The 57671-nt window shown below is 43.9% G+C and carries 45 protein-coding genes; 18 read left to right on the top strand and 27 right to left on the bottom strand.

The window, feature by feature from the left end:
* Positions 1-114 precede the first annotated feature (114 nt).
* A complete protein-coding gene (locus F6K64_RS26890) occupies positions 115-408 on the bottom strand; it encodes a DUF8820 family protein (protein ID WP_071106738.1) in 294 nt (97 codons plus the stop codon).
* 628 nt (positions 409-1036) lie between these two features.
* Here F6K64_RS26890 and F6K64_RS26885 point away from each other — a divergent pair.
* A complete protein-coding gene (locus F6K64_RS26885) occupies positions 1037-1171 on the top strand; it encodes a hypothetical protein (RefSeq protein ID WP_271968796.1) in 135 nt (44 codons plus the stop codon).
* A 21-nt stretch (positions 1172-1192) separates the two neighbouring features.
* Here F6K64_RS26885 and F6K64_RS26880 read toward each other — a convergent pair whose 3' ends face one another.
* Positions 1193-1390 (bottom strand): hypothetical protein, encoded by a 198-nt coding sequence (locus F6K64_RS26880; RefSeq protein WP_287266850.1) that lies wholly within the window; start codon positions 1388-1390, stop codon positions 1193-1195.
* Positions 1391-1924: 534 nt separating this feature from the next.
* Here F6K64_RS26880 and F6K64_RS26875 point away from each other — a divergent pair.
* The 3 genes from F6K64_RS26875 to F6K64_RS26865 all read left to right on the top strand — a co-directional run bounded on the left by F6K64_RS26875 (position 1925) and on the right by F6K64_RS26865 (position 5178).
* Positions 1925-2083, top strand: coding sequence for a DUF2256 domain-containing protein (locus F6K64_RS26875; RefSeq protein ID WP_075904077.1), 159 nt, complete (start codon positions 1925-1927; stop codon positions 2081-2083).
* A gap of 141 nt (positions 2084-2224) precedes the next feature.
* The gene (locus F6K64_RS26870; protein WP_287263675.1) at positions 2225-3181 is read left to right on the top strand and encodes an isoaspartyl peptidase/L-asparaginase; all 957 of its coding nucleotides are present in this window, start codon (positions 2225-2227) and stop codon (positions 3179-3181) included.
* Positions 3182-3486: 305 nt separating this feature from the next.
* On the top strand, positions 3487-5178 hold the full coding sequence (locus F6K64_RS26865; protein WP_287266849.1) for an ArnT family glycosyltransferase: 1692 nt from the start codon (positions 3487-3489) through the stop codon (positions 5176-5178).
* A 4-nt stretch (positions 5179-5182) separates the two neighbouring features.
* On the opposite strand, the gene F6K64_RS26860 is transcribed toward F6K64_RS26865, so the two are convergent.
* The 5 genes from F6K64_RS26860 to F6K64_RS26840 all read right to left on the bottom strand — a co-directional run bounded on the left by F6K64_RS26860 (position 5183) and on the right by F6K64_RS26840 (position 12829).
* Entirely contained in the window at positions 5183-8455 is a 3273-nt protein-coding gene (locus tag F6K64_RS26860; RefSeq protein WP_287266847.1) for a HEAT repeat domain-containing protein, read from the bottom strand.
* A gap of 286 nt (positions 8456-8741) precedes the next feature.
* Positions 8742-10112, bottom strand: a complete 1371-nt coding sequence (gene glmU, locus F6K64_RS26855; RefSeq protein WP_287266846.1) for a bifunctional UDP-N-acetylglucosamine diphosphorylase/glucosamine-1-phosphate N-acetyltransferase GlmU — start codon at positions 10110-10112, stop codon at positions 8742-8744.
* A 439-nt stretch (positions 10113-10551) separates the two neighbouring features.
* On the bottom strand, positions 10552-11523 hold the full coding sequence (locus F6K64_RS26850) for a tRNA (5-methylaminomethyl-2-thiouridine)(34)-methyltransferase MnmD (RefSeq protein ID WP_008181947.1): 972 nt from the start codon (positions 11521-11523) through the stop codon (positions 10552-10554).
* A gap of 197 nt (positions 11524-11720) precedes the next feature.
* A complete protein-coding gene (locus F6K64_RS26845) occupies positions 11721-11852 on the bottom strand; it encodes a hypothetical protein (RefSeq protein ID WP_267872008.1) in 132 nt (43 codons plus the stop codon).
* A gap of 791 nt (positions 11853-12643) precedes the next feature.
* Positions 12644-12829 (bottom strand): hypothetical protein, encoded by a 186-nt coding sequence (locus tag F6K64_RS26840; protein ID WP_287255992.1) that lies wholly within the window; start codon positions 12827-12829, stop codon positions 12644-12646.
* Between the two features lie 295 nt (positions 12830-13124).
* On the opposite strand from F6K64_RS26840, the gene F6K64_RS26835 reads away from it, so the two are divergent.
* Entirely contained in the window at positions 13125-14222 is a 1098-nt protein-coding gene (locus F6K64_RS26835; RefSeq protein ID WP_008181943.1) for a tocopherol cyclase family protein, read from the top strand.
* A gap of 1050 nt (positions 14223-15272) precedes the next feature.
* The gene (locus F6K64_RS26830) at positions 15273-17261 is read left to right on the top strand and encodes a CLIPPER-2 domain-containing protein (protein WP_287263677.1); all 1989 of its coding nucleotides are present in this window, start codon (positions 15273-15275) and stop codon (positions 17259-17261) included.
* A 509-nt stretch (positions 17262-17770) separates the two neighbouring features.
* Here F6K64_RS26830 and F6K64_RS26825 read toward each other — a convergent pair.
* From F6K64_RS26825 to F6K64_RS26810, 4 genes are all read right to left on the bottom strand, one after another.
* A complete protein-coding gene (locus F6K64_RS26825; RefSeq protein WP_071106746.1) occupies positions 17771-18925 on the bottom strand; it encodes a DUF819 family protein in 1155 nt (384 codons plus the stop codon).
* Positions 18926-18930: 5 nt separating this feature from the next.
* Positions 18931-19404, bottom strand: a complete 474-nt coding sequence (locus F6K64_RS26820; protein ID WP_071106747.1) for a PIN domain-containing protein — start codon at positions 19402-19404, stop codon at positions 18931-18933.
* Positions 19401-19667 (bottom strand): UPF0175 family protein, encoded by a 267-nt coding sequence (locus F6K64_RS26815; protein ID WP_009149390.1) that lies wholly within the window; start codon positions 19665-19667, stop codon positions 19401-19403. The genes F6K64_RS26820 and F6K64_RS26815 overlap by 4 nt, the downstream gene beginning before the upstream one ends.
* 272 nt (positions 19668-19939) lie before the next feature.
* On the bottom strand, positions 19940-21874 hold the full coding sequence (locus F6K64_RS26810; protein ID WP_287266844.1) for a WD40 repeat domain-containing serine/threonine-protein kinase: 1935 nt from the start codon (positions 21872-21874) through the stop codon (positions 19940-19942).
* 99 nt (positions 21875-21973) lie between these two features.
* Between F6K64_RS26810 and F6K64_RS26805 the strand changes: the two genes are divergently transcribed.
* Positions 21974-22132 carry a hypothetical protein gene (locus F6K64_RS26805; protein WP_154659887.1) on the top strand — a complete coding sequence of 53 codons (159 nt, stop codon included), beginning with the start codon at positions 21974-21976 and terminating at the stop codon, positions 22130-22132.
* A 22-nt stretch (positions 22133-22154) separates the two neighbouring features.
* Here F6K64_RS26805 and F6K64_RS26800 read toward each other — a convergent pair whose 3' ends face one another.
* The 5 genes from F6K64_RS26800 to F6K64_RS26780 all read right to left on the bottom strand — a co-directional run bounded on the left by F6K64_RS26800 (position 22155) and on the right by F6K64_RS26780 (position 29032).
* Positions 22155-22706: an Npun_F5560 family protein gene (locus F6K64_RS26800; RefSeq protein ID WP_009149385.1), complete on the bottom strand. Its 552-nt coding sequence runs from the start codon at positions 22704-22706 to the stop codon at positions 22155-22157.
* A 226-nt stretch (positions 22707-22932) separates the two neighbouring features.
* Positions 22933-23082 carry a hypothetical protein gene (locus F6K64_RS26795; protein ID WP_287266843.1) on the bottom strand — a complete coding sequence of 50 codons (150 nt, stop codon included), beginning with the start codon at positions 23080-23082 and terminating at the stop codon, positions 22933-22935.
* 289 nt (positions 23083-23371) lie between these two features.
* Positions 23372-24682, bottom strand: coding sequence for a cupin domain-containing protein (locus F6K64_RS26790; RefSeq protein ID WP_287266841.1), 1311 nt, complete (start codon positions 24680-24682; stop codon positions 23372-23374).
* Between the two features lie 2153 nt (positions 24683-26835).
* A complete protein-coding gene (locus F6K64_RS26785; RefSeq protein WP_287266839.1) occupies positions 26836-27039 on the bottom strand; it encodes a hypothetical protein in 204 nt (67 codons plus the stop codon).
* A gap of 646 nt (positions 27040-27685) precedes the next feature.
* A complete protein-coding gene (locus F6K64_RS26780; RefSeq protein ID WP_009149380.1) occupies positions 27686-29032 on the bottom strand; it encodes an RNA-guided endonuclease InsQ/TnpB family protein in 1347 nt (448 codons plus the stop codon).
* A 437-nt stretch (positions 29033-29469) separates the two neighbouring features.
* Here F6K64_RS26780 and F6K64_RS26775 point away from each other — a divergent pair, with 437 nt between their 5' ends.
* Positions 29470-29796 carry a VOC family protein gene (locus tag F6K64_RS26775; RefSeq protein ID WP_287266837.1) on the top strand — a complete coding sequence of 109 codons (327 nt, stop codon included), beginning with the start codon at positions 29470-29472 and terminating at the stop codon, positions 29794-29796.
* Positions 29797-30066: 270 nt separating this feature from the next.
* Here the strand turns inward: F6K64_RS26775 and F6K64_RS26770 are convergent, their stop codons facing one another.
* Complete coding sequence (locus F6K64_RS26770) at positions 30067-30645, bottom strand: Uma2 family endonuclease (protein ID WP_009149374.1); 579 nt, start codon at positions 30643-30645, stop codon at positions 30067-30069.
* A 209-nt stretch (positions 30646-30854) separates the two neighbouring features.
* Here F6K64_RS26770 and F6K64_RS26765 point away from each other — a divergent pair, with 209 nt between their 5' ends.
* Positions 30855-31133, top strand: a complete 279-nt coding sequence (locus F6K64_RS26765; RefSeq protein ID WP_009149372.1) for a lipopolysaccharide assembly protein LapA domain-containing protein — start codon at positions 30855-30857, stop codon at positions 31131-31133.
* An 11-nt stretch (positions 31134-31144) separates the two neighbouring features.
* Here the strand turns inward: F6K64_RS26765 and F6K64_RS26760 are convergent, their stop codons facing one another.
* Positions 31145-31810, bottom strand: a complete 666-nt coding sequence (locus F6K64_RS26760; RefSeq protein WP_009149370.1) for a hypothetical protein — start codon at positions 31808-31810, stop codon at positions 31145-31147.
* A gap of 428 nt (positions 31811-32238) precedes the next feature.
* Here F6K64_RS26760 and F6K64_RS26755 point away from each other — a divergent pair, with 428 nt between their 5' ends.
* Entirely contained in the window at positions 32239-32421 is a 183-nt protein-coding gene (locus F6K64_RS26755; RefSeq protein ID WP_081473263.1) for a hypothetical protein, read from the top strand.
* A gap of 209 nt (positions 32422-32630) precedes the next feature.
* Here the strand turns inward: F6K64_RS26755 and aroB are convergent, their stop codons facing one another.
* From aroB to F6K64_RS26720, 7 genes are all read right to left on the bottom strand, one after another.
* Positions 32631-33755, bottom strand: coding sequence for a 3-dehydroquinate synthase (gene aroB, locus F6K64_RS26750; RefSeq protein ID WP_287266836.1), 1125 nt, complete (start codon positions 33753-33755; stop codon positions 32631-32633).
* Positions 33756-33918: 163 nt separating this feature from the next.
* A complete protein-coding gene (locus F6K64_RS26745) occupies positions 33919-36306 on the bottom strand; it encodes an ATP-dependent Clp protease ATP-binding subunit (RefSeq protein ID WP_287266834.1) in 2388 nt (795 codons plus the stop codon).
* 557 nt (positions 36307-36863) lie between these two features.
* Complete coding sequence (locus F6K64_RS26740) at positions 36864-38486, bottom strand: beta-barrel domain-containing protein (protein ID WP_009149361.1); 1623 nt, start codon at positions 38484-38486, stop codon at positions 36864-36866.
* Between the two features lie 426 nt (positions 38487-38912).
* Positions 38913-41891 (bottom strand): peptidase domain-containing ABC transporter, encoded by a 2979-nt coding sequence (locus F6K64_RS26735; RefSeq protein ID WP_009149359.1) that lies wholly within the window; start codon positions 41889-41891, stop codon positions 38913-38915.
* Between the two features lie 451 nt (positions 41892-42342).
* Complete coding sequence (locus F6K64_RS26730) at positions 42343-43074, bottom strand: peptidylprolyl isomerase (protein WP_009149356.1); 732 nt, start codon at positions 43072-43074, stop codon at positions 42343-42345.
* A 1069-nt stretch (positions 43075-44143) separates the two neighbouring features.
* Entirely contained in the window at positions 44144-45019 is an 876-nt protein-coding gene (locus F6K64_RS26725) for a PEP-CTERM sorting domain-containing protein (protein ID WP_009149354.1), read from the bottom strand.
* 191 nt (positions 45020-45210) lie between these two features.
* On the bottom strand, positions 45211-45750 hold the full coding sequence (locus tag F6K64_RS26720; RefSeq protein WP_009149351.1) for a hypothetical protein: 540 nt from the start codon (positions 45748-45750) through the stop codon (positions 45211-45213).
* Positions 45751-46891: 1141 nt separating this feature from the next.
* On the opposite strand from F6K64_RS26720, the gene F6K64_RS26715 reads away from it, so the two are divergent.
* On the top strand, positions 46892-47026 hold the full coding sequence (locus tag F6K64_RS26715; RefSeq protein ID WP_267872080.1) for a hypothetical protein: 135 nt from the start codon (positions 46892-46894) through the stop codon (positions 47024-47026).
* Positions 47001-48458, top strand: a complete 1458-nt coding sequence (locus F6K64_RS26710; protein ID WP_287266833.1) for a dolichyl-phosphate-mannose--protein mannosyltransferase — start codon at positions 47001-47003, stop codon at positions 48456-48458. Before F6K64_RS26715 ends, F6K64_RS26710 begins: the two co-directional genes overlap by 26 nt.
* A gap of 608 nt (positions 48459-49066) precedes the next feature.
* Here the strand turns inward: F6K64_RS26710 and F6K64_RS26705 are convergent.
* Positions 49067-49771 (bottom strand): choice-of-anchor E domain-containing protein, encoded by a 705-nt coding sequence (locus F6K64_RS26705; protein WP_287266831.1) that lies wholly within the window; start codon positions 49769-49771, stop codon positions 49067-49069.
* Positions 49772-50145: 374 nt separating this feature from the next.
* Entirely contained in the window at positions 50146-52653 is a 2508-nt protein-coding gene (locus F6K64_RS26700) for a UvrD-helicase domain-containing protein (protein WP_009149336.1), read from the bottom strand.
* Between the two features lie 357 nt (positions 52654-53010).
* Here F6K64_RS26700 and F6K64_RS26695 point away from each other — a divergent pair, with 357 nt between their 5' ends.
* The 6 genes from F6K64_RS26695 to F6K64_RS26670 all read left to right on the top strand — a co-directional run bounded on the left by F6K64_RS26695 (position 53011) and on the right by F6K64_RS26670 (position 57492).
* Positions 53011-53385, top strand: a complete 375-nt coding sequence (locus F6K64_RS26695; protein ID WP_009149334.1) for a hypothetical protein — start codon at positions 53011-53013, stop codon at positions 53383-53385.
* A gap of 371 nt (positions 53386-53756) precedes the next feature.
* Positions 53757-54617 (top strand): RNA-guided endonuclease InsQ/TnpB family protein, encoded by an 861-nt coding sequence (locus tag F6K64_RS26690; RefSeq protein ID WP_009149329.1) that lies wholly within the window; start codon positions 53757-53759, stop codon positions 54615-54617.
* Entirely contained in the window at positions 54583-55074 is a 492-nt protein-coding gene (locus tag F6K64_RS26685; protein WP_009149327.1) for an RNA-guided endonuclease InsQ/TnpB family protein, read from the top strand. Before F6K64_RS26690 ends, F6K64_RS26685 begins: the two co-directional genes overlap by 35 nt.
* A gap of 152 nt (positions 55075-55226) precedes the next feature.
* The gene (locus tag F6K64_RS26680) at positions 55227-55472 is read left to right on the top strand and encodes an SDR family NAD(P)-dependent oxidoreductase (protein WP_009149325.1); all 246 of its coding nucleotides are present in this window, start codon (positions 55227-55229) and stop codon (positions 55470-55472) included.
* 162 nt (positions 55473-55634) lie between these two features.
* The gene (locus F6K64_RS26675; protein WP_009149323.1) at positions 55635-56378 is read left to right on the top strand and encodes a hypothetical protein; all 744 of its coding nucleotides are present in this window, start codon (positions 55635-55637) and stop codon (positions 56376-56378) included.
* Between the two features lies 1 nt (position 56379).
* The gene (locus F6K64_RS26670; RefSeq protein ID WP_009149321.1) at positions 56380-57492 is read left to right on the top strand and encodes a DNA cytosine methyltransferase; all 1113 of its coding nucleotides are present in this window, start codon (positions 56380-56382) and stop codon (positions 57490-57492) included.
* Positions 57493-57671: the final 179 nt, after the last annotated feature.

The following is a 57671-nucleotide window of genomic DNA, read 5'->3' as shown; positions in this document are numbered from 1 at the left end:
AAGTTTGAATAGGGATCCGTGTAGGAATTGTGATAATTGTTGTTCCCTACTCCCTACTCCCTACTCCCTACTCCCTACTCCCTGTGCTATATAAGTAGTCAACCGGACATGATATTAGTCAGCAACATATCGCCATCCTTGAGGTTCATATTCCCGTTGAATTCGCACCATCCAGCTACCATAGGGAAGCTCTATGGCCTTATGCTCTTCGTGAGTTAAGGTTGCTGTTTCTGAAACAACTTGTAGATAAAGGATGCCATTTTTTTCGTATAACTGAGCAACACCATCACTGATGCGATGAGAATGTCCAGTTACCTCCCCTTCTGCTAGGGTTAGGTGAGGTAACTGTTGTCCATTGATTTGCTCTACAGGAAGTAAAATAACGTCCCCTTGTCGAATAGGTTGCATAGCTTATTTGATTAGTTGTTAGCGTGATTAATTGTTAGTTTGATTAATTGTTATCTAGTTATCGATTTAGTTGGGAAAGGTCATAGATCATGTCGGGATAGTTACCCTTAATAAAAATCTCCCCCATCTCCCCATCTCCCCATCTCCCCATCTCCCCATCTCCCTATCTCACCAGACTTCCCACCCTCCCCACCCTCCCTCTAATTATGGGTATTCAACCTGACTTGATAATAGGGGTTCTTTTTCCCCTTACTATAGCATTTCTCCTAGTAATGATGTACAGTCAATTGGCTTATGCCTACTCCCTATTGCCTACTACCTATTGCCTAAAACCTAGGACAAAGTACTTGATAAGTATGAAAAATAGGTTTTATAAACGAGTTGTGAACATTCATAAACCCAAAATCCTTGTGAGTACGGGTATCCTGCCCCCGTGAAATTTCACAACCTATTTAGAATTGCTATAGACAATCAAAACTCAAAAGTGGTCAATTAACAATTAACAATTAACGTAAGCATTCAGCGGTCAGCGGTCAGCGGTCAGCCGTTGGCCGTTGGCCACGCTATGGGCATAAACTTTTCCCGTAGCGTGGCCACAAGCCTTTAGCTGATAGGTAAGCATTCAGCCGTGAGCCTAAGGCTCACGCTACTTGAGGTGCCGTCAGCGGTCAGCGGTCAGCGGTCAGCGGTCAGCGGTCAGCGGTCAGCGGTCAGCGGTCAGCCTTCAGCGGTCAGCGGTCAGGGGTCAGCTATCAGTTATTAGCCTTCAGCCGTCAGCTGTTGACTAGACCTCTTGCAAAAGTATTTTTCTAATAGTGTTCTTGATGCAAAGCGCGAGTGGGGGAAACCACGGCAGTTGCTCATGGGGGGAACCACGGCAGTCGCTCATGGGGGAAACCCCCAAGACCGCGCTGCCTCCCCAAGACCGCACTGCCTCCCCAAGACCGTAATGGTGCGTTTGACCCGTAATTAAATTCGCCACGGGTCGCACCTCTGCATCGCTTTGCGTCAATTCTTGTCCACTGTTCCCTGTTCCGGTGATCCGCTGTTCCCGACAACTGCCGCGAAGTCTACTGAAAGCTAATAACTGATAGCTGATAACTGATAACTGATATAGCGGTTTTTAGCCTAATGAGGTACACAAAACTTTTTACCTCTTTCCTCTTCCGACTTTACTGCTCCCTGCTCCGTTCGCGAAGCGTGGCCTACGGCCTCAGTCCCTGCTCCCTAAAAGCCAAAAAATTGTACCTTACTAGCTTAAAAACCGCTAGAGCTGATAACTGATAGCTGATAACTGATAGCTGAATACTTAAGCTGAATACTTAAGCTGATAGCACCTCAAGTAGCACCTCAAGTAGCGCATTAGCTGATAGCTGAATGCTTACCAATTAACGATTAACAATTAACAATTAACTAACAATTAACAATTAACTTTTGTAAATTGTTTTAATTAAACTTGATATAAGTTAATAAATTGTTACAATTATAGGTATTTATAATCTATAATAAAACTAATATGACACGCCAGCAATTGAAATCGAACCTGCCAACAAAAATTTGCCCTGTTTGTCAACGTTCGTTTACATGGCGCAAAAAATGGCAAGATTGTTGGGAGGAAGTCAAATATTGCTCAGAGCGCTGTCGCAGACGGAAATCTGGCGTGAAGCAGAGATGAGGTATCAAGGATAACCAGGGCTGGATCGAGAAATTTTCTTAGTCAGTTTTTCGGGTTTTGTATATTTTCACACTTGACACATCAGAGTCTCATAATTCACACTAAATGTTTTAATCCTTAATATTTTCTTCAGTATTGTGTATGTTTGTGAAGACGGTGTGTCCCAAAGTCATTATCCACGGTGGTGCTGGTAGTTCTATAAAAGGCAAAGGAGGGGCTGATGCGATTCGCAAGTCCCTCCACTCAATTATTGAGGAGATTTATGCCTTGTTAGTGAACGGTACTAGTGCGACTGATGCTGTTGTCCGAGGTTGCCAACTGTTAGAAGATGACCCCCGCTTTAATGCTGGAACCGGTTCGGTGTTGCAATCAGATGGGCAAATCCGGATGAGTGCGTCCCTGATGGAAGGTCAATCTCAACGCTTCAGCGGTGTGATTAATGTGTCGCGAGTGCAGCATCCGATTCAGCTGGCAGAAGCGTTGCAAGGCTCCGATGACCGCGTGCTGTCGGACTATGGAGCGGCAGAATTGTTACGAGACCTTCAACTCCCGGTTTACAATCCTATGACGAAGCTGCGGTTACAAGAGTGGCTCCAAGAAAGGCAGGCCAATTTTAGCCATAAGATGGCGGGAGTTATTGCTGAGGACGAATTGGTGACGAGCTCTGAAGCTCGACGGGGAACCATTGGTGTGGTTGTACTAGATGGCCGGGGTCATCTGGCAGCAGGGACCTCTACTGGTGGTAAGGGTTTTGAACGGATTGGTCGCGTCAGCGACTCGGCGATGCCAGCAGGAAATTACGCTACTGCTGATGCAGCAGTGAGCTGCACCGGTATCGGGGAAGACATTATGGAAGAGTGTCTAGCAGCACGGATTGTGGTGCGAGTCACTGATGGTTCATCCCTGGTGAATGCAATGGAGCGTTCATTTAAGGAAGCTCGGAAGAATCAGCGAGATTTTGCCGCTATCGCTCTAGATGCTAATGGTGCGATCGCATGGGGCAAAACTAGCGAAGTTCTGCTAGCGGCTTATCATACTGGGGAAAAGATTGTGGATACGTTGAATATGACTAAGGATGTGGAATTTTTGTCGATTTAAAGGTATCTGACAACTTACGGATACAGGATGCTGAAATCTTGATAGTTATTATTAATGGCTTTTCGGTACCTGTTAGACTAAGCTATATACTTTAGTCGCCTCAAACTACTATTGTTTATAGCTTTGAGATTTTGATAATTGATTTTTTATACTAAATAGTATCTCAATGGCTAAAAGCGTTGCCTAGCAATACTTTTAGCCATTTTTTCTGAGAGCGACTGCAGTCCCTGCTCCCTAAAACCCAAGACGAAAGTACCTAACCCAATTGAAAACTGCTGTATCGTAAGTAATCAAGCAGACATGATATGAATAGTGCTAAAATGCTCAAAAAATTAGACAAGGTTTTGCTATTTGCTCTTTTCTTGGGTCTAGTTTTCTGTATCTACGGGATTAATTGGGGATGGGTGGAAGAATGGAATCCTGACCAAATGGGCTTTAAAGAACTTTTTCAAGCTGGAAAATTACCTTTCAATCCCGAATCATTTCAGAAGCCACCTTTTCATACCTATTTTGTTTACTTTTTATCTGTTTTACCCTTTGAATTAATCGGCAATACTCTACATCTATCCGCCGATGATATTAATCCAGCTAAACTCCTCTGGTCAAGAATGCTAACAGTTTTTCTGTTTTTAGGTTCAATTATTTTAGTCTATCAGATCTGCAAGAGGTTTTTTGGGGTTTTCCCAGCTCGCCTAGTGACAATTATTTTTGCTACCAGCGCAGGCTTCATCAGCTTTAGTCATTTTTTGACAACAGAGATTCCCGTAATGTTTTGGATGTTATTATCCTTCTATTTCGCTCAAAATATTTTGTTATCTGGCAAGTTATCGGATTATGTTATAGCTGGTTTTTGCACGGGAATTGCCACAGCTACTAAATATAATGGTTTGGCAATAGGAATGGGAATTGTTGTTGCTCATGTTCTTTCCATTACTTCAATATCATTGAGGCAATGGAAAAAATTACTGTTCGACAAAAAACTTATTATTGGTCTTTCGATGGTCGTTATTGGTTTTTTGGTATGCAATCCCTTTGCCTTACTTGACTATTCTACTTTTTGGGAGCATTTTTGGTACAACTATATTGTCACCCCTGTCTATGGGGGAATTGCAGAAGGGAATAGTTTTGGGGAATTTGTTGTCGCCATCCAAGAAATTATCGGTTTACCATCATGGTTAGTGTTTTTGCTTGGCTTATTATTTTGTTTTTATAGTCTTGCTGTAGACAAGGAAAAACCCCTCGAACATAAAGGGATATTGTTACTTTTTAGTGTATTTTTATTATATTATTTTAAGTTTGGCTCTTTTCCGAGAATGGAAACTCGCTTCGTAATGCCAATAGTTCCTTTTGGTTTAATTATTTCTGGTGTATTCTGGAATAAAATCAAGGGAAATCGGCGGTTAATGATTGGACTTTTACTAGTTATTTTAAGTTACAACTTGATTTGCAGTTTTTATGTGGGTAAGCGTTTTACAGAAGACCCTCGAATGGTAGCTCAAGAGTGGGTAAAAACAAATATTGAAAAGGGAAGTTCAATAGAATCGAGTGCCTATTCTCCACAATTTAGTAAGATACCAGGGGTGATTTTAACAGAACAAATAATGCCAGATATTAGCGGACGTAAAAAAAAGTTTAGCCGTCTATTTAAAGATAATCCCTGGATCATGGCACGCCTGCAGTGGTCAACACATATACGCTGGGAGAAGGAAGATAGAGAAGAAGATACACAATGGTATAACCTTGAGAGATTGAAAGACCGAAAACCAGACTATATTGCGGTTAATTCCCGCTACTACAAAAGATTTATTGTCCGTCTTAAAAATGACTATCCTTCCCTATACAAATTTTTTAGCGATCTTTTAGAGGAAAACTATCCTTATCACATTGTATTTGACCAAGAATCTCCAAAGGTTCCAGAATGGATTTATCCTAAAACTATTGATTTTCTTCAGAATAGAATGGTGATTTTTGCCAAAAATGATCTGACCTATAACTAATAACCTACTTTGGGTTCTCCAAATTCCACAGAGCATCAATTCCACTACCCACATAGTCTGAGGCTTGGTGCAGCTCAATCCATTGTACAAGAGCACTGGACACATAACTAGATGGTTTACCTAACTCAGCCAAGGTCTCAGCAGCTGAGGCTCGTACACCAGACTCCTCATCTTTGAGGCACCCCAGCAAGGCAGTGATCACAACTTGTGAAGAATTACCCAACTGGCTTAAGGCTTTAATAGCGGCACAACGTACATCAGAATCTTGATCCTCTAGCTGTGGTAGTAGGGCACTGATCACTGTTTCAGAAAGGTTACCTAACTGACCATTACCTAACTGACCTAAAGCAGTAGCAGCGGCACAACGAAGATCAGAATCTTTATCTTTGAGGGATGTGACTAAAGCACTGACTACGCTTTCACTATGCTGGTCTAATTTACCCAAGACCGAAGCACTCAAGCAACGAACACGAGAATTTTGATCGTTTAGCCTTGTCAATAAGGCACTCACAACGGTTTTACCATGCTGCTTCAATTTGCCCAATGCCCAGATACTGGAGTAACGAACACGAGCATTTTTATCGTTTAGCCCCATCAACAAGCTATTCACTACTGGCTCAGAAACCTGATCCAATTCACCTAATGCTAAAGCTGCTTCAGAACGAATGGTAGCATCGTCATCTTTTAGCCAGCTCAGCAATGTATTTACTAAGCTTTCTGAAGTATTGTCTAATCTGACAATAGCGCTTAGTGATAAGTTCTGAATATTTTTTTGAAGACTAGTGTGCTCGGTAGTAGTGAGATAATAGTCGGGATAGTCTAATTTAGTTACACTAGTTAATCTATCACTAGTTAATATCTCACTGGCCTGGTGACGCACGGTATTATTTTTATCTTCTAGCCCTGCCAAAAAGGTTTTGAGGACTGTCGGGTTTTGCCCTAATTGGTTTTGCTCTAACTGGTTTTGCCCTAATTGGTTTTGCCCTAACTCGACTTGGCGTTCCTGGGATTGTGTATCTTTCTGAGAGTTGGCTCTATCTTTCAACAGTTGTAAAACGTCAAGTTTAATCTCAGTTTGATTCAAGTCGGAAAGGGTTTGAAAGACTTGCTGATGAATTTGGTAACCAACTCGCCGTGAATCACTGGCTGCTAGGGTAACCAATGCTGCTAAAATCTCTTGCAGTAGGGAATTATCTGCTATCTTCAAGGGTTGAGGATTTTCGGCAAGGCAAGTGGCAGCAAATAATAAATCTCGATGTAACCAAGACTCATACTCACTGTCATGATTTAAAATTTCCTGAATTGCTTTAGCGGCTTTTTTTGGTTTAAGCTGAGCAATTAGTAGGAGCAACACGTCTTGCCAGTGGGAGTCATGGAGATAGTCTTGGATATGAGTCAATATAATATCAAAATTTTCTTCATTATCGGCTTGATAGTTAATTTCTTGAGCACACAGATAGTCTTGAAATATTTTATGGATAAAGGCGTAACCATCCAACCCTTGTTGTGTTAAAATACCAGTGCGATGCTCCTTTGGAGCCGCTACGCGAACGCTAATTAAATTAACCAACCGTTTTGCCTCTGCCTTGGCCTCGTATAACTGAATCTGTTTCATGGTTTTAATTTCTCTACCAAACCAAGCGATCAGTTCATCTCGATTAATTACTATCCTACCTTCTTTCTCCGTTTTATCTTTTTCCTTTTTACTATCCTGGGTATGCATCCAATACCCGAGACGTTCCATCAATCGTCTGCAATCATTCAATCCCAGATATTTCAGCGTCTGATTATTACTAATATCTGGTTTATTAATATCTGGTTTATTAATATCTGGTTTATTATCCCAGGAGGTTAATAACAGGTCTACTGCCTGGTCATAAAGCTGATAGCGCTCCAAAGGCAATCGGAAATGATAGCGGTGAATTAGGGTAATAATCGTTAACAATAGGGGATGTCTTGCCAGGTTTCTAATCTGATCATGCTCAGATAGTAGGTTGATCAGGCTTTCTTTCAGTCGTTGTGCTTCTGCTTTGTCTTGAATCTGACTATAGTACCAGCGCTGAATAAATTCTTCAATTTTACTGTCATCAAATAACTGAAGTTGATAGTGATAAAATTTTTTGTTCCATAAAAACTCCCAGGGGTAATTTGAGTTAAGGTAACGGTCGTTATCGGAGGTAATAATTAACCAATTGTTAGGAAATTGCTGGAGAAAATCCTTAATTTTCTCTACGATTTGCTCACCTTTGGCTGGTTCTGTGACTTGATCGAGCCCATCGAGCAAAATCAATGTTCGTCCATCCTCCAGCCAATGTTCAAAGAAACCTTTAGGCAGGGATTTCACCAATAGGGTTTTTTCAGCAAACTGCCGTGCATAGTCTAGAATACTGATATCTGAATACTCGACCCAATCCCGGATATCAATTAAAATCGGCAGCCAGTCAATATCTGGCGCTAACCCAATTGCTTCTGGTTGCTTCTGGGCTAACATTACAGCAACATAATTCATTAAGGTGGTTTTACCTGAACCAGGCGCACCCAGTAGTATCACGTTCCGGGATTTAGCAGAGGTAGCCTGCCAGGTTTTTACCGCTAATAAATATTGGGCAAGAGTTTTTTTAACCGTTTGCGTACGCAATGGTTGCCATGACTGATCGGGTAAGGCTACCTGAGGGTGAAAAGCCCGCAACTCTACCGGTCGCTGACTACTGGGAGGATGTAACACTTCTACCTCAGGCATGACAAAAATTTGGTCAAGCTTAATGGCATGGTTTCCATCCTGTGGACCGACCAACATCCCAGCAAACTTAACCTCATCAACGCTGTTGGAAATTTGCTGGAAATAGTTTTCCTTAGTTAGTTGAAATTCTAAATAACTGCTGGTTTTTTCACTATAAGTCTTGACAAAGGTTTCCATCCACGGAAGAATAAAACTATCTTGTGGTTGAGTGGGGGCATAGTTTGAGGCTACCTGCTTAAATTTCTCCACAAGTAGAGGGGTTAAGGGTATTTTGTTATCCTCTTGGAGGGGTTTGTGTAATTCCTCCTGTACTTCCCTATCTTGGAAAAAGTCTTCCAGAAAAAACGCGATCGCATCAGGAGCAGAATAATAAAAAAGGCGCTGCTCTGGTGCCAAGGGTTCTTCTCGCATTAGGGCAGCTTTGAGTCCTTGCTCTACTGCTTTGTGGATGTCGGCAGGAGTTAGCCTAGTTTGAATTTTTCTCCCTAAAATAGGGGCAACAGATTCAGCAACAACAGAAGCAATTTCCCAAGTCATAGGGCAAACTCAATTTTCCCTCAACAATTATTATCGTAGTCTTTAGTCATAAGCTTGCTGCTTCTTACTTCTGTTACCCCTATTGCCCCTCTTGAAACACCCAATTTGTTAATTCACCCAACGTCAGCATTCAGCCGTCAGCATTCAGCCGTCAGCCTTTGGCACATCAAGTACCGTGCGCGTAGCCCATTAGCTGTTCGCGTAGCGTGCGCGTAGCGCATTAGCTGAATGCTGATAGCTTACCACCCAACAACCTGATCAACTTACGGCCATCCCTTACCCTTGCTCAGCTGTTGGAATCTTCAGTTCCCTGTAATCGCCAACCGGGTTTAACGACCTGATTTCTACTACGAGCAATCACCAAGCTATCGTTTGGCACATCCTTGGTAACCACAGAACCAGCTGCCACAGTGACATCCTCTCCTAAGGTCAGTGGTGCCACCAAAACACTATTCGAGCCAGTCTTAGTGCGATCGCCTATCTGGGTTTTATGCTTTTTAACACCATCGTAATTGGCAGTAATGGTACCTGCGCCAATATTCACTCGTGACCCTAGGGTAGCATCTCCCAAATAAGATAGATGAGAGGCATTAGTGCGATCGCCTATCTGAGTATTTTTCAGTTCCACAAAATTTCCAATACGGCAGGATTCTCCTACTTGGGCATGACCCCGAAGATGAGAATACGGACCAATACGGGTGCCATCTTGAACCACAGAATCACTTACCACTGAATATAGCACCGTCACCTTATCACCCAACTGGCTATTTTCAATCAGACTCCCTGGGCCAATCCTGCTACCAGCACCAATGACAGTCTTACCCCGCAAATGAGTTTGGGGCTCGATGGTGACATCAGGTTGCAATTGGACAGTCTCATCAATGGTGATACTGTTTGGGTTAATTAATGTCACCCCTGCCTTCATCCAGCCATCCTTAATCCGCTCTTGCAAAATCTGCTCAGCCATGGCCAGCTGTTTACGGTCATTAATCCCGAGAATTTCGTGGGTTACTTCCACATCCACTGCCATTACTGGCTCAACCATGGTAACCGCATCCGTTAGGTAATACTCATTTTGGTCATTATCCGCAGACAGTTTTGGTAGGACCAAAGCCAATTGAGACCAGTTGAAGCAATAGACACCAGCATTGATGCGGTTATTTTGCTTTTGAGCATCAGTGCAATCCCGGTGTTCCACAATCTGTTGCAGCTGATTGTTACTATCACAGAAAACCCGTCCATAGCCCGTGGGATTCGGCAAATGGGCAGTTAGGATCGTAGCGCCATTGTTATGGGCTTGATGGCTTTCTAATAGTTGTTTAATGGTGTCGGGACGCAACAATGGAACATCACCATTTAAGACCAGTAAGTCTCCCGTATCGTCTGCCAAGTGGGGCAACAGTTGCTGGACGGCATGACCAGTACCCAATTGCTCTTTCTGTTCAACGAATTCTACATCCGTGTAGGCGCTCAGACTTTCTTTTACCCGTTCACTCTGATAGCCACAAATCACCATCACTCGCGAGGGGTTAATAGAAACACAACTGTTGAGCACTCGCTCCACTAGAGTTTGTGAACCCAAACGGTGACAGACTTTGGGCAGGTCAGATTTCATGCGAGTTCCGCGTCCTGCCGCTAGAATTGCTACTGCAACCATAGATTAGCTTTTTGCTTCCATCTTTGCATCCCTATCATACTCACACTTGACCTCAGTTTGATGTCATAAATGGGCAGTTTTTTTTAAGATGCAGGAGAGAGAATTAATAATTCAGGAGAAGAATGATGAATCTATTGGGAGAATAAATATAATTATTACCGATAAAACTCTGATTAATTGCTAATTAGCTTAAAATTAACTTATTATAAGGTCAGCAGTCAGCAGTCAGCGGTCAGCGGTCAGCGGTCAGTGGTCAGTGGTCAGCAGACGTAACTCAGATTAAACAAATGGTTACCTGTTTTATTCAAAAGCACCTTAAGTAGCGTGCGGGTAGCGCTATAGCTGATAGCTGATAGCTAAAAGCTGATAACTGAAAGCTATTAGCTTTCAGCTAATAGCTGAAAGCTGAAAGCTGAAAGCTGATAGCTGATAGCTGATCTTAACTATCAACTCTCAACCAACGCTTTTTCCAATGAGAGGTTGGTTCAAGTAAAGAGTTTTGCTGCTCTAGGCGGCGTCGGTGTAAAATGCCTGAGGCTGAGTCTGATAAATTCGGGTCTCGGTAAGGCACAGCAGCACGAGTTTGCAAATGTTCTTGCTCTCGGATTGATAAGCTAGGTAAATTAGCTTCAGTAAAGCTAGCTATAGTACCGGGTTGTCGATTTCCTACTTCAATGGTAGATCCAATCGTAAACCCAGCTGTGATCAGGGCAATTCTAACTGCTGCGGCACAAGAGTAGGTGGCTAGTCTACCGGTGTCTGAGCAACATTGGGCTAAGTGTTGAATAAATTCTAGGGTCCATAATTGAGGACAGTTAGGTGGGGAAAAGGGGTCAAGAAAGATAGCATCGGCTTGGAAGTTACCTTGTTGCACCTGTTGGATAGTCTCTCTGGCATCACCGAGATATAGTTGAGCTTGGAATTGCTCGGTTTCAACCAGTCCAGTAGTTGCCAGAGCCTCTAATAGTTGGGGGATAGGATCACGAAAGTGATTCAGCCAACCCTGAGCGATCGCAGCTTGTGGTACGGTAGAGTCTAATTCTAGGGCAACCAGTTGGACATGGCAGTGGGGATTTTGTGTCCAAATTTCCCCTAGGGCAGCAGCGGTGTTGTAACCTAGACCATAACAGATATCCAACAACCGTAGCACTGGCTGTTGGGCTTTTTGGGCTAGTTGGCAAGGTTTGACAAACTTCACCTGGGCTTCTTCTATGGCACCTTGTCGGCTGTGATAGGATTCACCAATTTCTGAACAAAAAAAGGTAAATGAGCCATCAGCAGTCATTTCCGGTGTGAATACCTTGTTATCGGGCATTAGGGATTTTAAAGGTTGAAGGTTATGGGGTTGAAGGTTGTCTGTCAGAATGCAGAATGTAGAATGCAGAATGTAGAATTCCAAATTCATAAGCATTCAGCCGTCAGCCTTCAGCTGTCAGCCGTGAGCCACGCTACACGAACGGGAGAATTTAATAGTTCGAGATTAATGAGAATTGAAAGTCTGAGGAAAAGCCCATCTAAGCCTATGCGCCTAGCGCATAGGATGATGGCTGATAGCTGAATACTTACCCAAATTCTAAATTCTAAATTCTAAATTCTAAATTCTAAATTCTAAAATGTTGAAGGTTGAAGGTGATGGGGTTGTTCGCCTTTGGCGTTCCTGTCGGGTAGGTTATTTGCCCAACATCGAACATGTAACCTGCTAACTTTCAACGCTTCTAGTTGGTAGGCACTGCCCACCATCGGATTATTGAAACTCCCCGCTCTAAAGAGACGGGGAGTTTCAAAAGAATTGGCGTTGCTGAATTAAGGTATAATTTAAATAATTACACAGAGAAGGATCTGGAACATCCCAAAATTTAAGATAGTGAATTACCAGAATGTCGCCACATTTCCTCGGATTTGGAGTAGCAAAAACTTTTTCGCTTGATAGACTATTTGGGTCCTGATCTTAACTAAGCTGTTGTGCATTTTAAATGCACAACAGCTTATTACTTACGACTCAAACGCCGAGGTCTAAACTTCGGTAGTGGTAAACAAGTAGCTAAACCACTACATCTTTACCACTACCTAAACTTGTTACCTCGTCCAAACGTTATTCGCGTTTAATGTTCCTATCCCGGCCCACTGTATTTGATTTTGATTAATCAGAGTACCTATTTGACACTCCCCGCCCTGTAAGGACGGGGATTCTTGCTTCAACGAGGTGACTTGTTTAACCAGGCCGGAGCCAGGAAAAATAGAGGTCTCTTCTCCACAAGCGTATTTAGTCTATGACCTAGGTTTCGGTGTGCCCCACCGTACCTAATCTAGTTAACAAGTTCGATAAACTTTTTCTTGATCTTATGTTTTCGTAGATATCCAAATCGTTAGATTTGATTATGCAATAAGCTGAGCTCTTAGCTTATTTTTTACATCATCTACTTATTTTAAGACTATGTTTATCTATAACATTATTGGTTTTTATCTTAACACGATGCGATAAAACCGTCAAGTCTTAATTTAAAAAAAAGCCGTCCTATAAGGACGGGGCTTTAAACCCAAATTTTTTGGTAAACTCGATCATCTGGGAAGTTAACTCGTATTACATCTGGGTCACTACAGATCACAACACCACGCCCATTTGGACGAGTACCCATAGTGATAGTAACCTGCATATCCTCCACTGTAATCTCAGATTGACCCTCAGATTGACCCCATGTTCCTGCTATACTCATCATTTACCTCTTGCTGTAATTAATTTCAATCAACACATTGATCATAGAAAATCTAACCCTGGCTTGACATTACCCTTGAGGGTACCTTTGATGTTAAGAATTATTACTGACATTAATCGGCATTGCATAGTAGGATTGACTTGGGTTGATTATCTGGCGAGAAATGTGATGCTATTACTCCCGGGAACGCAACTCCTCAAATCAGACCCTGATTCAGCAACGCCTAAGAATTAATGGCAAAATCCTGTTTCTCCCTAAGCTGAGACTATCAAAATTCAATCGAACCAAACCCTAGTCTATGACAGATCCTTTTCAAACACCCCACAGCGGATATCACTGGGACGGTAAGAGCGGACGCTTTTTTGAAGGTTGGTACTATCGGGTGACTTTACCGAATTGTGGTCAGACCTTTGCGTTTATGTATTCCATTGAAGACCCCATTGGTGGTCAACCCTATAGTGGTGGTTCAGCCCAAATTCTAGGCCCTGATGATCAGTATCTGTGTCGTACCTTTCCCCATCCGGAAGAGTTTTGGGGGTCATCGGAATCCTTAGGTCTAGGACATTGGGGTAAAACTAAATTACAAATTACTCCTCAATACCTTAACCCCGATAAATTTGAGTATCAAATCAAGGAAGGATATCAGGCTACAGCTACCTTGAATCAAGGGTTTATTCGGGACCCAGCCAGCGGAGGCTATTGTGATTGGCGCTATGAAATTAAACCGATTTATGGCTGGGGAGATCTGGGAAAAGCCCAGCAATCAACCGCTGGCTGGCTTTCGTTTTTACAGATATTTGAACCAGGATGGCAAATCTTGATGGCCCACGGTTTAGCCACTGGCTGGATTGATTGGAATGGTAAGCTCTATGATTTTACCAATGTCCCGGCCTATGGGGAAAAAAATTGGGGTCGTGCTTTTCCTAAGAAGTGGTTTTGGCTCAATTGCAACAGTTTTACCGATCAACCAGACCTGGCTCTAACTGCTGGTGGTGGTAGACGGGAAGTAGTGGGGTTGGCAGAAGCAGCTGCTTTGATTGGCATTCACTACGAAGGTAAATTTTATGAATTCGTGCCCTGGAATTCAGAAGTAACCTGGCAGATCCAGCCTTGGGGAAATTGGCAGATGCAAGGGCGCAATGGTGAGTATGAAGTAGAGTTAACTGGTACAACCGATTTACCTGGTACACTTCTACGAGCTCCCACGGAAAAGGGATTAAATTTCATTTGCCGAGATACTATGCAAGGTCAGCTGAAGTTGGAACTTAAACAACGACGTGGGGATAACGTTGAACCGATTTTGATAGCTGAAAGTAAGTTATGTGGATTAGAAGTTGGTGGTGATTCTTGGGAGAAACCTTGGAATTCTTCGGCTAAATTGCCTTGGGTTTTGTGAGACTATCCTGCCTTGGGGAGGGGTGCATCTCATATTTGAAAATCTTGGGTAGGGTGCGTTAGGGGGAGCCCTCATTTTCTCCCTCGTAGCCATGGTTATGTTGCTGCCCGTAACGCACCACCGGGTCAAACAGCTTTTAGGAGATGCACCCCTTGGGGAGTGTGGGGCCCGGGCGCGGGGAGGGTGGGCATATGGGGAGATGGGGCAAATTTTTATTAAGGCTAATTAGCCGACATTATATAACACCAGCATATCGGCAAATTTGCTACTTATTGATAGTGTTATTGGGCTACTAATACTTGGGTATTTTTTATTTTATAAAAGTCAACTAATCCACATAGTATAGCAGTCGCCAGGGTAATTAGGACATGACAAAAGTCTCAAACTACAGTATGGCAATAGTTTAACTTCTGACTTCTGACTTCTGCTATAGTAAGTCAGCTCGCGATCGCTTTTAGATTCAAAGTTTACGTCAAATAGCGTAGTACTTCGGAATAATTACTTAATTTTTATTGTCCGGATCGACTCAAAAATTTAATATGACTCTTGACTTTCAAAGGCTGAGGTAGCAAGAGCCATAAAAACCTTACTATATAAGGCTTTGAGTACAATTTAACCTATGGGCTGAACTGATTAACCAGTAAGGATTTAAGCTTGTCTGTCACCCCCCATAAAAAAACTATCAACGACAATGCTCACAAATAATTCACAAAGCAATGATTACCTAAATAAAGTGTTCAGATTGCTAATATTTGTTGAGTTTTTTATTGTCCAGCTTGACTCTAAAATTTTTTTCTGGTTAATATACATATTGGCTTTCAAATTTTTGAATTTAAAAGATGGCTTATGGGGCAATTTTAGCCCTAAATAGCTTAGCATATCAGGCTTTGATGCCAATGATTAAGCATGACTGGTTACAGTTGCAAATTAACCATGATTTATTTTTTTTAGTTTTGGCTTGCAAAAACTCAATCAATTGCAACGATTTGCAGGTTGGTTTATACTACGAAAGTCTCACGAATTTTATAGTTATAAAAGGAGAAATAAATTATGGCTGGTGGTGATTTTTCAGTTGATTTTGCAGCGGCAAATCCTGAGACATACGATCACAGTACAGGAGGAGGAACTTACGGTGATGGAGGAACGACAACTACCGTTGAATCTTTACAAGCTGGAGATTTTGAATGTGACGATATCGTTTCTTATTTTGCTGTAGTTACCGTAGATCAGAATCCAGCAGATGCGAATCAAACTATCGAACTTGATTTTTCATTTTTAGCTGATACAACTGGTCAATCAGGTGCTGCTATCAGCGACATTGTTAACGTAGAAGTAAATCCTGGCGATACTGGCAACATTGGTGATAATGACAGTACAGCTACTCTCACCAACGAGGGATTAACGGGCGATCTATTTCAGTCTGGCTCTGAGTTAGAGGGAACAGTAACCATTGATAACTTGGAAGCTGGAGAGCAGGTAGTTGTTCGTATTGATGTCCGTCTTGATTGCCAGGCTGGTAGTAATCCTACAGGTAATTTACAAGGGGCGTTAACAGGTGGTCGAGTTATTTCCCCTGTACAAGAAGGAATTAATACCGGAGAACAAACAATTCCTTTTCAACAATTCGGCAATTTAGATGTGCCACCTCTTCCTGACCCCATACTTGAACTTGAAAAAACAGCCAATGTTACAGAGGTTGATGAAGCGGGAGATGAGATCGAATATACCTATGAAATTACCAACACAGTTGAAGGTTCAGAAGCAACTAATATTACCTTAGTTGATGATAACTTTACCTCTGACACTGGCGATGATTTTAATCCAACTTTTGTTAGCGGTGATACTGATGGAGATGGTAATTTAGACTTTGGGGAAACTTGGGTATATCAGGCTTCCTATACCGTTACTCAAGCAGATCTAGATAATGGGGTTGATCTGGTTAATGTTGCTACTGCTGATAGTGCGGAAACCGAGCCAATCACCGATGATGCCACAGTCGGTGTAAAGCCGATGCCTGGTGTGGATCTGATCAAAGATGTAGCACTTACCAACGATGCTGATTCATCTCAAGATATTAGTGCAGGGGACGAACTTACCTATAGCTTCACTCTTGAAAACACGGGTAATGTCACCTTAACTGATGTAGGAGTGACAGACCCCTTACCTGGTTTAAGTGGGATCGACTTTGGTACTTTTGACGGAACTTTAGACCCAGGCGAGGAGGTAACTGGTACTGCTACCTACACTGTAACTGCAGCTGATGTTACAGCAGGTACAATTGAAAACACTGCTACCGTAGCTGCCGAAGACCCACAAGGCGAGGATATTACAGATACGGACAGTGAGATAGTTGATCTACCTGAACCAAAACTGGAGATCGACAAGATGTTTGTAGATTTTGTCGATAATGACGGCAATGGTATTGTTACTCAAGGAGACGATCTCAACTATACAATTAAAGTCAGTAGCACCGGAGATGCGAATTTAACTGATGTTACCGTTAGTGATCCCCTGACAGGACTTGATGAAACTATCGAGTTCCTAGGTGCAGGTGATATGAAAAGCTTTGAGGTTATCTACCGCGTATCAGAAACAGATGCACTCACCGGTCAAGTTCTCAACACTGGAATTGCTGATAGTACTCAAACCGATCCAGTACAAGATACTGTGGATGTACCTGTTAAATTGGCTGTGGATATAGACATTAAGCCCGGTTCCTTCCCCAGCTCCTTCAATTTAAGGGGTAACGGTACCGTACCTGTGGCAATCTTCGGTACCAGTGTTTTCGACGCGACTTCCATTACGGAAGTTTGCTTAGAAGAGTTTATGCCTGGTCCGTCTACAGGAGAAGGCTGCACCGAGGATATCAACTTTGAGGATGTGAACGGTGACGGTATTACAGATGCTGTAGCCAAGTTCAGTAAGCCCGATTTGATCGGTGTTTTAGACACAGATAGCGAGTTTGCTATGCTCACTGGCATGACAAGCAATGGGGTGATGTTTGTTGGTGTGGGCGACGTAAACGTTACCCAGGTGTAAAACACACTTCTGTATATTTACCCAACTTCCTCTGCTTCTGGTTAATTCCCCTATATCTACGTTCAAGATCAAAAAAACCCCAGCGGGTAGCTGAGGAATAAGTCAAGGTGCATCTACTATTCCTGAATCCAACCGGGGTCTACCTAGATCCGGAAATATTTCCAAAACATAGGGAAATGCGATATAGCGTTTTTCATGAGCTAAGGTACACAGGATTTTTTCCGACTTCCCTGCTCCGAAGTCCCTGCTCCGAAGTCCCTAAAATCCACTCCTAGTCAGTACCTCACCCAATTGAAAACTGCTATATAGCACTACGCATTCAGATGTTTTACATTGTCTTGATGCAGTCGCTCATGGGGGGAACCCCCAAGACCGTAATGGTGCGTTTTCCGTTGGCGAATTAAATTCGCCACGGGTCGCACCTCTGCATCGCTCCTAAACTCCGAAACTTAGTCATAGCTTACTTCTGACTTCTGACTTCTTACTTCTTACTTGCGCGTAGCGCTATATCAACCCAAAGACCGCAGAAAATTACCTAAACCGACACCAATAAACGTAGCTACTGCATAACCGAGAGTACCGCAAAGAATCGCTGGAGTAACTAGCTTATCCCACTGCCGTGCTGTCGCCATAGCCGCTGCTGTAGTTGGCCCACCCATATTAGCATTCGACGCAATTACTAACTCAGCTAAATCTAAACCCAGCAATCGTCCAACTCCCAGTAGCACTAACAAATGGATAGCGAGAATTAAACCAGCAAAGATAAACAGAACTGATCCCACTCGTAGCACTATTTCCACATTAGCGCTGGCACCAATTACAGCAAAAAATACCTGCATCAGCAGATAGCCAATTTTTTCTGCTGCGGTTATCCTACCCAAATAACTTGGGAATAGTGTCGCTAGCATCACAATTAAAACCGTTTCTACCAGAATTCCCCCTTTGTTGAAACCCAACCAGCTAGCGAGACCATAACCTACAGCACAAATGGTCATACTAATGGCTAATGCCAAACTGATATTGATAACAGAGAGTCCTTGTCGAGACTGGGAGTCAAAGACACTAAACTGACTAGAATTAGTATTCTCCTGAGAGCGCTGGTTAGGGAAAATTCCCCGTAGCCACTTCATGGAAGGTAAAGCAAACAGCACTAAAAAGTACAAGGTCATCACTAAATTATCTGCTGCTACCCCAGCACTGAGTAAATCTCCTGCTCTTAATCCAGTGCTTTCAGCGGTTGCCGCAAAATTAACAGAACCACCAATATAGGTAGCACAAAAAATTGCTGCCAACTGCCAACCTTGCTCTCCTAAAGGAATGAGATAGTAAGCCACTACTGTTCCTAGGATTGTTCCCACTGCACCAATGCCATAGGCAATTAAGGTAAACCCAGCCTCCCACACAATCCGAAACAAATCAGCTTGGAATAGTAGTAAAGGAATAGCTAATGGAACTAAGTAAGACCAGACCACACCATAGGCGGGAGCATCCGGTGGGATAATCCTAAGATTAGATAGGATGAACGTTACCAAAATGGTGACAACAGCCCCAGATAGTTTAGCTCCCCAAGGAGTTCGTTCTGCCCAGAATCCAATTGTTGCTGCTGACAGCAACACAGCCCATAGAGCGAAATCTTGATTAGGATTTATAAGAGACGTTGTCATGTTTTTTAGGAATGCTTATCTAAAAGCTTTTCAAATAAACTTTCCGATGCCCAAAACGATGTATTTTTAAGATTATCGACAACAACAGGTAAATTGATAAGTTTCATAGTAGCTGCCCGGTCTAAAATTCCCAAAATACCTGTGATGGTTAATCCTCGTTCTTTTGCTATGCGCCTTGCCTTCATATCATCTAGCAAAATTAAATCTGCTGTGAGTTCTTGAGCTAAAAGAATAGCTGCCAGTTCTCCGGGGTCTAGCAAATCTAGAACTGAATCGGAAGATAGGCTAACGGGTCTAATTTTCAGCCAAGGGGGTGGGGTGGCAATCCAAGTTTGCACAGGTGGTGGGGCAGCCACATCTGATAGCTCGTCATACACTGCTTGGGGAATAATGATTTGCCCAAACAGTTGGGGTAGCAGGTTAATCTGCCCAATCAGGATTAGGTAGTTAATCGGGGAAGTATTAGAAACAACGATCATCCAGGGTTGGCAAATAGATTGTCCAGGGTTTGGCTATCTTCGTCTAGGTCAGCTTCGGTGTAGGGAAGGTAAGCTTTTTCCTCCTTGAGGAATTGGTAGGTTTCCCAGCGAGAAGAAAAGTTAAGGATTCTGCGGACTTGGGCAGCACCAAGGTGACCTTGACGATAGCGATCAGCCACAATCAGTTCAAGGATTCTGCGGGAGAGGTCACCTACTTGGAGTTGACTAGCGATTTCATCGGGGAGTTGGATCGTAATTTCCATAGGGGTAATCGGAGTCTGTCCATAGATGCAGTTTAACTCCAAAGTTAGGGCAGCAGTGTGTGAGAGCCTAGCTAAACTCCGACAAATCAACTAAAATAAACCCGTCAGCTGTCAGCCGTCAGCTGTCAGCCGTCAGCTTAAAATAAACCTTCCGTAGCGTGCGCATCGCGCAAACAGCAGGATTTGATAATGCTTACCTGTTTTATTCAAAAGCTGAACGCGCACGGGTGCGCGTAGCGCATCAGCTGATAGCTGATAGCTGATAGCTGACATCACTCAAACTTCCAAATCTTAATAGTATTATCTTGAGAACTACTAGCAATGGTAGCACCATCATTGCTAATAGCAACCGTAGTGACAGCGCCTAAATGATCTGTAAGAGTATAGAGCAATTCACCACTACCAGGATGCCAGATTTTGACAGTCTTATCGGCACTACCACTGATTAAGGTATTACCTTGAGGGCTAATGGCAATAGATTTAACAGCATGCCCATGTCCGGTCAGAGTAAGCAACGGTTTTTTTGGTATTTGTAAATACCGATCCCTCTTGAGCAACCACATGTTAATGGTTTTATCAGCACTGCCACTAATTAAGATTTTACCACTAGGGCTAAAGGTGAGTGACTCTACCGATGCCGAATGTCCAGTAATGGTTGCGCTGAGCTTACCAGTTACTAAATTCCAAAGCTTAATGGTTTTGTCAGCACTACCACTAGCTAGCAGTTGTCCATCTTTACTAATAGCTACAGCGTTAACTGTTCCTAAATGGCCAAACAACGTTGTCTGTAATGATGCCTTCTTCAGGATCCAAAGCTTAATAGTCTGATCGGCACTACCGCTAGCAAGTAATTGCCCATTGTGACTAATTGCCAAACACTTTACCCAAGCTGAATGTCCACAAAGGGTATGAATTAAATTTCCCGTATACTCATGCCATAGTTTAATGGTATGATCCCAACTGCTACTAGCGATAATTTCTCCATCTGGACTAAAGCTAACCGCCTCAATCACATTTAAATGTCCTGAAAGTTTAGCCACCACTGTTTTAGCTTGCCAGTTAAAAATCGTGATAGTTTTATCTGTACTACCACTAGCTATAGTTTCTCCATTCGGGCTAAAGGCGATAGAATTAATTCCACTGGACTCTTCGGAAAAAGTATGTACACATTTCCAAGTAGGAGTATCAAATTTAGGGGTAACTGTTGTAGATAAAGACGTTACTGGTATAGCAGCGAAATCCTCTGGTAAACCAAGTGCTCCGAGGACTTGAGTAGCTGATTGGTAGCGTTGGTTTGGTAAATTCTCTACCATTTTGTTCAGGATGCGAATAAGCGGATCACTCACAGGTTGCCTGAGGTAATCGACCCAAACCCACTTCCCTTCTAGACTATTAAACATATCAAAGGGGTGAACATTGGTAAGCAGATGAATACAGGTAACCCCTAAACTGAACAAATCACTGGTTGCGATCGCTTTTCCCATCAACTGTTCCGAAGCCGTGTAAGCCGCAGAGCCAATCATTGTTCCCGTTCGTGCTAGCACAGTTTTTGTAGTCAGCTTAGCAGCACTGAAATCCACCAGAAACAGTTCGCTCCCCCTTCCCCCCCAAGAATAAAACCTCTTCCTGGTTTTTCGTGTTGGTAACTGGGACAAAGAGGACTCAGGAGGAGGGCGACGAATGATATTGTGGGGATTGATATCCCGATGAATTACCTGATGACTATGGATAAAGCGCAGCACTGGCAGCAATTCAATCAGGACTTGCCGAACCTGGTTTTCCCTAAACGTCCCTTCTGTTTCCAGTTCTGTGGCTAAGCTTTCCCCCTCGATATACTTGTGGACTAGAGCAGGTTCTCCTGCGATACCTAATTGATGATCTGCTTCAAAATAGGCCAGAAGTTCCGGAATCTGAGGATGTTGTCCCAGCACTTGCAGCCTAGTAGCTTCTTGGCGGAACGACTCAGCCGCTTTCTGAGCATTGTTGGTATCCTGCTGTTGTAAGGATAACTGTTTGATGATACACTTACCATTGCTATCCTCCGCCTCATCCACCCCCAGAAAGGTGCGCCCCATACCACCAATACTAATTAGCCTAACAGCACGGAAGCGTCCGCCTAATCGTAATCTAGTTCCACAATAGGCACAAAATCTGGCCTGATCGGGATTTTGGGGATGTTGGCATTTAGGATTAAGACAGTAGCTCATGATATGGGGTGGTCAAGTCGAAGGGTTGGCAAGTTGACAAGTTAGCCAGTTGACAGATTTGTTGAAAGTTTTCCCCGAGTTTTCCCCAAGTTTTCCCCATTGTTAACGGTTGCTAACCTACCAAGAAACGTCAGCTGTCAGCCGTCAGTTGTCAGCCGTCAGCTTAACAGAAACCTTCAACCTTCAACCTTCAACAACCCAACCTTCAACAACCCAACCTTCAACCTTCAACAACCCAACCTTCAACCATCCAGTTGACGCACCCCTAACCCAAAGGCTTTTACACACTACCGAAAGTTGGGATTGGACTAGCATTCTGACGATTGAAGCTGGGTAGATCAACCCGGGTGATATTGCGGCTTCTGACCGCTAGTCGGTAACTGACACTCTGGAGTTCTGCATGGAGTTGTCGGTTTTCTCGCTGTAACATGGTCACCTTCTCCTTGACTGGTGCCATCCGTTCCGAAAACTTCTGGTGATAAATTTTTGGTAGCTCTTGTACAACTTGTTCTAGCTGACGGGAGCGCTCGGTTAATTCTTCTACATTATCCCGCAATTGCTTAATTTCCGTGTCACGGGTGGCAATTTGCTGTTGATAAAATTCCACCTGCTGCTCCACATCGTGCAACTGTTCTCGCAAGACCACCATCTGAGCCTTGTGGCGCTCAGAAACCTCTTGGGGAGGTTTGAAGTTAGCATTCCCTTTCACCAAGCGGAATAGTTCTTGAGACAGCTGCTGCACTAACTGGTCTCTAAGCTGCAACTCTTCCCGCAAGTGAGATACTTCCGTTTGCAGAGCTGATCTCGATAGGGTTTCAATCTGCCTCACCATGGCTTACCACTCCAAGTAACTATACAATTTTCAATAGTAGATGGCGACCGGGGGTGTCGATCACTGATCACAATAAATACTGTTGCAGCTAATGTACCATCGAAACCCGGCAGTTGACCATTCGAAAGCACTTGTAGGGTGGGCAAATTGACTCGAATCCAGAGGATTTGGTCAGAGGAAAGGTATTTGCCCACCCTACTCCTGGCGTAATATAGCGCTTTTTACCCTAATGAGGTACACATAATTTTTGCCCTGTTCCCTGTTCCCTGTTCTCTCTTCCCTCTTCCCTCTTCCCTCTTCCCTGTTCCCTGTTCTCTCTTCCCTGTTCCCTGTTCCCTGTTCCCTGTTCCCTAAAACCAGAAACTCTGTACCTCACCAAATTGAAAACCGCTATACTACAAATGACCCGGACGTCAAAATTCTAGGTATTAGGGTGGTCAATTGGGCACGAGCCCTAAGTAATAGTTAACCCAAAATAACCTAGCCAACGGTTTGATTCATTTAGAAAGAAAACCTTTGGCTATCGAGATATACTTGGGAATAATCAACCCCCAATCCCCATCCACCGTATGTCCTTCGGGGTAGGCCAGATCCGGTGCGAAAGACAAAAAATTGGAGGGCAAAGGGGGTATTGAGGGTTTAATATCGACTAGGTCAAATTAGTTCTATATTTTACCGTTAGGACATATTTCGCTATATTTCGTCATCCATTCCACGGCACCGGTACAGTCGGCATCCGCACTTTTAATTGTGATAGGCTGATCGGGTCTAGGCTGATAGGATGTAGAAGGTTTAAAGGCTTCGTTCTGATAGTTAGAAATTGAAGCAGCATCCTTGTAAGGTTCTTCTGATCCTCCTTCGATAAACTCGGAGAACCCAACAAGCTCCGGATCTTTAGGATTGGTGAAAGCAGCAGAGACCCCTAGGGGAGTCTGACCAAGTACGTTTTGTAAAGTGATTGCGGACAAAATATTAGGGTTAGTTGGAACGCCATGGCGTAAGAAAAGGATGCATTTAAAGGGTACAGAACCAATATTCCGCAAGTAGTGTTGAGCACCAGTTGGGAACATGAATATCTCATCAGGATGAATGAAAATTTCCTCAACCAGCCGATCGTTTGCATACCCGCTACCGTCGGATGATGGAAAGATGTCCTTATCTACAATCGCCCCGACCTTACCGTAACCTTGGTAACAGAAACCGGACTCAGCTTCGGTCATATGCCAGTGTGGGGCCCGAATCGATTCCGGCATGATCATGATATCGCCCCATACCCCCGCTCCGAGAGCAGGAAAATTGGATGCGGATATAGTTTTTAGAGCTCCGAGAAGTACTTTTGTTCCGCCATTCTCATAGTAATATACTTTTTTAGGGACAAAGTTACCTAAGCTGGGATGTACATTAACCGTTTCATATGCAGGATCCCCTTTGACCTTAAACCCTGACCATAATTCCAACGGTTCGGATTGAGTGGGCACAAGTTTAATTGGACATTGACCCAAATTTTTAATTTCGGCCTGGGTGACGTCAGAAGGAGAGTTAATTTTAAACACCCAATGTGGCTGAAGGGGATAAATATCCTTTTGTTCTCCTCCTTTTGACTTCTCACTGTTAAATGTAAGACCGAAAAAAACATTTTCCGTCTTACATTTTTCAATTGATGTGTCTAAACTGGTTAAGTTAGATCTGCAATCATCTAAGCATTCCGAGTCCCATTCAGTAATAGGAGAAACGGTGAGATTAAAAACCCGTTCGGAGGCCGTATAACCTTCGGTGTCTATAATGTATGATTCGTCCTGAAAAAGATATTGATCATAGGAGATAGGAGTGGGACTAATATCAATGAGTCCTTCTTGGCCCAGGGCAATAGGTGTGTTAAAAAGGAAAAGCATAGGGACCAAAATCAAAGAAACCAAAGAAAGCCGCAGGCGATCGATGATTGTGTTCCGGGCAATTCCAGTCTTATGTTCGTCCATTAAAGTATTTTACCTCCAGGGTGTAACTAGATGTAGTGTACGGCAGTACAGGGAAAAGTTTTGTGAACCAATTGATTACCGATTGTGATTGTAAACCAATTCCGCAGTAAAAAAACATGACCTTCGCACATCATATTTTAAAAAACCCCCTTGGTCCACTGGACAGTAGCTTTTGTAGGGTGGGCAAAGGTGGATGATAACTGTACAAATGGTGAAACTATTATTATTTGCCCACCCTACACCTAATAAGTTCACGGGTTTCTGTTTTATGTGATAACCTTCCTTCAAAGAAAGCCACATAGGTGGTGCTGAATTGCGAAGGGGGTTATCAGCTGCGCAGACAGTTACTCAACAGCTTTAACGGTTACAACCATATGGGATGGGACCATGTCACAATTGCAGAACATTTGTACTAAATCTCATGCCCCCTCATGGGTGTAAGCTTGCTCTGATGGTACTTGCTCTGATGGTACAGAGTTCATTTGTTCAGCAACTTTGACCTGTTCCCACAGCAACAGATTGGTTAGTACGTGCTAGACATGCTTGGGCATGAGTTTTTTTTGATCAGAATCACAACTCGTAATTGTATTCAATAAAGGAAAGTTTACTTCCTTTAATACAAAGATTAACTCTAATTAAAAGTATTTTTAAACTCATAAACCTCATATAAAACCTCATATAAAAACTCATATCAAACCTCATAAACCTCATATCAAACCTCATAAACCTCATATCAAACCTCATAAAACTCATATCAAACCTCATATCAAACCTCATAAACCTCATATCAAACCTCATAAAACTCATATAAAACCTCATAAACAGGGTAAACGCCTAGCTTTTTGTATATATTGATACGGAAATAATTACCAAATTAGTATCAAAAATATATAATCACCGGGAAGAATATCCATAAGCCCAAAACATTGCTCAATTATTGGCCGTGTTATCCTTGGTGGATTTGAGAGTACTCTAAATTCTGGTTGCTTAGGCAAATCCGACTTTGAACACAAATAAAAGCAAGATTGGCGTACGCCATCCAATAGCTTTGTAGGGTGCGTTAATGAAATGTAACGCACCCTCTATAGACAATACGGCGGTTTGCAATTCTGTTAGCTCTTGTAGGGTGGGCAAATTGACATGATCACTGAGCTTATGGACAAAGTCTCATTATTTGCCCACCCTACCCCTATATACAATACGGCGGTTTGCAATTCTGTTAGCTCTTGTAGGGTGGGCAAATTGACATGATCACTGAGCTTATGGACAAAGTCTCATTATTTGCCCACCCTACCCCACTCTGGTAATATCATCTATTTTTATACTCCAATACCACGGTGCGTTACGGCTTTTACTCTGGTTATACCAGATAATATTCTCAACAAAACCGCCTAACGCACCCTACTGGCGTGGCTATCATTTACAAATACCATGGTGCGTTACGTCTTAAACTCTGGTAATATCATCTATTTTTATACTCCAATACCACGGTGCGTTACGGCTTCTACTCTGGTTATACCAGATAATATTCTCAACAAAACCGCCTAACGCACCCTACAAAATAACTAAATTTTATTAAATTTCTTTCCTATTTTAACCTCTTAAAATTTAACCCAAAGCACCTCGGCGCAACGAACGCAAACGAGCAAAATTTTAAGCATTTTGCTGATTGCTTACCGCTTACCTTTCTTTCAATTAACCCTCAACAAAAAAAAATCTAAAAACCCTTGACACATTAGTTTGTAATCATTATGATTATATTTATAAAACTAAAAACAATTATTCGACTATGCCTCAAAACTCTCAGCCAAATTCAAACGATAATTCAAACGGATTCGTTGTTCCGTACATTTTAAAAGGGTCTCGCCAGCAAATAACCCATACCGTGTATATCCTTAATGGCTTGGGCTACGCTCAACTTACTGACTGGGGTCCTCTTCAGCCGACGGGAAATCCAGGAGAATTTATTACGATTATGATCAGATATTGGATTTGGCGTTAAGACCTTAAATTTCTGGGGGGGTTTCCCCCCTGGCCAAAGGTTAGCCGTCAGCCGTCAGCCGTCAGCCGTCAGTAGAAATATCGCGCTTTGTAGGGTGGGCAAAGGTCGATGATAACTGTACAAATGGTGAAACTATGATTATTTGCCCACCCTACACCACTACTGAATGCTGATAGCGAACAGATAGCTTTGTAGGGTGGACAAATATCAATGATAACTGTACAAATGGTGAAACTATGATTATTTGCCCACCCGACACCACTACTGAATGCTGATAGCTGATAGCTGAATGCTTACGGACAAAGGCTCCGGTCTGTTTGCGACGCGAACAGATAGGTGAGAAAATTGAGTGCATAAGCGAAAATTCCTAGCCGTGGAAAGTATTTCTGCGGCTATTTTTTTTGGTTAGTTGGTTGAAGGTTAGTTGGTTGAAGGTTAGTTGGTTGAAGGTTAGTTGGTTGAAGGTTATCAGGTTGAAGGTTATCAGGTTGAAGGTTATCAGGTTGAAGGTTATCAGGTTGAAGGTTAGTTGGTTGAAGGTTATGTAAGCAGTCAGCTGTCAGCTGTCAGCCGTCAGCTTAAAATAAACCCAGCGTAGCGTGGGCCGGTGCGCAATGGGCAAACGGGAGAATTTAAGATTGATAGATTAATAAGAGGAGAATTTAAGATTGATAGATTAATAAGAATAGAAAGTGCGATCGCTTAGCGTGCGTCGGTGCGTAATCGCTTTTGTCGGGTGGGCAAAGGTCGATGATTACTGTACTTTTGTAGAAACGATCATGACGCAGCCCACCCTACCCAACTGTTCGCGTAGCGTGCGCATAGCCCATTAGCTGACACCTGACAGCTGAATGCTTACTTCACAGAAATTTGAACAATATCCAACCGTTTTAGAGTAAGAACCATGACTCCAAATAATCCACAGTCAGATCAACGCCCTCCTATTTGGATTGGGCATGTTAGCATGAACTACCCCGCCCTGTTCGTTCGCGTAGCGTGGCCTACGGCCAGGACGGGGTGTCAGCTACCCCATCCTTAGAGCGTGATTTTTGACGCTTCATCTTTCCCAGTTGCTTCATTGATCCAGTATGCTTTCTGGTCTTTGAAGTAGAGCTAGAAAATCCACGTTTATCGAGGTCAGCACCGTACCCCGGCTGTTTTCCTAATGCTGCATTGAACATCACTATTGCGCTTGTCTTGTCTCTATCGAACCCAAAGCCGCAAATATCACAGACGTGGTATCTATTCGACAGTTCAGCCCAGTCTTTGTGAACCTTTCCACATTCTGGACAACGCTGAGATGGCTTTAGTTGTCTAGTCGGTAGTTGAAGAACAATTCCGCCTTTGAGTTCGATTTTGTAGGTCAGCATTTTATTGAGAGTACCGAATCCTACATCCAGAATGGCTTTGTTTAATCCAGCTTTTTGTTTCCTTCTTTTCGACCCTTTCTTGGCTTTCCGGGTCATTCCTTTCGTATTGAGCTTCTCGGTTACGCCGATGTCATAACGACTAGATAAATCTGATGTAACCTTGTGTTGCCAATCTTTACGCGCGTTACCCGCTTTCCTCTTTAGTTGGGATTCTTTTTTGTTGGCTTTTTTCCAACGCTTAGACGCCTTTATACTTTTTTTGAAATTAGGAGCCTGCTTCCTGCGCTTTTCCTTCCCGGCGGCCTTCACTTTAGGCTCTAGAGTCTTCGTAAAACGCTGGTTGGCTATCTCCTCAAACTCGCTGCCGTTGAAAGCTGTGATTGCTGTTTCAGTCCCTAAGTCATAGGCTACGATTTTCTCGTACGTTAAGTCAGATCCTGAACCATATTTAGTGTCGGGGGTTTCTACTTTAACGGTTATTGAAGCATACCAAGCGTTTACACTAGACTTGTACGTAATTGTTAGAGTCGTTGGTGTCCCCCAAAACTTGGCCTGACCACGCATCTTTATAGTGAGTCCGAGGTCATTCAACGTCAAAGTTCCATCTTTTCCGTCAGTATTAGCCTTCCAACCAGCCTTACTGGGATAAGTCCATCCGGAGTATTTCCGAATTGGCTTATATTTGGGAATTTCACTTAACCCAAGAAAGAAGCGATTATATGCCAGGTCTACCCTCTTAAGGGTCGCTTGCAAGGAAGTACTATATAACTCCTTGTACTCCGGCCAACATTCCTTGAAGGCGGGCAAGCAGTTTTGTTGATCAAGATATCCTATGGACTTTTTATTTGCTTTCCATTCATAGCGGCGATCGCCTATCCCAGCGTTATAAAGCAACTGGTGCATTTTTCTCGCGTAAAACATCTTTGACGCAGCTGTTTTGTTAGGATACAGACGAAATGTATGTCTGAGATTCGCCATGAATGAAACCACCTCCTTGAAATCTTCGTGCTTGGGCTGATATTATTTTAGTATAGTTGATGGTAAATACAAATGTCAAGCACAAAAAGGAAAAAGCCTCAGAAAAGAATGAGGGGAGCACCCGCTCATTATGACGAGCTAAAAAGACAACACGGAATCTGGTTAACAGATACTACTTGGAAATGGTTGCAATTGTCGGCTGAAGACTCCGGGGTAAGCGTTGGAGAATATATAGAGAGTTGGGTAAGGAAACAGGTCTCTGGCATTTGAAGGGGCTATCCATCCCAGAAACGAAACCTTAGGATAGTGGAGCCTTTATGGTTGGTCGGTTATGTATAAAAGGGTTAAAACTTTTTGATTAAGGCTCCACTATCCTTACGGTAACTTCAACACCTGGACGAGGTGGGGGAATTTCGCCCCCTCTTGCCTCCCCTATCTTGTTAAACGTTTCAGACTTCAAAAAATCTCTCGACTTCTTCGAGTTTGTGGGAATGCTTAAGGTTGCTGAATTTCAAGAGTTAGCAGTACTTGAATTGAGAGGGGGAACCCATCTGGTGCTTAGAAATAAACCTGAAGCGGCACCAGGACAAGCGAGTTTTGATCTGATGGTTGATGATTTGAAGGCTCAACAAGTCGCCCTGCAAGAGGCTGGCTATGCACCGAGCGAAATTCGCGAAGGGCGAATACACAGTGTGTTTGATGTCTCTGAACCTTCAGGAAACATAATTAGCTTTTACGACAGCCATGTGGTGGGGCCAGTCTAGAGGGAACTATTTTTTTTGGGTTATCAGGTTGAAGGTTAGTTGGTTGTTCGCGTAGCGTGGCCTTTTGGCCAAGGTTATGAGGTTGAAGGTTATTAGTGCGATCGCGTAGCGTGGCCTACGGCCAATCGCTTTTGTAGGGTGGGCTGCATGTCAATGATTACTGTACTTTTGGTGAAACTATCATGACGCAGCCCACCCTACCCAACTCATCGCTGTTCGCGTAGCGTGCGCGTAGCGCTTTAGCTGAAAGCTGACAGCTGACAGCTTACCCTAAATCTGCCTACGAAACGCTCTAATCGCTTCTCCCGCATCGGTTTCCGCCATCAAAACACAGTGTCTGAACCAATCAAGATCCAATTCACTCAGTCCGGGTAGCAAGCTACGCTCGATGGGGACATAACTGCCATCTTGAAGATGATAAAGCTTTAGTAATCCATCTTCCCAAAACCAAACCTCTGGAACACCTAAAGCTTGATAACGTTCTAACTTGCTGATGCCACCACTACTAAAAACCACTTCAATGGACAAATCTGGAATTGGCTTAACACTACCGATGCAGTAAGAATCGTCAGCTTGGGCAGAGGCGACGCCTTCTTTTTCCTGAGTCATTGAGCGAGTTGGCTGAAACAAAATGCCCTTTTCCGTCAGAAAGGTTGTGATTAAGTAACCGATGATACTGGCAAAAATTTCATGTTCTCGTCCTGGCATCAGAATCTCGATTATCCCATCAAAGTAAAACAGCCGAACACCAGGAGAACCATCAAAGCCCTTCTGGATCAACTTAAACTGTTCCCAGGTGCCATCATGTACGATGCGTTGATCGGTGGTTTGGTCGAGTAGTTGGGGCATCGCTCTCACCTCCGGCTATCCTTACCAGCCATTGTGACATAGTCAGTCAGTAGGGTGGGCAAAGGGAGATGAGAACTGTACTTTTGGTGAAACTAAAATTATTTGCCCACCCTACACCTACTGTTGACAGAATCAGGTATTCAAAGGGCTACTGTGCTAGAAAAAATAATAAATAGAGTCGAACTAGTCACCATTAACTAGTTACCATAATGAACTATTCCCAGATCATAAAACTTGGCTTACTTCTGACTTCTCTGATAGTTGCTATTTGGATTGGCGCGATCGCTATTTTCTCGATCCAAAATATCACGGAAGTATCCGTGAAGTTTTTAGTCTTCGAGTCAATTGATCTGCCAATCGGTGTTGTCTTGGCTGTTAGCGTTGGTATTGGTCTTCTTGGGGGAGCGATCGCACCTCTAGTGTGGCAGCTTTTGGGGAAATCCTTGAAATTCCTAGACTCTGAGGATGACCTATACTACGATGAGTAGACTTGGACAATCTATTCGTAGTCCATCCGGTCATAAAGTCTATCATCATATTGATGAGACATAAACTCAGAGCGCCGTCTCGCTGGTAGGGAAGGAGGAGCACTAGAGTAGGGGTGTTGGACCACGTAAGTTGTACGAGGAGGACGCTGTGGTCGTGATATCAAGGCTAACCCGCCAATCACAACGGCACCACCACCAATGGTTACCGCCATACCGCCAAGTCCCCAAAGTATTCCTGACATGAGGGTATTTGCGGTTTCATTAGTAGTTTTACGATTAGGGATTAGTTGCTCAGGAGCCCTGATCACACTGGCATCAACCTGAGCAGTTAGATTGTCTAGCAGTAACTGCTGATTGTGAAGTTGGGCTTTGAGCTGTTCAGTTTCAGCTCGTTGTTGCTCAACCATAGCTTTGAGCTGCTCAGTGTCCCGCCGCTGCTGTTCAACATTGAGCATATTATTTAAATTATTATTTAAATTATTTAAGTTCGGTGAAGCTAGAGCCTGGTTTGGCGGTTGATCTGTGTAAGGGGAATTATAGGGATTGTTAGGGGAAATTTGGAAGGGTTGGGAAGAGGGAAGGTTATTCGCCACCATATTGCCTCCTCCTTTGAGGAGAAACAATGCTGCCATTCCGGCAAAGGCAGCCCCCGTCAGGAATGCCATACCATCACTCATTAATATTGCCTCTCAACTGGAACCGAATTACAACGAATTGCCACTACTGCTAAGGTCGCATATTTTTTTGTTAATTTCACCCTTAACGTGGGGCAATAAGCCCTTTGCCCATAGCTTTGGGTAATTTTCGTGTGTCAATGGCAACCTAACCCTAAATTGAAATCTAGATTGGTGCCAATGTCTACCCTAGCTCATTTTCAAAATTTTGCGATTTCTCGATCAACTTTCCCTAATTGCTATGGATAATGGTGTGGGCAAATCCTTTCCGCCCCCTAGGGTAACCTGGGGAGAGTCTTACCCAGTCAGGAATTGAGTGACATGAGGGGTCAACCCTTTGGCCGGTTCTCAATGGTTTCATAGCATCTTCGATAGATGTTTTGAGCAAGTTATCAAACCTTGACATTTGAGTTGGGAGTGGGGAATCGGGAGTGGGGAATCGGGAATCGGGAGTCGGGAGTGGGGAATCGGGAGTGGGGAATCGGGAAAAGCGGGAAATGGGGATAATTATCCGGGAAATTATTGTGTATGGTGATACATATTTTGAGGAATTTATACGTAATATAGCGCTACGCGCAAGTCAGCAAGGTTCTTGCGTCAGAAGTCAGAAGTAAGCTATGACTAAGTTTCAGAGTTTAGGAATGTCCTAAGCTTAATGGGTAGTGCTATAAAAGTACCTACTCACCCCTTTCTCAAAAACCTACCCTTGTAAGCGACTCCCGATTCCCGACTCCCGATTCCCGATTCCCGATTCCCGATTCCCGATTCCCCACTCCCGATTCCCGATTCCCGATTCCCGATTCCCCACTCCCGATTCCCTTTGCTATAGCTGCATTTGCCTAAGCACCTCCCTAATCAGATCAGTTGGCACCTGATCTGTCAAGGTTACTTCACCAATCTTGGTAGGCAAAACAAATCTTACCTTACCGTCTTTTACTTTCTTATCCGTTTGCAGGGTATCAATAATGGCATCAATATCTAGCCCACTGGGTAACTTAGTAGGTAGTCCAGCTTTTGTGATTAAAGCATCCTGGCGTTCGGCCTCTTCTGGCTGCCACATCTGGAGTGCCACAGCAATCTGGCCTGCCGCTACCATTCCAATCCCTACGGCTTCCCCATGATTCACTAACTTGTAGCCAGTTAAGCTTTCTACGGCATGACCAATGGTGTGACCATAGTTCAAAATTGCTCTGATCCCAGCTTCTTTCTCATCCTGACTGACCACATCCGCTTTAGCTTGACAAGACCGAGAGAGAATTGTTTCTAATAAATCCTTCTTCAGGTAACGCAATTGGTCAAGTCGCTTTGATTCCTCTAGTTTCACAAATAGCTCTTCATCCCAGATAATCCCATACTTAATCACTTCTGCCATCCCTGCTCGCAATTCTCGGGCTGGCAATGTTTTTAATACCGAAGGGTCAATTAAGACAAATTGTGGTTGATGGAAGGCACCGATCAAGTTTTTGCCCTTGGGGTGATTGACCCCAGTCTTGCCACCAACTGAAGCATCAACCATGGCCAACAGAGATGTGGGAACCTGAACGAAATTAATTCCCCTTAGCCAAGTGGCAGCAGCAAATCCTGTCATATCCCCAATTACCCCACCGCCCAATGCCACTAGAGTCGAGGAGCGTTCTAGGCGGTTTTCTAGGGCAACATCATAGATCTTTTGGATAGATTTGAGAGTTTTGTATCGTTCACCAGCAGGCAGGGTGAGGCTAGATACCTGATATCCCACTAACTCCAAGGCTGCGATCGCTCTTTCCCCATATCTTCGGAAAATTGCTGGATTAGATACCACTAAAACTTTTTTACCCAACTGTAGACGGCTCATCCAAACCCCAATATCATCTAAGCCACCTGTGGTCATCTTGCCATCAGGAAGGTGTTGTGCGATCGCAATATCATAGGAATGTTCTGGTAGAGCAACGGGAATAACTAACTTCATGAGGAGGAGCCTTTTTCCTGGTTAACTATGGCGCTGTATATATCTACTTTTTGTATCTTTTATAGTAGATGTAGATATATGTTAGAGGGATTGCAGGCAACCCCTCTACAGATCCAGCCTTTAAAGTCCAGGCTTTAACGAAATTTGGCATCATTCCTTGGCACTAGCAAACCCCAACTGGTTGCCGCAGCCTCTTTTGGGCGTTTGCAGATAATACGGTGACCTGACCGTGATCATCCACATCAACAACTGCTGTATCCCCCTCTTGAATCTGACCAGATAGCATGGCTTCGGCTAAGCTATCTTCTAACAGGCTCATAATTGCCCGTCGTAGAGGTCTAGCACCATAGCTCGGTTCGTAGCCTGCTTTGACTAAGTGGTCCTTGAAAGCCTCTGTGACTTCCAGGATAATTCCTTTCTCTTGTATAGAGCTAGAGATTTCCTGAAGCAGAATTTCCGCAATTTCCTTAACTTCATTCTTCTTGAGCTGACGGAAGACAATTATATCGTCAAGGCGGTTGAGGAACTCAGGACGGAAATAGTCTTTCAGATTTTCATTGACCTGAGTGCGGATCTGGTTGTACCTAGACTCCTCATAGGTTTTTGACGACTCAAAGCCAAAAACACTACCTCCTTTTTCAATCACTTTAGAACCGATGTTGGAGGTCATGATTAATATTGTGTTCTTGAAATCTACAGTACGACCTCTAGCATCGGTTAAGCGACCATCATCTAACAGTTGCAACAGTACATTGAAAACGTCAGGGTGAGCTTTCTCGATTTCGTCAAATAGTACCACCGAGTAAGGCTGGCGTCGCACGGCTTCAGTAAGTTGACCGCCTTCGTCGTAACCCACGAACCCTGGGGGAGAACCAATGAGCTTGGAAACAGTGTGGCGTTCCATATATTCCGACATGTCAAGGCGAATCATCTTGTCTTCTGACCCAAACAGGTAGGAAGCCAAAGATTTAGCCAGTTCTGTCTTACCAACTCCAGTCGGACCAGAGAAGATAAAGCTAGCAATCGGTCGATTGGGATCCTTTAATCCAACTCTTGCCCGACGAATTGCCCGAGACACAGCAGTAACAGCTTCGTCTTGACCAATGATCCGCTCATGCAAGGTTTCTTCCAAGTGCAGCAGCAGAGCTGATTCAGATTCCGTCAGTTTATTGACCGGTATCCCAGTCCAAGACGCGACGATTTGAGCAATGTCTTCTTGATCCACAATCGGAATAGTTGGGGATGGAGATAACTTACCTTCAATTCCCTCACTCTCCCACTCTGATTCTGCTCTAGCCCTTGAAGAAGGCTTTGAGTGCATCAAGTGAACCCGACTCCCAGCTTCGTCAATCAGGTCAATGGCTTTGTCGGGTAAATAGCGGTCCGAGATATAGCGGTCTGATAATTGAGCTGCAGCCAGTAACGCTTGGTCGGAAATCTGGACTTTGTGATACTCCTCGTAGGTTGAGCGCAAACCATGGAGTATGTCAATGGTATCCTCTACAGAGGGTTCCGAGACCATGACTGGCTGGAAACGACGTTCTAGTGCTGCGTCTTTCTCAATATACTTGCGGTATTCATCGAGAGTAGTAGCTCCCAAGCACTGGAGTTCACCTCTAGCTAGAGCAGGCTTAAGCAGATTAGCCGCATCCATACCCCCTTCTAAGGAGCCTGCACCAACTAAGGTGTGAATTTCGTCAATTACTAGGATAATATTCCCGGATTGCTGGACTTCAGACACAACCTGCTTGAGCCGTTCTTCAAAGTCTCCCCGGAAGCGAGTACCAGAAACCAATAAAGCCATATCTAGGCTAATCACTTGTTTGTCTGCCAACAGGTCTGGAACATCTTGAGATACAATCCGTTGGGCTAGACCTTCTGCGATCGCAGTTTTCCCGACTCCAGGTTCCCCCAGTAATATGGGGTTATTCTTGCTACGACGACCTAAAATCTGCACCACCCGCTCGATTTCCTGCTGACGACCAACCACCGGATCCAGTTTGCCCTCTGCAGCTAACTTGGTCAGATTAGTCCCAAATTCTTCTAAGGTAGCTTTCTGGTTTTGAGTATTCCCTATAAACGAGGAACCTTGTCCCTTAGCAGTCGTTGCTGCTGTTAATTCTGCTATGGAACTGTTGACATGGGTGCGTAATTCTGTTAAGTCTACACCCAGGTTGACCAGTACTTGACTGGCAACGCTGTTTCTGTCTTGAATGATAGCTAGCAACAAATGTTCAGTATCGATGTAGTTGTGTCCAAGTTGCTTAGCTTCCTGGAAAGATTGCTGGAAAACTTCTTTGGCTTTGGGGGTGAAAGGAAGTTCTGAGCTAACCATTCTCGAACCCCTACCCACAGTGTTTTCCACCGAGTAGCGAGCATCTTCGAGGGTAACACCAAAATCCCTCAGCACTCTGGCTGCCACAGCTGTTCGTTGTGCAATCAAACCCAACAGCAATTGCTCAGTTCCTACGAGGCTGTGTCCCAAGCGACGGGTTTCCTCCTGAGCCAGCATGATGGATTTGATCGCTTTATCTGTAAAATGTTCAAACATCCCCGGTTCACCTTACCGAATTTAAGCAGTGGGTGAGAGATCACCCTGGTGTAAAGTTTTATGTACTTTACTTCCATCAATGTACCCATCTGTGCTTAAACTCAGCAGTCGGTAGAACCGTAATCTTGAGGAGTGGTTGCCGCCAATAGCAACAACCAACACCTAGAGCGATCGCTTAGGTAGGGAAACATGTCAGCATTCAGCCGTCAGCATTCAGCTGTCAGCATTCAGCTGTCAGCATATGCGCTACGCGCAAGCTAATTGAGGTGCCATCAGCTTATTTAAAATAAACCTTGAACGGGAGAATTTAATAGTTCGATTTAACTGTGGGGATTTGCCCTTGGCCGTTGGCCACGCTACGGGAACAGTTTTGTGGCACAGGCTTCTAGCCTGTGCCACAAAGCTGATAGCTGATAGCTGATAGCTGATAGCTGATAGCTGATAGCTGATAGCTGATAGCTGATAGCTGATAGCTGATAGCTGATAGCTGATAGCTGATAGCTGATAGCTGATAGCTGATAGCTGATAGCTGAGAGCTGAGAGCTGATAGCTGATAGCTAACGCATTTTGGTCAAGCTTTCAGTCTTATCCAAAAACATCTCGGTGAAAATACTCATCACTGTTCGTTTACGCACCCGGATATTGGCACTGATAGACATACCCGATTGCAATTGCACTTCTTTGCCATAAGCCTGAATGAACTGTTTATCCAATTTAATTTTGGCAGGGAAAGTATAGTCTTGACGCAGTTCCGCAGGATCCGGTGGTAGGGCATCAGAACCAATAGATAGTACCTCACCTTTTACATCACCAAACTCACTAAAGGGAAAAGAGTCAACTCTGACTTCGGTTTCCATACCTTCATCCACAAACCCGATGTCTCGGTTGGTAAGATATACCTTAGCAATCAGAGAGCTACCGGGAACAATTTTGAGCACTGGCTGAGTGGTATTGGCAACAAAACCAGGAGTTGAGGGTTGCAAATCAAAGACTGTTCCATCAACAGGAGCTCGTAGTTCTTGATAGCTTAGGGTTAGTTGAGCCTGCTGCAACTGGCTATCAATTTCTGCCATCTGCTTATTGTTATCAACAATGCGTTGGTTTAATTGACTGATAATGCTAGCTATTTGGGTGTTTATGCTATCAATTCTTTCTTTATTCTGGGCCATCAAATCAGCCAGTTCTCGTTGAGAAGACGCAATGGTACTGAGTAGATTCGCTCTGACCCCAGCAATTTCTTTTTGCAAGCGTTTTTCTTCTTCAATCCTAGCGTTTACCTCAGTTTGGCGATTTTTGACCTCATTTTGCTGCCTCAAGAACTGAATCTTAGAAAAGCCCCCTTGTTCATACAGGGGTCTGAGGTCTGTCAGAATACCCTCCTCAACTGTTAGGATGTCTCGGCCATTGGCAAGTTGAATCTGATTCTGTTTCAGCTGTTCCTCTAGGGAGCCAATTCTACTCTCAAGTTCAGCGATCCGAGCGTCAAGTGCAGCAGTACCATATTGTAAACGAATTCGTTGTTCAGGGTTAAGATTAGCCCTAGAAGAACCTCCACTAAGTTGAGCGCGATAAAGTCCAATTTCTGACAGTAGCGTGTTTCGACTAGCGATCAGAGAAGGCAGTTGTGAGGACAGTTGTATATCCATACCTGGTGGTGGTACAGGTGGATAATTAGGATTACTAATTGCAGCCTGATAAAACTGGTTTTCTCTGATTAAGGTAGCACGGCGTTTATTGAGAGACGTGAGTTGAGCCTGAGTAGCCTTGGGCTCAAACGAAAGGAGCAAATCCCCTTCTTTAACCCGCTGTCCTTCCTTAATATGAATTTTTGTCACCACTCCACCCACAGGAGCTTGGACTTCTTTAACCGCACCTTGTGGCTCTAGCTTGCCCCGGGCGGGAACGGCATAGTCAATTTTGGCAAAGTAAGCCCACACCATACCAAAAGTTGTTAGACTCAACAGTGCCCAGAGAATGGCATGAGACCAATGGGGCGATTGTTCTAGAATAACCGGCTGGTCGAATTCGAGGTGACTATTAGAAGCACGACGTCTGTCCCTGGTGTCTTGAGGAACTGCCATTTTGCTAATAGTACCCACAGAACCTAAGTTTATTTTTGGATTTGGTTTGGAACCATTGCCATTACCATTGCCATTACCATTGCCATTATATGGGCTCATAGTTATTAGCTCCTGCTATTCGTTAATACTTCGGAAAGGATGAATAATGAAGGATAAATAATAAAGAATGAAGGATAAATAATAAAGAATGAAGGATAAATAATAAAGAATGAAGGATTTTCTCGGAATGTTAAGATAATTATCTGGTTGAATAATTAAATTTAGTAACTAATAAAAAACTGACTCATTGATCATTTTTATCACTTACTTTAGGGGGAGTTAGCCAAAACTTCTCGCTCTCACTTGATAGCCTCTGTAAAACCAACTACCCGACCACTAGTATTTTTTTATCCTTGAGCCTAGTCTATCCGATACCAAGGGTTAAACCAAATAGCAAATACCGAGACAATACACACTTAATCCTTCACCCTTAATCCTTAATGCTTAACCCTTCATGGTTAATCCTTCACCCTTCACCCTTCATAGCTACATTTGAGCATCTTGTTGCATGTAGAGGCAATAGTAACGACCTTTCTGAGCCATCAGTTCATCATGAGTACCTTGCTCTACTATTGAACCCCGATCCATCATCAAAATGATATCAGCGTTGCGAATGGTTCCTAGGCGGTGGGTAATGAACAATACCGTGCTTTGTTGAAAAGCTTCCGCTAGATTTAAACACACTTGCCGCTCGGTGTCATAATCGAGGGCGCTGGTGGCTTCATCTAATATCATTAACTGGGGTGATTGCAAAATCGTTCTGGCGATCGCAATACGCTGTCGTTGTCCCCCGGAAAGACCTGAACCCCTTTCGCCAACGCTGCTATTGTAACCCAAAGGCAATTCCATGATAAAATCGTGGGCCACTGCTATCTTTGCTGCCTGAATAATTTCCTCACTGTCTGCATCAGGATTGGTCAGAGCAATATTCTCTTGAACGGTTCCCTCAAACAAGAGGGTTTCCTGAGGCACAATCCCAATCTGACGCCGCAGGGAATAGAGTTCGACTTTCGAGATATCGTAACCATCGACAATGATGCGACCGGACTCTGGACCATAGAGTCTAGCCAAAAGTTTGGTCATGGTACTCTTACCGGAACCACTTTGCCCCACAATCCCTACAAATGAACCAGCTGGAATCTCGACGTTAATGTTATTCAGTTGCATTGGTCCACTCTTGGCAAAGCGGAAGGAGAGATTTTCATAGCGAATGTCTCCCGTGATAGAGGGCAAGGGGATATTACCCTGGTCTGCTTCAGCCACTTCTTTGGGTGTATCGACAATGTCACTGAGGCGTTCGAGAGATAGGGCTGTAGACTGGAAGTTTTGCCAAAGTTGGGCTAAACGCAGCAAGGGACTGGTAACGTAGCCCCCAATAATCCGAAAGGCAATCAACCCCCCTAAGCTTAATTGTCCATCTAGTACTAGATAGACCCCTACCCAAAGCACAAGTAAACCCGAGAGTTTGTTCAAGAAGGTGCTCATAGAACTAGCAGCGGTAGAGGTTAGCACATTCTTGAAGCCTTCACTAACATAGCGCGCATATTTCTCTTGCCATTTCCAACGCGATCGCAATTCAATATTCTGGGCTTTAACGGTGGAAATGCCAGATAATACCTCCACTAGATAGGATTGGGTTTGAGCATTCCGTTCCGCTTTATTGCGTAGCTGTTGCCGGACAATTGGGGAAACGATCAGGGTCAGGAGCATGAACAAAGGGATTACTGACAAAGTCACCAGGGTCAGCACCCAACTAAAGAGGAACATGACCACGATGTAGATTACAGAAAAGACTGAATCTAACACCACGGTTAGGGCTGTCCCGGTCAAAAACTGGCGGATATTTTCTAGCTCATTGATCCGAGTGGACAACTCCCCAACGGGTCGTTTCTCGAAATAATTTAACGGTAAGCGCAACAGGTGGTCGATAATCTCGGAACCGAGAGCCATATCGATACGGTTGGTCGTATCTACAAACAGGTAGGTACGCAGGGTGATTAAAACCCCCTCAAAAACCGACACCACCAACAGTAAAATTCCCAGTACTTGCAAGGTATCGGTACTGTTTTGGGATATCACTTTGTCAATGAGTACCCGGATAATCAAGGGATAGGCTAGACCCAACAGTTGGACAAAGAAAGAAGCAATTAAAACTTCCGTCAATACCTTGCGGTAACGAACGATAGAAGGCCAAAACCAACTCAGACCAAACCGCTGGGTAGGGGTGTCTTTGGTAGGTTTTAACAGAAGTACCTGCCCGCCTTCTCCCCAGTTTTCTTCAAAATCTTTGGGTTTAAGCCGTTGAATTCCCAGCTGTGGCACCGCCAGCACTATTTGCCGTTCACTGGCTTCATAGAGAATAGCTAAGCTATCGTGCCACAACAGCATGGCTGGGGTAGGTAAACGTTTGATAGCGTTAGCTGGTACTGTTGCGAGTTGGGCAGTTAATCCCATCAGTTCTGCCACTGCACCACAGTGCTGAAGGGAGATTTGACCGGTGCGAGCATGCTGGTTTTTTAGCACCTTCCGTATACTATCTCGCCGGAAAGGAATTTTAAAGTACTTACTCAGCATTTGGAAACAAGCCAAGGATTCCTGCACTGCTCCTTTACCCCGTATAAAGGGGAATTTTGTAGGAGTAGTCTGGCCAGTGTAAATCGTCTCGGGAGCTTGATCCGGTCGGTCTGGAGCCTGGGGAATATCGTCTTGAGGTATACTGGGAATTGTATCGGTAGGCTCAGCCAGGGTTTCCGAGTCATTGGCGGTTTGCTCAGAGAAAATAGCTTCTGGAATTCCCACCAAGCGCGTTGCACCATGACCATTGACCTGTAAGCTAGACAATGCTTCTGAACTCAGACAAGACCCTACTGGTAAATTGGCGGCTGCTCCCCCACTCACAAACCATACTCGATTGGGGTCGAGTTGGCTTGACATTTGCTTGCCCCGAGGCAGGTTATAAACTAAAGCGTCTGACCAGGCTAACAGGGCAAGTGCTTTGAGGTCAGTCTCTGCCTCAGCCCGACGCCCCAACTCTGTTCCCAAAAGATCAAAGATTTCCACTAGACCACAACGGGCTTTGAAGGCATCTGAGAAAGATTTTTCTGTATCTAGCAGCCCTAAGAAGTCAGCCGCATTGATGGTGACACAAACCGCTTCCACCGATGCGATCGCAGTTTCACAGGGTATGCCCCTGACCAAACTGACCCAGCCAATAATCGCTCCTGGTTGTAGTAATTTGAGGGTTGTGGGGGTTTGACGGCGTTGGTCATAGCCGATGAGACGGGCTTTTCCTTGGAATAAAATCGAGATTTGGCCTGGCATTTTATCCCTGACCACAATTGTCTGACCCATGCGGTAGCGCAACAGTTGGCAACTCGTGGACAGTTTTTGCAGTGCTGTCCTTGACAATTTATTGAACGGAGAAATACCAGCTAGAAACTCTTGAATTGTTGTTGTATAGGTCATTGAGCCTCTTAGGAGATTACTTAGCTTAAATTTGAGATTAGTTAGCTTAATTAAATTTGATAACAGCTTCTAATGGGGTATTTATTAGGATATGCTAAGCATAGTAGGTCTGTCTTTTATGTAAAGACTCTGTAACGCACCCTAGGAATTGCTTAGCGCTTCCATCAAGAAATGTAACTAGTTGGCTATGCTATGATGGAATCAGGCAAAGTCTATTGAGACTAGCCTTAAAGAACAAAAATTTTCCCGTACACCATAGACTACTGATCATTTAGCCACGGCACAGCTTCAGGATTACCATATCCCCAAGCTAGAGGGGTTTTTCGGAATCTTCCCCATCTGGCGCGGTTAGCCCAAACTATTAGCCAAATCCCGCCTATTTTCCCCCAAATCCGGAATTTTAGCCATCTATTTAGTTTCTTGAGTTTAGTTTCATTAGAAAGTCAAGTCGTTAATCTAGCGCCGCTAATTGCTGATTCAGTTGCTCACTTAGCCAGGTGCTGAAACATTCATTCAGTAGTCGCTGGCGCATCGAATCATCTAACTGGGCTGGCATAAACTTCTCCAAACGCACGATTAACAGCCATTCTCCCAAGCGTGTCGGTGGGAACAGTTGTCCGGGTTGGCTCAGGCGAAGCATTTGGGCTAAGGCGGGGTGAGGTACGCTCAGTTCAACCGGACCGATTAATCCGCCAGTCTGAGCTTCTGGTCCTTGGGAATATTCCCTGGCTAGGTCAGCAAAAGACTCTTCTCCTTCTTGAATTCGGAAATAGATTTCTTGGGCTACCCCTGGGTCTTTAGTCCGAATCAGGGAATAAATCACCCGGTCTAATTGTCCCTTCCTCTCCAGAAAATAAGATTCCAGTTTGTGACTCCAGGTTTGTTGTTTGTATTTCTCAATCAGAATACTTCGTACCGCTAGGGCTTCTAATTGAGCTGGATTCATACCACGCTGCTTTAGCCAAGCCTGTTTAGCCGTCTCGTCAATGAGCTGATTTTTTTCCAAGAACTGCTGATAGGCTTGAGCCTTCTCCTCTGGTGTGCAGCTTGCGGTAGCCACTGCCTCGTCAATGATAATCTCACGGATTAACGGTGGCAGCAATTGGTAACCAGCTAGCAGGGGAACAATTTCTTCTGCACTAATGACGCGATCGCCTATTCGTAAAACTGTAGTTGTCCCCATAAGAAATGTTTGGCTTTGTGGTAGCGCTAGGTGGATAGGATGGAGATATTACCCACCGTATATTATAATTCCTAATTTTCAAGCTTCAACAGTACAGTTTTTCCACATTCACGAAAATAGGGTATTGGTATAGCACTACCCATTAAGATGTTTGACATTGTCTTGATGCAAAGCGCGAGTGGGGGAAACCACGGCAGTCGCTCATGGGGGGGACCCCCAAGACCGCGCTGCCTCCCCAAGACCGTAATGGTGCGCTTGACCTTGGCGAATTAAATTCGCCACGGGTCGCACCTCTGCATCGCTTCTAAACTCCGAAACCTAGTCAATGCTTACTTTTGACTTCTGACTTCTCACTTGAGACTTGCGCGTAGCGCTATAATAGCTAATTGGTAATGGGTACTGGGGAACTGACTACTGATACCACACTACTTGATATCATTGCTTAGTTCAGTAAGGCCGTTGATTGTGCATTGCCCACGGAGCGTTTGGTTATTGGTTGAGGGTCAGTTCTAAGCAACTGGGCTGACCGCTGATATAGCACTACATATGATGTTTGACATTCCTAAACTCCGAAACGTAAGTAATCGCCTACTTCGAACCTTGCTGACTTCTAACTTCTGACGCTAAGCGTAGCGCTATAGCTGAGTACTCGCCACTTGGGTTGACTATATATTAAGTTTTCAAAAGATTTGGGTTTGCGATAAAGTTCTGCTCATTGGACCTGAAATAACAACACGAGGAGCACAAGCCCTAGAGCAACGAGCTATTACTTGTTGCGGAGATTGATTTTACGTTGTTCACTGATATGCATAATCGGTATCATTTCATAATAACATAATTCGGATTTTAGAGCATGTGTAACTTTGTTTGTAACTTTGTTAGTCTAAGGTAATTAGTCTAAGCTAAGAGATTTTCCTGCCGTTGGGATAGGCGTGAAGCGTAACTATTGCAGAATAGAAATCGCCCATGGCGTTCTGTCATGATTAGAATTACTGGGAACCAACACTCGCTCCTTATCGCTCTAGTTCATTGGTCAGAGTCTTTAGTCCATTTTTCGCGGGTCTCCCAATTAGCTGTGCAGTGTTTTAGTAGTTCCCTCACACTTTTTTTTGTCTTTGTTCCACTGACTTCTCACCCCTAAAGCCCCGATGGCTATTAACGCCAATATAGAGGTTGGTTCTGGAACGGAGGTGGGATCAGTTGGTGTTGGAACGGAGGGGGGATCAGTTGGTGTTGGAACGGAGGGGGGATCAGTTGGTGTTGGAACGGAGGGGGGATCAGTTGGTTCCAGTCTGACTACATTGACATTATCGATTAGTAGTCCTGAATCAAAAGCACCATCCCCAACATCTGTCACACCTATGGTGAAGGTGTAGGTTCCAGAAGCAGCAATTGTCTGAGAGTAGGTGCTAAAACCAGTTTCATTCACAAAAGGTGTCATGGAATCAGCTAATACTGAGAACGTATCAGCCAAACCACTCACCTGACCGGAAATTCCCACAAAAGCGAAGTCATTAAAATATTCGGAACCGTAATCATCTGTGAGGAAGTTGTAATCGAAATTAAGCACATCTCCTGCAACGGCTGTAAAGGTAGTTCTGATTGCTGATCCTTCAAACACCTCCCCCTTTCCCGCGCCCAGATTATCCAGCGCTGTAATGTTCAGCTCTAGAAAATTGGCTAGCTCCAGGAAGTTCTCTTTTTCCTGGGGAAGGAATGTATCTAGCTGGGCATAGAAACTGCCGTCAGTAGGTTTACTACCAAAACCTGCGGTGCGCACAGAAGCACTACCCAATGTTTCCCAGCCCGTAAAATCGTTTTCAAAACTACCATTAGTGATGATGGCAGCTGAGGCAGGATTAGTATCCAATAAACTGGCCACACCGATCAGGCTGACAATACCTGTTCTCAAAGAGAAGCACTTGTGGTTTTTAAGCTGAAACATATTTATTATCTTTGTTGAGAACTAGAGATTAGTCATGGGTAGATGCTTCCCAGTTCCAAAGTGGATATTTTGTCCGAGTAGACGCTGGAAACCCATCTGACAGTCTTGGGTTGAAGACTGACCGGATTGCTGATTGGTTCCACACGTAACCTCGAAGCTGATCTTGACAATCCTAAATCACCTGTGGTTAATCATCCGATGATAAAATCGCCATCTTCTTGAATATCTATAGTTAGATCGTTTGGATCAACATTTTTCAGGGTAGCTAATGTTCTGAAGGGGGTGTTGCCTTGAAGACCATCTCGATCTACTTTAATAAGAGCATGTGAACCAAACTGATCAATTTCCAACTCAATTTTCAACCAATCGTCAACATTGGCATCTGAATTCAAACCGTATTCTTCAACAAGATCCCAAAAGAAACCAGAGGTTAGAACCACAATATCTTCATCGTTGGGATCGAAGTTTTCGATCAGGTCCGTCCTCTCGGAAAACGTCTTATACCAGATCACATCAGCAGAATTATCAATACCAGGGTTGATATAGTCACCTCCGGGACCTCCGAATAGACTGTCAGCACCCCCTTGGCCGTAGATCTCATCTCGTACAACTTGTTCATCGCTACCTCGGAGGTCGTCATCGTGCTCTGTGCCATTTATTTGATTAATCTCTGTGTCATTTATTTGATTACTGTTTCTGCCATTTATTTGATTAGTATCTCTGGTACTCATAAGTGTTTAGTATGTGCTAACTCTGTGGGTTTTGATTGTTTGAATCCTTGAATTTTAAGTCATTAGCAGAGGCATATTTTTCTCTATTAACGAGAAAAATATCTTTACTGCTACTGAGGGTTTAGAGTGGCAGCACACCCAGGAATTACTCTCCTAAAGGAGAAAAATATATTTTTCTATTTGTCCATAAAAACCTGCTAAATTATAACGATTTTTTTGGAATGTTAACTCGGGTTTAATACTAAAAATATTTTTCATTCATAATCTTTATCAATAGTTTAAGTTTAGTGAGACTTTGTGTGAAAATTGTGAAGCAATTTGATAATAATAATGAAAGGTCAAGTGGTGATGCCTATTATTAATTTTTCAATCCAGTTAGAGGAAAATCCGGAATACTTGTCTGATAATTTTTTTGGTTATATCACAATTGTATAGGCACGAGGGAGAAACGAAGGGAGGATAAGCGTGCAAAACCTTTAAAGGGTTTAAAATCCTAAAAACTACAAAAGGTATAAGAGGGATAAGGTGTACCAATTTCATTTATCCGAGCTACACATGCTGAGGAGGTATAGCGCTACGTGCAAGTCTCAAGTGAGAAGTCAGAAGTCAAAAGTAAGCATTGACTAGGTTTCGGAGTTTAGAAGCGATGCAGAGGTGCGACCCGTGGCGAATTTAATTCGCCAAGGTCAAACGCACCATTACGGTCTTGGGGAGGCAGCGCGGTCTTGGGGGTCCCCCCCATGAGCGACTGCCGTGGTTTCCCCCACTCGCTATTGCATCAAGACAATGTCAAACATCTTAATGGGTAGTGCTATATAAGTTACAGGTTGTAGGTGATCAGCTTACAGGTTATTAAGCTAGTGTGCATTTAATTGGCATATTTTATATAGGACTTACGCAAATACCTCAATTTAACGCTACCTGTAGGGTTTGCAAAACCTTGACCACCATACCCATGGAGTCTGTGCGTAAGTCCTGTTATACTTTCGGAATTAGGGAAGGCAGACAAGGGGGATAAAAGGGCAGTGTTGTCTTTCCACTCTTATCTCTCTTCCCGCTCTTCCCCCAGAAAATAATTTCTGATCAAGGTCTCCTCTACTCCAGATTGAGTAGACCTCTTGCAAAAGTATTTTTCTAATTAGTGTTTGCGTCAATTCTTGTCCACTGTTCCCAGATCCGCTGTTCCCTGTTCCCGACAACTGCCGCGAAGTCTAGTGTGCCATTGACCGATAACCCAAGCCTCGATGGTGATGATTTTGCCAAAAAAGCCGTCTGATTCGTCTATCCCCTGGTTTAGCATTGGCATAACTGCCATTGTTTTACTGTCACTCGCCCTGCGATTTTGGGGACTGGGTCGATTTAATCGCCTGGTATTCGATGAAGTTTACTACGCTATATTTGCCAATAACTACTTAACCGGTACTTCCTTTTTCAATCCCCATCCTCCCCTAAGTCAGTACATCATTGCCATTGGCATCTGGATTGGCTCTCACCTCCCCTTTGGACAGGATACGGTTAACGAGCTGACTGGTTCGTTACGGTCTACCTGGAGTTACCGATGGCTGAATGCCCTGACGGGTTCTTTGATTCCGATGGTAGTGGCGGCTTTGGCTTATCAACTCAATCGACGTCGCAGCTATGCTTTGATTGCTGCTCTGTTCGCAGCTACTGATGGTTTATTCCTGGTAGAATCCCGCTATGCCCTCAACAATATATATTTAGTGATCTTGGGATTACTGGGTCAGTTGTTTTTCCTCCTGGCTCTGAATCGTCATGGTGCCAAACCCTGGCTGATGCTAATCCTATCTGGTGTGTTTTTTGGTGCTTCCGCAGCGATTAAGTGGAATGGCTTGTGGTTTTTGTTAGGCATTTATATAGTATGGGCTGTCGCTTGGGTATGGCAATTATTTAGAACCTATTTTGGGGAGACAACCCGTACTCGTCCCATACCATCGTTAAGCCATCCATTACAACACCTGACCCAACTGAATGTCGGGCACATCCTGCTGAACTTGGTAATTTTACCAGCTCTGACCTACAGCCTGGTGTGGATTCCTCACTTACTGATGAATCCTACCCCTGGATTCTGGGAGTCTCAAGTCAAAATTTTAACCTTCCATCAAAATGTCGGCAGTGGCACTGACGTCCATCCTTACTGTTCCCGGTGGTATAGTTGGCTGTTAATGTGGCGTCCGGTTGCTTACTTTTATCAGACTGCTAGTCACACCCCTGAGGCTGTTTCCACTGACTCCCCCTTATCCGCTGGTGGGAGCAATTTAATCTATGATGTCCATGCCATGGGCAATCCTTTCCTATGGTGGCTCTCGACTACAGCAATTTTGTTGCTGTTGCTGCTGTTAACCCAACGCATCATCGAAGGGGTGGGCTGGAAATCCATACCAACCTCCTATACCTGGATTACCCTCTATTTGATCGTAAACTACGCCGCTAACCTATTGCCCTGGACGAAAGTGACTCGCTGCACGTTTCTTTATCATTATATGGGAGCTTCAGTGTTTTCAGGATTAGCACTAGCTTGGCTAGTTGACCGCTGGCTACACAGTGAGCAAAACCAGTATCGTAGTGCTGGTGTCACTGTAATCTTGGTAGTTGTACTAGCTTTTATATTCTGGTTACCAATTTACTTAGGTATACCTTTGTCTGAGTCAGGGTATCACCTGCGGATGTGGTTCCGTTCCTGGATTTAGCGACAAGTTCTTACTATCAAAGTTCAGCACCTATTGATGTTTTATATAATCAATAATGGGCAGTTTGTCACCATTTATTTTCCCGGCTGTTGCTGGTACATAATAATAACATAAATCCAGATAGCGCTGAGCAATTACAGAATGAGCTCAGGAAAAGATTTGAAATCCAAAATCATCAAGTATTCAAGAATGATACCGGGTAGAAAAGTTATATCGATGTATTTTTGGTCACCCCTAAGGATACCGAAACAGCCTTAGAATAAGTGGCTTTCAAAGATATCACTTAAAGCAATTGAAAATTTGCTCTTAAGAATCAACAATCAACAATCAACAATCAACAATTAACGTAAGCATTCAGCTATCAGCTATCAGCTATAGCAGTCGCCAGGGCAGTTAGGACATCGACATTAGTCTCAAACCTAAGTAAGCGCAAGAGTTTTTCTGACTTCTGACTTCTGCTATATCAGCCATTGACTTGTGGCCACGTTACTTGAGGTGCTTATCGGCTATGGGCACGCTACTGTTCGTGCAGCACCTCAAGTAGCGCAATCGGTGCTTTTGAATGAAATAAGCTGACCGCTGACCGCTGACCGCTGAATGCTTACCAATTAACGATCTTCCTTTCGTTGCCACAACAGTTTTAGTCCTGCGACTAAACCTAAGCCAAGGGGAGTCGTGGGTTCTGGTACTGACTCTGGCTCTGATGGTGTGTAGTCGTAAGTAACCTGGACATCCCCTTGAGCTTTTGTTGCGATCGCATTGAGTATATTAGCGGTTCCGTTAACAATCGATATGGTTTCCGCAGAAAAGAAAAAGTCTACGGGTTGAGTGCCCAGGAATGCATTAAATACGGAACCATTTGTGAATGTCTTCTCACCAGATACATTAGCGGTTAGTCCGATGAATGAAACTGCAGACTCGCCCTGAAAATCTAATGTGCCATCATAGGCAGCGACAACGGCTGAATCTCTTACTGTTGCTGTCTGTGTGAACAGGGTTGTATTATTTGCTCCGACCAATGTGAATAAGCCTTCCAGATTCCAAGTCAGAGTTGCTGGCTTTGCGTCTAGGCTTTCGCTCCGTGCGTCTCCTGACATTAGCCCGTTAAATTCTATGGTTACCGCATCAAGGGTACCGAGACTGGTGTCGAAGGGGTTGATAACAGGTGTGAGAGGCTCGTCATTGATATTTGTTGGGATCAGTGGCACTGAAGCGGATTGAACGATCGTGGCACTCCTAGCTGCAGTAGTAGTTGCCACAATACTGGTTAAGACAGAAACAGTAGCTACGCAAATCAGATATTTGGTTTTCATTGATATGAAATTCAATCTTCATTTACAAATTAATTATTTTTTTTGTGAATGGCAATTTTATTTTTTGGTATTTATGGCCTTGTCAAATATTTTTTATCCGAATATTTTCTGATTTCTTTTTTTATTATTTGTGTTATAGCGCTGTGCTCAGGGAAAAGGGAACAGGGAACAGGGAACAGGGAACAGGTAATAATTTAGCTTGTCACATAAATCTTTGAGCAATTCTTAGTCCCTTTAATTTGTCAATAATTGAGCAGCCATTGCTATAGATAAAGTCCCATTAATCACTTACAAAATAGTCCCTGTATTTTTGTTAATAGGTAAATTTAAACTTAAAAATTGTCAGGAATCAATTAACCATTAACCATTAACCATTAATCATTAACCATTAAAGAATTTGGAAACTGAGCATTCAATGCTGGCAATACTGGACAGGGTTTCTTCTGCTGCAAGTTATCTCCTTTACCACTAAAGGTATTCCACCGAAATGGTCCCAAATCGGCGGCGGCCATCCACAGCAACCGTTTAGCTCGGGTCATGGCTACATAGAGCAAGCGGAATTCTTCAGCAGTCTTAAGCTGTGCGGCTTGTTCCCAAGCCTCGGGTGCCATGGGTAAGGGTTTACCGTGAAGATAGGCACGAATTTGAGCTCTGGCTACTTCTGCTAGGGTAAATTCTCCCAAAAACTGAGCGGCAGTAGGTACCCACGGATTACCAGGAAGGGTGTCTTCATGGAGAAAGGGCAAGAAAACATAGTCCCAGTCTAATCCCTTGGCTTTGTGCATGGTGATTACAGTCAGTTGATGGGAACGCAGATAAGGGGAGTCTGTATTGTCTGGGTCTACAGGTTCAAAACGTTCTGAGCTAACGATTTCCTGAAGTACTGCTAGAGTTTCACTGATAGAACTGTTGCCAAAGGTCTGTTTTGCAATCCGTTCGGCTAATTTATCTGCTGTGGCTAGCTCGGATTGGTCATAGTTTAAGGTCTGAGCCAGGAAGGAAATTAGGTGATAATTGGGGAGTTCTAAACGAGCACGCAGTAAATCACAGCAGTAGCGGCGAGCTTTGATAACTGCTTTGGTCTGGGGTGGGTCCAATGGACCAGGATAGAGGAATTGTTCGGGATAGGTGGATAGAGCATTGAGGTCTTGGGTGGGAATTAACTGACGTTTTACCAAGACATCTAGGGCAGCTTTTAGGTAATCCGGAGAATGGGGACGGTCGAGAAATTGCAGCAGTGTTAGGATTTGACTGGGAACGTGGGATTCGCGATCGCGTTTTTGGACATCATACACCTCAATCTCATGCTGGCGTTTAAGATACTCCAGTTGTTCCACCACAAAGCTCCCTTGTCGATTCTCCCGCACTAACACAGCAGCGTTATGGTTTTGGTTTTTGGCAAATAGCTCCACTACTCGCTTTCCAATCAGCTCGACTGTGTGGTAAATGTCCTTAGGAGTGTAGAGTTCTAAACCTCTCCCTTCTGGATTTGGGTTGGCATCCGGTTGAGGGTCATTGGCATCTACTCGACGAATGGTTTGAGGACGAAAGGGTAGCTCGGGAGACGGTTGGGTTTGGGGGATAGAGTCTGGCTGTGGTACTGTTTCGGTAGAGTTTTTGCTGCCATAGGTGCTATTGACCCAATTCACGATAAAGTTGGCAGCATTGATGATAACCTGGCTACTGCGACCCGCTTGATCCATTGTGGCTAAACGTCCTATTCCCTGACAGTCTTGGCAAAACCAATTGAAATAAATTGGGTCAGCTGGGGTAAAGGTAGAGTTAATGGCTTGATTGGGGTCTCCAACTCGGATCAGATTTAGGGTATGGTGTTGGGAGGTTGAAGGTTGGGAGGTTGAAGGTTGGGAGGTTGAAGGTTGGAAGGTTGAAGGTTGAGAGGTTGAAGGTTGGAAGGTTGAAGGTTGGAAAGTTAAAGGTTGTTCCGGTAGCGTGGCCAATAGGCCAAGGTTTGGTTCGGCACTAGCTGGTAATGTGGCCAGGGTTTGCAAGAGTTGGTATTGTAATGGTGTGGAATCTTGGGCTTCGTCTTCAAAGACGGCAAAAAATTGATTTTGCCAGAGCTGACGGATGGCATCGTTTTCTAGCACTCTCAGCGCAGCTAGAATCATGTCGTCGTAGTCGATGAATTCACGCGATCGCACTATGGTTTGATACTGTTGATACAGTCCTGCTGCGATCGCTAATATTCCATATTCATCCGTTGTCTGTTCACTGAGGTGCCACAAATCTGCTGGTAATAACCCAGAACTTTTGGCTTCATGGATAACGGTGTAGGCCAGGTTAGGTAAAACTTCCGTTCGCAATACGGATTGTCGGCGCAACCGTTCTGTTTCTTCTCCATCAAAGCTTCGACCTTCGAGCAAGGTCAGATACCGGCGTGGATAATTAGCAATCCACTGTTCCACACAAGCACGGATTAAGCGATGACTTTGATTTGGAGTTACTAGAGTACTACTGTCTAGATTAAGTCCCGATAATTCTGGATGACGGTTAGCAATGTAGAGGGCTAAACCATGTAAGGTATAGACTACAAAACTATTTTGTGGGACCTTAAGGGTTTTTAGGTCATCGCGGATTTTAGCTCTTATACTGGCAGCGGCAGAGCGAGTGAAGGTGACTACCAGCAATTGATATCTGCTATGGAGTTGGTAATTTGCGATCGCAATTGCTGCAGCTTTTGCCATGCCAGTAGATTTACCAGCACCAGGGACAGCAGAAACCGCTAAGGTTCCCCCTTGCCAGTCGGCCATCGGTTGTTGTCCCCTTCTTAAACTATTGCGGAGTCGTTGTAGTTCTTGGGCACGCCAAGCGGAGAGCGGGGTTTGCCCTGAGTCTGACTTGGTATCTGTATCCTCTGACATGTTGAGATTTGCTGCAACTGACTATTTTTTGGTTATTTTTTGGTATTGTAATTAGCCCAGGTTGCAAACCGCTATCCCTTAAGGTTTACCCTGGTTGCTCATTCAACCATTAGACCTCGGGAGTAGGGACAGATTTTCACAGGGCACTGAGATCTTAGAGTAGCTTAATGATTATTCATTTATTGTTAGAGTGATTAGTAATTACGCAACAATAACTTAACAATTTCTGCGTTTTTTTTTTAATAAAACATGCCAAAATTACATGGGCAGTGTCAGTTCTGCTCACGATACTCTTAGCAAGGTTAACTCTAAAAGACTTCTTTCGCTTTTCTCATTTCACATTTTAAGGAGGAAATTATGAAGCGAGTTGCGATTTTTTTGATGTCTTTGATGGCTGCACTGGTACTCATTGCTACCCCAGCTCATGCGTCGATTCAAGCAGGCATTATTGAGCTGTGTTCACCAGGCCCAGTGGAAACAACAAATAATGACACAAGCACATTTAAAGAAGTGTTCTTCGCAGAGCCATTTCGGGAAGGCTCAGATGTGATCGTGATTCCAATGGTTCAAACCTTTAATGGAGCAGATACCCCTGGTGTCAGGATCGCAGATGTAACCACGAAGGGCTTTAAGTTCAAAATGAACGAATTAGTTCGGGGTGGTCCAAGGCAGGCTCTGTCAGATGGAGGACATACAAAAGAAACCATAGGTTGGATGGCTGTCGGTTTCTAATCGCTCTTAGGATTTTTTTCTGACCCCTGTCGCCTGTGCCCAATGGATGGGGTACAGGCGATTTCAGCATTTTGTAGTGAAAGTGTCACAAAGGCTGTTGCACAAGCCAAGTATTACGGAACACCCAAAGCTGAAAGCCCCGTGTTTTTAAACCGGGTCAGAAGTTACCGCAAGAATAGTGCAGCCAAAGCAAGTTGGTAGGCTATGCATTAAAGGTGACAGGTTTTGTTGTAAGGCTGCACTATTAATCAGGTTTCGTCTCCGGGATGAAAGCTAGTAGCGACTTTAGTCGCCGTGAATATTTGAATCTGTCCGGGTATTTGTCGCCATATAGTGTAGACTAAAATAGTAACGGAGGAGGTCGATATCCGGTGATCATACTTGAATTCAAAGCGTACGGGAAAGATAGTCAGTACACTGCAATAGACGAGGCTATTCGGACGGTCAAGTTTATTCGTAATTCTTGCATTAGATTGTGGATGGACAATAAAGGGACTGGAAAATATGATCTTAGTAAATACTGCAAGATACTAGCTAAACAGTTTCCTTTTGCTAATGAACTAAACTCAACGGCACGACAAGCAGCTTCTGAGCGTGCATGGTCATCTATAGTCCGGTTTTATGACAACTGCAAAAAGAAAAAACCCGGCAAAAAGGGTTTTCCTAGATTTCAGAAGCAATGTAGGTCGGTAGAGTACAAGCAGTCTGGGTGGAAACTGTCTCCTGATAAAAAGGCTATAACCTTTAGCGACAAGAAAGGAATAGGGAAACTTAAACTCAAAGGGAAATGGGACTTGTGGCAATTTGACAAAAATCAAATTAAGCGAGTCCGAATTGTGAAACGAGCTGATGGGTACTATGTGCAATTTTGCATAGCAGTTGACATAAAAGAAGACCTAAAACCTTCCTGTAGAAACGTCGGATTGGATGTAGGACTAAAGGAGTTTTATACTGACTCTGATGGAAATACTGAACCTAATCCTCATTTCTACAGGAAGGGAGAAAAGCGTTTAAAATTTTACCAACGTCGAGTATCTCGCAAAAAGAAAGGCTCAGCCAACCGTAGGAAAGCAGTTAATAGGCTAGGCAGGACACACCTTAAAATAAGTAGACAACGTGAAGAACATGCCAAGAGACTGGTTAGAAGTTACCGCAAGAAGAGTGCAGCCTTTATAGTTGATAGGCTATGCATCAAAGGTGGCAGGTTTTGTTGTAAGGCTGCACTCTTCTAAGGTTTCGTCTCCGGCACGTTGCGTAATCCGGTCTAACGACCTGGTAGCCTACGAAGATTTAAGGGTTAAGAATCTAGTAAAGAATCATTGCCTGGCTAAGTCTATTAATGATGCTGGCTGGTATCAGTTCAGAAAATGGTTAGAGCATTTTGGGACTAAATTTGGCAGAGTAACTGTAGCAGTAAACCCTGCTTATACAAGTCAAAACTGCTCTAAGTGCGGTGAAACAGTCAAAAAATCACTATCAACTAGAACCCACGTCTGTAAGTGTGGATGCAAGTTAGATAGAGACCACAATGCTGCGCTGAACATTTTAAAACGAGCCTTGGGTACGGTGGGGCACACCGGAACCTGGATCCTAGATCCCAACGCTTCGGGAGATCTGACCTCTACTGTCCTTGGTCCCGGCCAGGTTCAGCAAGTCGGGTCGTTGAGCGAAGAATCCCCGCGTCTTTAGACCGGGGAGTGTCAATTAACATCATTTACTCTCAAAGAAATTGACCGTATTAAGCGCGATCGCAAGACAGTAGCAGTAACAAAATCTGTGAAGGTTGCTAGTTTCTCAGTTTAAGATGAACAAGTCCACTACACACAGGGAACTTCAATATCATGGCAAATGGTAAATCCAAAGTCGCACTGATTACCGGCGCATCATCGGGTATGGGCAAAGAAATGGCCAAATCTCTGCTGAAGGATGGTCTGACCGTGGTAGTAGCGGCACGTAGTGTCGAAAAAATGGCTGACCTTAGAGAGTTGGGTGCTCACCCGCTGCGTATGGACATCACCGATGAGGCAAGTATCCAGGCTGCAGTGAATGAAATTCAAGACACTTATGGCAAGGTTTCGCCCCGCTGACCTTAACCGTTAGACTTTGCTGAGTCTCGGTAGATGGTCTTGCAGAACTGTTAACATTGACTTTGTCTTTGGGATGTGCTTCCATTGTCAAGCACCAAATGCACTACAGTTGCGTGTACCTAAAGGTGAGAGTGATCGCAACATTGGGCTAGACAAATCATTATGGATCAAATCATAGCAAAGGTTTTCTTAGAATGCGTTCGCGCCATCGATGCCAGCGAGTTGATAAGTCGCGTTTCTTCCACGGACAAAGAGTTTAGCTTTCAAAATTGGTTTGCTGTTCGTCTTGAAAGGCTTTCCTTGAACTTCGATGAACCTTCAAGAAATGCTTATCCAGACTTCAGGCTTGTTGATTTCCCCCTTGGCTTCGAGATCAAAGGATTAGGATTTCCAGGCAGGGAAGCAAACTATGACTGCAATAGTCAAGTGCCCTCAGGTCTGCATAATGGGAGGACAATTTACTATGTGTTTGGACGATACCCAGCAAAAACCAAGGAAAAGAACTATCCAGTCTATGATCTTGTCATGTGTCATGGCAATTTCTTAAATGCAGACCATTCTTATATCCATAAAAATAAGAATCTTAAAGGTTTCGGTAGCTATGGAGACATTATGATTCGTGACCGAAAAATGTATGTTGCACCTACACCATTTGCCCTTACGGATGGCACAGAACGCCAAGTTACTCTGATTGCTCCAACTGGCTTTAAATTTGGTATAGATTTAAAACACTCGGGTACTATCACACGTATAGAGACTTCAAGGCTGATAAGGGGTTATTACTTTGATATGATTGAACATACGCTTACACCTTCCTATATAGATAATCCAAACGCAGGAAAGAAACACACATTTGAAGTTTTCCGTGCAGCCAAATCTTTAGGACCAACAGTCACTCTTCGTTGATATGGAACTTTCATTCACAAGTCTTTTTTCTGGTGCCGGTGGCTTAGATATCGGCTTTGAAATGGCTGGTTTTCAACATCTCTACTCCACAGATATTGATACATGGAGCGTTAAAACACTCCGTAATAATCGACCTGAATGGGATGTTGAAGAAGCTGATATTCGAGAACTATCAGAAAGAGATTTACCTGATAGTGATGTAATTTTAGCAGGGGTTCCATGTCAGGGGTTTTCACTGGGCGGGAATCGAAAGGAAAACGACGAGAGGAATTTTCTGTTTCAAGAAGTTGTCAGAATGGCAAAGATCAAGAAGCCTCGCTTTATCGTAATTGAGAATGTTCTCAATCTCAGGAGAATGAAAGAACCCAAAAGTGGAAAGCCTTTTGTTGACGTAATTTCAGAGCATTTCAAGAGTCTTGGATACTACATAAAATATAATGTCTTCAGAGTATCTGGTTTTGGAGTGCCTCAAACGAGAAGAAGATTTATTTTTATTGCCAGCTTCGACCGATTTCCCTCAGGTTTTCACTGGCCCACGCCAGAGCCAGATACACCAGCATCAGTATATTTAGGTGATCTGGCTGTAAATCCATTCATTTCCCTTCCTAATCATTGTCCTGAATGGGGGTTCAAAAGCCGTGTTCATGAGGAGACTGGAAAGGAATTTGATCCTACTGAGACACCTGTACCATGTAGATTCTCTCGAACTGGATCTGACGGACACCCAATAAGATCTTTGGATGCCCCATTTCCTGCTATTGATACTGGAACTATTTGGGGGTGGGCTCAGGGAAATGTGGTGGCAGAAAGAAAGGAAAAAGATCGCGTCAATGGGCTATTTGTAAGGAATCCAAATATTAGCTTAAAGCTCTGGCGTATCAGTGCAAGCCGTCTGCGACGCTTTACTAATCGTGAATATGCCCGACTTCAAACTTTCCCAGACTCATGGGTATTTCATGGAGGAAATAAACGTCATGTCCACCAGCAGATTGGCAACGCTGTTCCTGTACAATTCGCCTATCGAGTTGCCTGTTTTCTTCAAGCAGTTTACGAAGCACAGTGTTTAGGGCAACCAATGAATTTATTTAGTGACATACTCCCGACGTTGCCCTAACGGGACAACGCGGGCTTCTTGCCAACACCAGGTATCCCTTCGGTTGCTCGGCAAGCTTATTAGAGTCGATGTCCGGTATTATCCGGAGCACCTCTCCTTCAAAGCCGTGCGTGAGACTTTCATCTCACACGGCTCCTAGATTCTCTCAACCTCTCGGCTTGCCTTTTGGCTTGCTCCAG

This window comes from Moorena sp. SIO3A2 (assembly GCF_010672265.1).
Classification (GTDB): domain Bacteria; phylum Cyanobacteriota; class Cyanobacteriia; order Cyanobacteriales; family Coleofasciculaceae; genus Moorena; species Moorena producens.
Note: the sequence above shows the minus strand (reverse complement) of the source record. Positions and strands in the feature narration are given on the sequence as shown.

Coding starts and splice junctions, on each gene's coding strand:
- F6K64_RS26890 (WP_071106738.1), bottom strand. CDS start 408: ATGCAACCTATTCGACAAGGGGACGTTATTTTACTTCCTGTAGAGCAA.
- F6K64_RS26875 (WP_075904077.1), top strand. CDS start 1,925: ATGACACGCCAGCAATTGAAATCGAACCTGCCAACAAAAATTTGCCCT.
- F6K64_RS26870 (WP_287263675.1), top strand. CDS start 2,225: ATGTTTGTGAAGACGGTGTGTCCCAAAGTCATTATCCACGGTGGTGCT.
- F6K64_RS26865 (WP_287266849.1), top strand. CDS start 3,487: ATGAATAGTGCTAAAATGCTCAAAAAATTAGACAAGGTTTTGCTATTT.
- F6K64_RS26860 (WP_287266847.1), bottom strand. CDS start 8,455: ATGACTTGGGAAATTGCTTCTGTTGTTGCTGAATCTGTTGCCCCTATT.
- glmU (WP_287266846.1), bottom strand. CDS start 10,112: ATGGTTGCAGTAGCAATTCTAGCGGCAGGACGCGGAACTCGCATGAAA.
- F6K64_RS26850 (WP_008181947.1), bottom strand. CDS start 11,523: ATGCTTATGAATTTGGAATTCTACATTCTGCATTCTACATTCTGCATT.
- F6K64_RS26845 (WP_267872008.1), bottom strand. CDS start 11,852: ATGGTGGGCAGTGCCTACCAACTAGAAGCGTTGAAAGTTAGCAGGTTA.
- F6K64_RS26840 (WP_287255992.1), bottom strand. CDS start 12,829: ATGATGAGTATAGCAGGAACATGGGGTCAATCTGAGGGTCAATCTGAG.
- F6K64_RS26835 (WP_008181943.1), top strand. CDS start 13,125: ATGACAGATCCTTTTCAAACACCCCACAGCGGATATCACTGGGACGGT.
- F6K64_RS26830 (WP_287263677.1), top strand. CDS start 15,273: ATGGCTGGTGGTGATTTTTCAGTTGATTTTGCAGCGGCAAATCCTGAG.
- F6K64_RS26825 (WP_071106746.1), bottom strand. CDS start 18,925: ATGACAACGTCTCTTATAAATCCTAATCAAGATTTCGCTCTATGGGCT.
- F6K64_RS26820 (WP_071106747.1), bottom strand. CDS start 19,404: ATGATCGTTGTTTCTAATACTTCCCCGATTAACTACCTAATCCTGATT.
- F6K64_RS26815 (WP_009149390.1), bottom strand. CDS start 19,667: ATGGAAATTACGATCCAACTCCCCGATGAAATCGCTAGTCAACTCCAA.
- F6K64_RS26810 (WP_287266844.1), bottom strand. CDS start 21,874: ATGAGCTACTGTCTTAATCCTAAATGCCAACATCCCCAAAATCCCGAT.
- F6K64_RS26800 (WP_009149385.1), bottom strand. CDS start 22,706: ATGGTGAGGCAGATTGAAACCCTATCGAGATCAGCTCTGCAAACGGAA.
- F6K64_RS26790 (WP_287266841.1), bottom strand. CDS start 24,682: ATGGACGAACATAAGACTGGAATTGCCCGGAACACAATCATCGATCGC.
- F6K64_RS26785 (WP_287266839.1), bottom strand. CDS start 27,039: ATGCACTCAATTTTCTCACCTATCTGTTCGCGTCGCAAACAGACCGGA.
- F6K64_RS26780 (WP_009149380.1), bottom strand. CDS start 29,032: ATGGCGAATCTCAGACATACATTTCGTCTGTATCCTAACAAAACAGCT.
- F6K64_RS26770 (WP_009149374.1), bottom strand. CDS start 30,645: ATGCCCCAACTACTCGACCAAACCACCGATCAACGCATCGTACATGAT.
- F6K64_RS26765 (WP_009149372.1), top strand. CDS start 30,855: ATGAACTATTCCCAGATCATAAAACTTGGCTTACTTCTGACTTCTCTG.
- F6K64_RS26760 (WP_009149370.1), bottom strand. CDS start 31,810: ATGAGTGATGGTATGGCATTCCTGACGGGGGCTGCCTTTGCCGGAATG.
- aroB (WP_287266836.1), bottom strand. CDS start 33,755: ATGAAGTTAGTTATTCCCGTTGCTCTACCAGAACATTCCTATGATATT.
- F6K64_RS26745 (WP_287266834.1), bottom strand. CDS start 36,306: ATGTTTGAACATTTTACAGATAAAGCGATCAAATCCATCATGCTGGCT.
- F6K64_RS26740 (WP_009149361.1), bottom strand. CDS start 38,486: ATGAGCCCATATAATGGCAATGGTAATGGCAATGGTAATGGCAATGGT.
- F6K64_RS26735 (WP_009149359.1), bottom strand. CDS start 41,891: ATGACCTATACAACAACAATTCAAGAGTTTCTAGCTGGTATTTCTCCG.
- F6K64_RS26730 (WP_009149356.1), bottom strand. CDS start 43,074: ATGGGGACAACTACAGTTTTACGAATAGGCGATCGCGTCATTAGTGCA.
- F6K64_RS26725 (WP_009149354.1), bottom strand. CDS start 45,019: ATGTTTCAGCTTAAAAACCACAAGTGCTTCTCTTTGAGAACAGGTATT.
- F6K64_RS26720 (WP_009149351.1), bottom strand. CDS start 45,750: ATGAGTACCAGAGATACTAATCAAATAAATGGCAGAAACAGTAATCAA.
- F6K64_RS26710 (WP_287266833.1), top strand. CDS start 47,001: ATGATTTTGCCAAAAAAGCCGTCTGATTCGTCTATCCCCTGGTTTAGC.
- F6K64_RS26705 (WP_287266831.1), bottom strand. CDS start 49,771: ATGAAAACCAAATATCTGATTTGCGTAGCTACTGTTTCTGTCTTAACC.
- F6K64_RS26700 (WP_009149336.1), bottom strand. CDS start 52,653: ATGTCAGAGGATACAGATACCAAGTCAGACTCAGGGCAAACCCCGCTC.
- F6K64_RS26695 (WP_009149334.1), top strand. CDS start 53,011: ATGAAGCGAGTTGCGATTTTTTTGATGTCTTTGATGGCTGCACTGGTA.
- F6K64_RS26680 (WP_009149325.1), top strand. CDS start 55,227: ATGGCAAATGGTAAATCCAAAGTCGCACTGATTACCGGCGCATCATCG.
- F6K64_RS26675 (WP_009149323.1), top strand. CDS start 55,635: ATGGATCAAATCATAGCAAAGGTTTTCTTAGAATGCGTTCGCGCCATC.
- F6K64_RS26670 (WP_009149321.1), top strand. CDS start 56,380: ATGGAACTTTCATTCACAAGTCTTTTTTCTGGTGCCGGTGGCTTAGAT.